Annotated in this window: 53 protein-coding genes and 1 pseudogene (2 of these 54 only partly in view); 5 read left to right on the top strand and 49 right to left on the bottom strand. The window is 67.5% G+C overall.

The window, feature by feature from the left end; all coding sequences use genetic code 11:
• The 20 genes from NS6_RS05965 to yajC all read right to left on the bottom strand — a co-directional run.
• Positions 1 to 337 carry the 5' end (the start) of a peptidoglycan DD-metalloendopeptidase family protein gene (locus NS6_RS05965; RefSeq protein ID WP_068037356.1) on the bottom strand. 1,313 nt of this gene lie to the left of the window's left edge, so 337 of the gene's 1,650 nt are visible here — the first part of the coding sequence; it begins with the start codon at positions 335 to 337; the stop codon falls past the left edge of the window.
• A 13-nt stretch (positions 338 to 350) separates the two neighbouring features.
• The gene (locus NS6_RS05970; RefSeq protein ID WP_068037361.1) at positions 351 to 659 is read right to left on the bottom strand and encodes a transposase; all 309 of its coding nucleotides are present in this window, start codon (positions 657 to 659) and stop codon (positions 351 to 353) included.
• A complete protein-coding gene (locus tag NS6_RS05975; RefSeq protein ID WP_068037364.1) occupies positions 656 to 2,725 on the bottom strand; it encodes a putative type IV secretion/conjugal transfer ATPase in 2,070 nt (689 codons plus the stop codon). Before NS6_RS05975 ends, NS6_RS05970 begins: the two co-directional genes overlap by 4 nt.
• Positions 2,726 to 2,732: 7 nt before the next feature.
• Positions 2,733 to 4,223, bottom strand: coding sequence for an SCO6880 family protein (locus NS6_RS05980; RefSeq protein ID WP_068037367.1), 1,491 nt, complete (start codon positions 4,221 to 4,223; stop codon positions 2,733 to 2,735).
• Entirely contained in the window at positions 4,220 to 5,794 is a 1,575-nt protein-coding gene (locus tag NS6_RS36150; protein WP_281211392.1) for a hypothetical protein, read from the bottom strand. The genes NS6_RS05980 and NS6_RS36150 overlap by 4 nt, the downstream gene beginning before the upstream one ends.
• A complete protein-coding gene (locus NS6_RS05990; protein WP_068037370.1) occupies positions 5,788 to 6,594 on the bottom strand; it encodes a DUF8175 domain-containg protein in 807 nt (268 codons plus the stop codon). Before NS6_RS05990 ends, NS6_RS36150 begins: the two co-directional genes overlap by 7 nt.
• Positions 6,591 to 7,232, bottom strand: coding sequence for a DUF8175 domain-containg protein (locus NS6_RS05995; protein WP_245669140.1), 642 nt, complete (start codon positions 7,230 to 7,232; stop codon positions 6,591 to 6,593). Before NS6_RS05995 ends, NS6_RS05990 begins: the two co-directional genes overlap by 4 nt.
• A gap of 31 nt (positions 7,233 to 7,263) precedes the next feature.
• Entirely contained in the window at positions 7,264 to 7,533 is a 270-nt protein-coding gene (locus NS6_RS06000; protein WP_033241575.1) for a hypothetical protein, read from the bottom strand.
• A gap of 7 nt (positions 7,534 to 7,540) precedes the next feature.
• On the bottom strand, positions 7,541 to 7,840 hold the full coding sequence (locus tag NS6_RS06005; protein ID WP_033241574.1) for a hypothetical protein: 300 nt from the start codon (positions 7,838 to 7,840) through the stop codon (positions 7,541 to 7,543).
• A gap of 93 nt (positions 7,841 to 7,933) precedes the next feature.
• Positions 7,934 to 8,599, bottom strand: coding sequence for a DUF6668 family protein (locus tag NS6_RS06010; protein ID WP_068037373.1), 666 nt, complete (start codon positions 8,597 to 8,599; stop codon positions 7,934 to 7,936).
• Positions 8,596 to 9,462 carry a MinD/ParA family ATP-binding protein gene (locus tag NS6_RS06015; RefSeq protein WP_068037375.1) on the bottom strand — a complete coding sequence of 289 codons (867 nt, stop codon included), beginning with the start codon at positions 9,460 to 9,462 and terminating at the stop codon, positions 8,596 to 8,598. The genes NS6_RS06010 and NS6_RS06015 overlap by 4 nt, the downstream gene beginning before the upstream one ends.
• Positions 9,463 to 9,475: 13 nt before the next feature.
• Positions 9,476 to 10,387: a DUF8176 domain-containing protein gene (locus NS6_RS06020; protein ID WP_068037377.1), complete on the bottom strand. Its 912-nt coding sequence runs from the start codon at positions 10,385 to 10,387 to the stop codon at positions 9,476 to 9,478.
• Positions 10,388 to 10,444: 57 nt separating this feature from the next.
• Positions 10,445 to 12,127, bottom strand: coding sequence for a cutinase family protein (locus NS6_RS06025; RefSeq protein ID WP_245669141.1), 1,683 nt, complete (start codon positions 12,125 to 12,127; stop codon positions 10,445 to 10,447).
• A 199-nt stretch (positions 12,128 to 12,326) separates the two neighbouring features.
• The gene (locus NS6_RS06030) at positions 12,327 to 14,717 is read right to left on the bottom strand and encodes a RelA/SpoT family protein (protein ID WP_068037391.1); all 2,391 of its coding nucleotides are present in this window, start codon (positions 14,715 to 14,717) and stop codon (positions 12,327 to 12,329) included.
• A 178-nt stretch (positions 14,718 to 14,895) separates the two neighbouring features.
• Positions 14,896 to 16,470 (bottom strand): ATP-binding cassette domain-containing protein, encoded by a 1,575-nt coding sequence (locus NS6_RS06035; RefSeq protein WP_068037393.1) that lies wholly within the window; start codon positions 16,468 to 16,470, stop codon positions 14,896 to 14,898.
• Positions 16,471 to 16,652: 182 nt separating this feature from the next.
• Positions 16,653 to 17,225 carry an adenine phosphoribosyltransferase gene (locus NS6_RS06040; protein WP_068037395.1) on the bottom strand — a complete coding sequence of 191 codons (573 nt, stop codon included), beginning with the start codon at positions 17,223 to 17,225 and terminating at the stop codon, positions 16,653 to 16,655.
• A gap of 31 nt (positions 17,226 to 17,256) precedes the next feature.
• Entirely contained in the window at positions 17,257 to 18,942 is a 1,686-nt protein-coding gene (locus NS6_RS06045; protein WP_068037398.1) for an ABC transporter substrate-binding protein, read from the bottom strand.
• Between the two features lie 20 nt (positions 18,943 to 18,962).
• Positions 18,963 to 20,144, bottom strand: a complete 1,182-nt coding sequence (gene secF / locus NS6_RS06050) for a protein translocase subunit SecF (RefSeq protein WP_084470646.1) — start codon at positions 20,142 to 20,144, stop codon at positions 18,963 to 18,965.
• Between the two features lie 2 nt (positions 20,145 to 20,146).
• Positions 20,147 to 21,943, bottom strand: a complete 1,797-nt coding sequence (secD, locus tag NS6_RS06055) for a protein translocase subunit SecD (RefSeq protein WP_068037405.1) — start codon at positions 21,941 to 21,943, stop codon at positions 20,147 to 20,149.
• A 133-nt stretch (positions 21,944 to 22,076) separates the two neighbouring features.
• Positions 22,077 to 22,478: a preprotein translocase subunit YajC gene (gene yajC / locus NS6_RS06060; RefSeq protein WP_068037409.1), complete on the bottom strand. Its 402-nt coding sequence runs from the start codon at positions 22,476 to 22,478 to the stop codon at positions 22,077 to 22,079.
• Between the two features lie 188 nt (positions 22,479 to 22,666).
• Between yajC and NS6_RS06065 the strand changes: the two genes are divergently transcribed.
• Positions 22,667 to 22,912, top strand: coding sequence for a DivIVA domain-containing protein (locus NS6_RS06065; RefSeq protein WP_068037417.1), 246 nt, complete (start codon positions 22,667 to 22,669; stop codon positions 22,910 to 22,912).
• Between the two features lie 116 nt (positions 22,913 to 23,028).
• Here NS6_RS06065 and ruvB read toward each other — a convergent pair whose 3' ends face one another.
• From ruvB to NS6_RS06100, 7 genes and pseudogenes are all read right to left on the bottom strand, one after another.
• Positions 23,029 to 24,120, bottom strand: a complete 1,092-nt coding sequence (gene ruvB / locus NS6_RS06070) for a Holliday junction branch migration DNA helicase RuvB (RefSeq protein ID WP_068037419.1) — start codon at positions 24,118 to 24,120, stop codon at positions 23,029 to 23,031.
• Between the two features lie 89 nt (positions 24,121 to 24,209).
• Positions 24,210 to 24,806, bottom strand: coding sequence for a Holliday junction branch migration protein RuvA (gene ruvA / locus NS6_RS06075; RefSeq protein ID WP_068037421.1), 597 nt, complete (start codon positions 24,804 to 24,806; stop codon positions 24,210 to 24,212).
• A complete protein-coding gene (ruvC, locus tag NS6_RS06080; RefSeq protein WP_068038127.1) occupies positions 24,803 to 25,372 on the bottom strand; it encodes a crossover junction endodeoxyribonuclease RuvC in 570 nt (189 codons plus the stop codon). The genes ruvA and ruvC overlap by 4 nt, the downstream gene beginning before the upstream one ends.
• Positions 25,373 to 25,786: 414 nt before the next feature.
• Positions 25,787 to 26,143, bottom strand: a pseudogene (locus NS6_RS36420) (macro domain-containing protein).
• A gap of 157 nt (positions 26,144 to 26,300) precedes the next feature.
• Positions 26,301 to 27,050, bottom strand: a complete 750-nt coding sequence (locus tag NS6_RS06090) for a YebC/PmpR family DNA-binding transcriptional regulator (protein WP_068037422.1) — start codon at positions 27,048 to 27,050, stop codon at positions 26,301 to 26,303.
• A gap of 102 nt (positions 27,051 to 27,152) precedes the next feature.
• Positions 27,153 to 27,809 carry a pyridoxal 5'-phosphate synthase glutaminase subunit PdxT gene (gene pdxT / locus NS6_RS06095; RefSeq protein WP_068037424.1) on the bottom strand — a complete coding sequence of 219 codons (657 nt, stop codon included), beginning with the start codon at positions 27,807 to 27,809 and terminating at the stop codon, positions 27,153 to 27,155.
• Positions 27,810 to 27,881: 72 nt separating this feature from the next.
• Complete coding sequence (locus tag NS6_RS06100; protein WP_068037426.1) at positions 27,882 to 28,700, bottom strand: acyl-CoA thioesterase; 819 nt, start codon at positions 28,698 to 28,700, stop codon at positions 27,882 to 27,884.
• Positions 28,701 to 28,795: 95 nt separating this feature from the next.
• On the opposite strand from NS6_RS06100, the gene NS6_RS06105 reads away from it, so the two are divergent.
• Positions 28,796 to 29,407, top strand: coding sequence for a nucleoside/nucleotide kinase family protein (locus NS6_RS06105; protein WP_068037428.1), 612 nt, complete (start codon positions 28,796 to 28,798; stop codon positions 29,405 to 29,407).
• A gap of 37 nt (positions 29,408 to 29,444) precedes the next feature.
• Here NS6_RS06105 and pdxS read toward each other — a convergent pair whose 3' ends face one another.
• The 16 genes from pdxS to NS6_RS06185 all read right to left on the bottom strand — a co-directional run bounded on the left by pdxS (position 29,445) and on the right by NS6_RS06185 (position 47,860).
• Positions 29,445 to 30,365 (bottom strand): pyridoxal 5'-phosphate synthase lyase subunit PdxS, encoded by a 921-nt coding sequence (gene pdxS, locus NS6_RS06110; protein ID WP_068037431.1) that lies wholly within the window; start codon positions 30,363 to 30,365, stop codon positions 29,445 to 29,447.
• Between the two features lie 398 nt (positions 30,366 to 30,763).
• Complete coding sequence (locus NS6_RS06115; RefSeq protein ID WP_068038129.1) at positions 30,764 to 31,822, bottom strand: NUDIX hydrolase; 1,059 nt, start codon at positions 31,820 to 31,822, stop codon at positions 30,764 to 30,766.
• Positions 31,822 to 32,946, bottom strand: a complete 1,125-nt coding sequence (locus tag NS6_RS06120) for a glycosyltransferase family 4 protein (RefSeq protein ID WP_068037433.1) — start codon at positions 32,944 to 32,946, stop codon at positions 31,822 to 31,824. The genes NS6_RS06115 and NS6_RS06120 overlap by 1 nt, the downstream gene beginning before the upstream one ends.
• A complete protein-coding gene (locus tag NS6_RS06125) occupies positions 32,943 to 33,914 on the bottom strand; it encodes a phosphatidylinositol mannoside acyltransferase (protein ID WP_068037435.1) in 972 nt (323 codons plus the stop codon). Before NS6_RS06125 ends, NS6_RS06120 begins: the two co-directional genes overlap by 4 nt.
• Positions 33,911 to 34,579 carry a phosphatidylinositol phosphate synthase gene (pgsA, locus tag NS6_RS06130; RefSeq protein ID WP_068037436.1) on the bottom strand — a complete coding sequence of 223 codons (669 nt, stop codon included), beginning with the start codon at positions 34,577 to 34,579 and terminating at the stop codon, positions 33,911 to 33,913. The genes NS6_RS06125 and pgsA overlap by 4 nt, the downstream gene beginning before the upstream one ends.
• 63 nt (positions 34,580 to 34,642) lie before the next feature.
• Positions 34,643 to 35,242: an ATP adenylyltransferase gene (locus NS6_RS06135; RefSeq protein WP_068037444.1), complete on the bottom strand. Its 600-nt coding sequence runs from the start codon at positions 35,240 to 35,242 to the stop codon at positions 34,643 to 34,645.
• Positions 35,243 to 35,278: 36 nt separating this feature from the next.
• The gene (gene thrS, locus NS6_RS06140; protein WP_068038132.1) at positions 35,279 to 37,351 is read right to left on the bottom strand and encodes a threonine--tRNA ligase; all 2,073 of its coding nucleotides are present in this window, start codon (positions 37,349 to 37,351) and stop codon (positions 35,279 to 35,281) included.
• Between the two features lie 294 nt (positions 37,352 to 37,645).
• The gene (locus NS6_RS06145; protein ID WP_068037446.1) at positions 37,646 to 38,530 is read right to left on the bottom strand and encodes a (2Fe-2S)-binding protein; all 885 of its coding nucleotides are present in this window, start codon (positions 38,528 to 38,530) and stop codon (positions 37,646 to 37,648) included.
• Positions 38,497 to 39,006 carry a TIGR02611 family protein gene (locus NS6_RS06150; RefSeq protein WP_084470647.1) on the bottom strand — a complete coding sequence of 170 codons (510 nt, stop codon included), beginning with the start codon at positions 39,004 to 39,006 and terminating at the stop codon, positions 38,497 to 38,499. Before NS6_RS06150 ends, NS6_RS06145 begins: the two co-directional genes overlap by 34 nt.
• 272 nt (positions 39,007 to 39,278) lie before the next feature.
• Entirely contained in the window at positions 39,279 to 41,585 is a 2,307-nt protein-coding gene (locus tag NS6_RS06155; RefSeq protein ID WP_068037448.1) for a SulP family inorganic anion transporter, read from the bottom strand.
• A 445-nt stretch (positions 41,586 to 42,030) separates the two neighbouring features.
• Positions 42,031 to 43,548 carry a class I adenylate-forming enzyme family protein gene (locus NS6_RS33665; protein WP_084470766.1) on the bottom strand — a complete coding sequence of 506 codons (1,518 nt, stop codon included), beginning with the start codon at positions 43,546 to 43,548 and terminating at the stop codon, positions 42,031 to 42,033.
• Between the two features lie 40 nt (positions 43,549 to 43,588).
• A complete protein-coding gene (locus NS6_RS06165; protein ID WP_068037450.1) occupies positions 43,589 to 44,191 on the bottom strand; it encodes an energy-coupling factor transporter transmembrane component T family protein in 603 nt (200 codons plus the stop codon).
• Positions 44,188 to 44,868, bottom strand: a complete 681-nt coding sequence (locus NS6_RS06170) for an energy-coupling factor ABC transporter ATP-binding protein (protein WP_068037453.1) — start codon at positions 44,866 to 44,868, stop codon at positions 44,188 to 44,190. Before NS6_RS06170 ends, NS6_RS06165 begins: the two co-directional genes overlap by 4 nt.
• 169 nt (positions 44,869 to 45,037) lie before the next feature.
• On the bottom strand, positions 45,038 to 46,165 hold the full coding sequence (locus tag NS6_RS06175) for a thiolase family protein (RefSeq protein WP_068037455.1): 1,128 nt from the start codon (positions 46,163 to 46,165) through the stop codon (positions 45,038 to 45,040).
• Positions 46,162 to 47,283: a class I adenylate-forming enzyme family protein gene (locus NS6_RS06180; RefSeq protein WP_068037458.1), complete on the bottom strand. Its 1,122-nt coding sequence runs from the start codon at positions 47,281 to 47,283 to the stop codon at positions 46,162 to 46,164. Before NS6_RS06180 ends, NS6_RS06175 begins: the two co-directional genes overlap by 4 nt.
• A complete protein-coding gene (locus tag NS6_RS06185; RefSeq protein ID WP_068037461.1) occupies positions 47,276 to 47,860 on the bottom strand; it encodes a biotin transporter BioY in 585 nt (194 codons plus the stop codon). Before NS6_RS06185 ends, NS6_RS06180 begins: the two co-directional genes overlap by 8 nt.
• A 457-nt stretch (positions 47,861 to 48,317) precedes the next feature.
• Here NS6_RS06185 and NS6_RS06190 point away from each other — a divergent pair, with 457 nt between their 5' ends.
• Positions 48,318 to 50,651 (top strand): molybdopterin-dependent oxidoreductase, encoded by a 2,334-nt coding sequence (locus NS6_RS06190; protein WP_068038138.1) that lies wholly within the window; start codon positions 48,318 to 48,320, stop codon positions 50,649 to 50,651.
• Positions 50,652 to 50,699: 48 nt separating this feature from the next.
• Here the strand turns inward: NS6_RS06190 and NS6_RS06195 are convergent, their stop codons facing one another.
• The 3 genes from NS6_RS06195 to NS6_RS06205 all read right to left on the bottom strand — a co-directional run bounded on the left by NS6_RS06195 (position 50,700) and on the right by NS6_RS06205 (position 53,909).
• Entirely contained in the window at positions 50,700 to 52,064 is a 1,365-nt protein-coding gene (locus NS6_RS06195) for an MFS transporter (protein WP_068037464.1), read from the bottom strand.
• 88 nt (positions 52,065 to 52,152) lie between these two features.
• Entirely contained in the window at positions 52,153 to 53,067 is a 915-nt protein-coding gene (locus tag NS6_RS06200; protein WP_068037466.1) for an NAD-dependent epimerase/dehydratase family protein, read from the bottom strand.
• Between the two features lie 26 nt (positions 53,068 to 53,093).
• The gene (locus NS6_RS06205) at positions 53,094 to 53,909 is read right to left on the bottom strand and encodes an SDR family NAD(P)-dependent oxidoreductase (protein WP_068038141.1); all 816 of its coding nucleotides are present in this window, start codon (positions 53,907 to 53,909) and stop codon (positions 53,094 to 53,096) included.
• Between the two features lie 163 nt (positions 53,910 to 54,072).
• On the opposite strand from NS6_RS06205, the gene NS6_RS06210 reads away from it, so the two are divergent.
• On the top strand, positions 54,073 to 54,825 hold the full coding sequence (locus NS6_RS06210) for an IclR family transcriptional regulator (protein ID WP_068037468.1): 753 nt from the start codon (positions 54,073 to 54,075) through the stop codon (positions 54,823 to 54,825).
• 52 nt (positions 54,826 to 54,877) lie between these two features.
• Here the strand turns inward: NS6_RS06210 and NS6_RS06215 are convergent, their stop codons facing one another.
• The 3 genes from NS6_RS06215 to NS6_RS06225 are packed head-to-tail and all read right to left on the bottom strand — an operon-like array spanning position 54,878 to position 57,164.
• Complete coding sequence (locus NS6_RS06215; protein WP_068037470.1) at positions 54,878 to 55,357, bottom strand: MaoC family dehydratase; 480 nt, start codon at positions 55,355 to 55,357, stop codon at positions 54,878 to 54,880.
• Positions 55,354 to 56,256 carry a 4-hydroxyphenyl-beta-ketoacyl-CoA hydrolase gene (gene couO, locus NS6_RS06220; RefSeq protein ID WP_068037472.1) on the bottom strand — a complete coding sequence of 301 codons (903 nt, stop codon included), beginning with the start codon at positions 56,254 to 56,256 and terminating at the stop codon, positions 55,354 to 55,356. Before couO ends, NS6_RS06215 begins: the two co-directional genes overlap by 4 nt.
• Positions 56,253 to 57,164 (bottom strand): SDR family oxidoreductase, encoded by a 912-nt coding sequence (locus NS6_RS06225; protein WP_068037477.1) that lies wholly within the window; start codon positions 57,162 to 57,164, stop codon positions 56,253 to 56,255. The genes couO and NS6_RS06225 overlap by 4 nt, the downstream gene beginning before the upstream one ends.
• Before the next feature lie 125 nt (positions 57,165 to 57,289).
• On the opposite strand from NS6_RS06225, the gene NS6_RS06230 reads away from it, so the two are divergent.
• Positions 57,290 to 57,671, top strand: the 5' portion of a protein-coding gene (locus NS6_RS06230) for a MarR family winged helix-turn-helix transcriptional regulator (RefSeq protein ID WP_245669142.1). 65 nt of this gene lie beyond the right edge of the window; the window shows 382 of its 447 coding nt (coding positions 1-382); its start codon is at positions 57,290 to 57,292; its stop codon lies off the right edge, out of view.

Below are 57,671 nucleotides of genomic sequence, written 5' to 3' on the forward strand. Positions count from 1 at the left end.
CATCGGGCGCCGCCAGGTCGATACCTTTGTGGCCGCCGCCGCGTGAACCGAAGACATCGGAGACCGAGAAGGTTCCGGCGGCCATCGGCCAGGTGCGGTCCAGCGGTCCCGCATCGGCCGCGAGTACAGGTGTGGCGGTCGCCGCGGGGTTGGTGGTCGCACTCGGAATATCGCCCGCCGCTCGCGGGTCGCCGCCCGGCGGGGCCGATCCGCTCGGGTCCACCACCGAGCCCCCTTCACAGGGGTCGTCGACCGCGGGCAGCACGATGACCAGAATCACCGTCATCAACCCGAGTACCAGTCCGAGCGCTGTCCACAGCACCGATTTCGCGTTCACGGCCGCGCCGGGTTCACGTGTGGCGCCGGCTTTCGTTGAGAGTGTCCGCAAGCGCCCGGTTCACTTCGGCCGCCGCAGCCAACTGCTGTTGCAGCAGTGTGACCTTCCGCCGCAAGGCGACCGCATCCATCCGGTCCAGCCCCGGTCCTTCCGCTGCACGTACCCAGTTGCGTACCGAGTTCGTGTGCACCCCGATCTGTTCGGCCACGAGCCGGCATGCTTCCGATTCGCTGCGCAGTTTGCCGGTCAGCGCGACGACCTGTTTCACCGCGGCAGCGCGAACTTCGGGCGATACCCGCCGATACGACCGGTGCGGCATCATGAACCGCTCCCTCCGCCGGGATACGCACCGTCGCCGGGCGCGGCCTCACGGGCGCCGGAGCGTCCCGGATGTGCGGTGAATTCGTCGAACCGCTGGTTGGTGTCGTGGATTCCGCTGAGTTTCTCGGCGGCGGTGAATTCCATATGGAACGGGATACCGGGCCGGCGATCCTCACCGATCTTCAGCAGGAATTTTCCGGTACCCGGTGGAGAGGGCCGCACCTGCCCCGGTTTGAGCGCCTCCCCCGTAAGCGCCTGGGGAGCCGACCAGCTCGTCACCATCTCCTCCTCGGCGGCGGTGAACGGCACCGTACTGTCCAGCCGTTTGATTTCCTCGGCCGGCAGGGCGCCGAAGATCTTGGCGCGCGCGCGTTCCAGGAAGCCGAGGGCCTTGGCTATGGCCGCCTCCGATCCGAGCGACTGCAAATCCTTGATGGTGTGACTGATCATGATCAGCGCGGTGGCGATACCGCGCTGCAGGCGGGTCAGTTCGTCGACCCGGTCGACCATGAAATCGCCGAGGCCGAGCACCTGCCACAACTCGTCCATCACCACCTGGAAGTACCGCTGCGGGGCCATCCCCGCATCGGTGAGAGTGTGCGCCGCCTCCACCGCGGCGAAACCGTCGGCCCAGCAGGCCAGCATGACGGCGGCCTTGAGCTTCTTGTCCCCGTTCGGGATATGGGAAACATCGATGCACACCGCCACCGAATCGGTATCGATCGGCACCGTCGTCTGGCCGTTGAACACCGCACCGAACGGGCCTTGAGTAAGGGCACGCAACGAACGCCGCAGCCCCCTGATCGCCTCCTGGTATTCGCTCGCGCTGTCCGCGCCGGCGTCCAGCATCATCTCCTCGCCGCCGGCGACGATGACCTCCAGCAGGTTCTCCATGATCGGCGGCCGATCCGGGCTGTACCCGCTGCCCGGCCGATACAGGATCCCCAGTGCAGTGGAGATCAATGTCTCCTCGTAGTCACGCACCCGGGCCCCGCGCACGAGTTCCACCAGCCCCGCGATCAACGTCACCTGCCGGGCGTGCAGATCCTGCAAGACCTGACGCTGCAATTCGGGGTGTTCGGCCAACCGCGGCACGATATCGCCCAGGACCCCGCCCGCCAATGGGTTGAGTTTGCCGTGGCCGTACCCCAGGTCGATCACCTGCCCGCCGACCAGTTCTACCAGTCGCCGATAGTCGGGTTTGACATCGGCGAGGATCAACGGGGTGATGCTCTGCGCGACTCCCCCGAGGACGATCCGGCGGACCAGTGACGACTTGCCGAAACCATTGAGCCCCAGAACGAAAAGGCTGGGTGCAGTGATGAAACTGCCGCGCATGAACCAGTTCATCGGATCGAAGCAGACGGGCGCGCCGGTATGCAGATGGGACCCCAACGGGGTCCCGATCAGCGGTGCCCCGGCGCCTACGGACCACGGCCACAGCCCGGCCACCTGCGCGGTCGTGGCCCGGTACTCGACCGGGCGGCCCACGACATTCATCCGGCCGCCACCGGCCCCCGCATAACCACGCTCGGTCAACTGTGCGGTCTGCCGGTCGAAACCGTCCTGGAATTCCTGTTCCGCGCGGGCCTCGTAGTTGCGCCGGCGGATATCGTCGGTGCGGACCCGGAAGGTAGCCCAGGCCGCGCGCAATCCGGCACCCTCACGGCTGAGCTCCTCCAGCCGGGAGCGGGTCGTGGGATCGAGCAGCGGTGGGCCCGACTGCTTACGTTTCTCGGCCCGGACTTTCGCCCGGCGCGCGACCTTGTCGAACTCCGGGGTACCCATCGCCCGGTCCGCGGTCGTATCGACCCGGTTGCGGCGCACCTGTTCCCGGTGTGCCGTACCCCGTTCGCGCGGGACCCGGCCGCCCGGATCGGCAGTGCGCGAAGTCCCGCCCCGGCGTTCGGTACGCGAGCCGCCGCCCTCGCGCCGCCGGCCGGTCCCGGAGCCGGGTTCGGCGTCCTGGGCGCGCCGGTCGTCGTCCCGGCCCGATCGTGCCCGCTCGCCGGTGGCGACCCGGACCCGGTTCCGTTCCCGCAAGGGGGGCTCGTGCTCGCGTACCATCAGTCGTTCACCCTGCCAATGCTTTCGGAATGGTCGCGTGCTCGGGCAGAATCACCCCGCAGCCGAGCGATGCCGCGAAGGCCGCGGCCTGGTAGCGGTAGCACCGGCGGATCTTCAACCGGGCCTGGGTCGACAGGTCGCGGGTGATGGCTTCGATCCGCGGCAGATCGCCGCGCATGGGTTCGGTGACAGTGACCAGCGCACCGAACCGGGTGACACCGTGCCCGCGGGCCTGTTCCTCGCGGGCCTGCTGGGTCGCGCCTACCCGCAGAGTCGCCGAGGCCGACACCACGCCGCGTTCGCTCTGCTGTGCGACCAGGGCGTTCTTGAAATCGTCGTCCACGATCTCGGCGGCGTCGGCGGCCGAATGCGGCCGGTACACGATGGCGATCCGCTTCCGCGGCACCTCCGGGTTCGGCGCGAGCAGACGCTGCAGAACTCGTTCGTCCACCGCGCCCTCGGGCGCGGTATCCATCTCCCAGGTAACCGACCGGCCGCCGTCGTGGATCAGATGGTCCCATTTCTCGTCGTGCGATACCGGTCCCGCATCCGCCCAGTCCAGGCCGTGCCCTTCGGGTTCCCCAGCGGCTACCTCGAGGTCGGCCTGCGAGGCCGGGTCGTAGCTGCGCCGGATGAAGCCGATGACCTCCTCGGCCGACATCGGCTGGGCCCGCACACCGGCCTCGGCGAGCGCGGAGCAGATACCGGGAAGTCGGCGGCCGATCTCGACCGCTTCCTCGGCCGGGTTCTTCCGCCGTTCCGCGGTGGTCGCTTTGAAGGTGATCGCGACCCGCGGCAGCAGCTGCACCCTTTCCTGCGGGAGTTCGGTGGCCAGTTCGTACATCACCTGCTGGGCGAGGTCGGGTGATTCCGGCCGGGTAATCGTGGAAACCTCGGTGAGCAGCCGGTTCCCGGTCTCCGGCACGGTATCGATCACCGGGACGACGGCGACGATATCGCTGGTCTGGCCGACGGAGGCCAGGAACGTGCCCCAGGCCGAAACCCAGCGGTCGATCACCGGCTGGTCCACCGCCTCGTGGCCCTGCGGCCATGCCCGCAGCACCACCGTGTACTGCGCGAACTGTGGTAGGTGGATCATGCCGAAGCTGTAACCGCCGGCGTCGATGCCTTCGTAGAGTTTCGACGAGGCGAGCAGACCGGGCAGGCGGGTGAAACCGCCGGGTACCCGGGAGAATCGGCCGCCGCGGTACACGTGCTCGCCGCGGCTGCGTGAACGCATCCAGTGGAACATCATCAATCCCGTCTCGTAGCCCGAGCGTCCCCCGTGCCGCATCACCAGGGGCGCCATGATCACCACACCGGTCCCGCCCACGATGGCGCCCCATTGGAAACCGCCGACCATTGCGACGACCAGCGCGGTGATGACCACCACGAAGCCGAGCACGGTCTCTTCCCAGCGCAAGCCGAAAAGTCCGGCACTGCGCGGTTTCTGCCACAACCCGTAGGAGCGGCGTTCGTAGGTTTCGGTGCTCGTCATCGCGGGATGGTGCTCCTACCGAGGTCGGGGGAACGGTTGGTCCAGCGGTCACCCGCGACATCGCCCATGGCTTGATCGGCGCGGCTCATCCCGGTCGTCGCGGACCGGGCAGCGCCGATTCCGCTGGCGACGCGGGACGATCCGGACGGTACACCGCCGCCGCGTGGCGGTTCACCCGACCGTTGGGGTGGTGGCGCCGCGGCGCCACCACCGCCACCGCGTGGCGGAGGCGTAGGCCGCGGGGCACCGCCGACGCGACTGCCCCCGGGCGGCGGGGGACCCGCTGCGCCGCCGACGTATCCGGCGCGACCGGGGGCGGCCGCGCCCTTGGCTCCCACGGCCTTGGTACCCATGGCACCGAGACCCGCGGCCGCGAGCAGGGTGCCGCCGGTCGCGGTCAGGCCCGAGCCGCCGCTGCCCACGATCGCCACCGCCGGCGTGACCAGGCGCATCAGTGCCGGCAGGACGAACGCGACACTGCACAGCAGCACGATCGCGACCAGCATGCGCTGGGCTTCCTCCGCTTCGGGCAGACCGCCTGCGGGGGTCATCTCGTCGACGTGTCCCGCGGTGGTGAAAGCGATCATGTACACAATCGCGGCCACGGGTTTCCACAGCATGAACGCGATGATCCAGCCGACCAGTTTCTGATACGACTGCTTACCCGTATTCATCCCGGACGCTGCGGCCGCCAGTGGCAGCACACCGGCCGCGATCACCAGCAACCCCTGGCGCACGATGGCGAGGATGATCTGGGCCAGTGCCCCGAGCAGGCCGACAATGGCAATGATCAATACAAGACCGGGTGAGAAGGCTTGCAACTTGCTGGTTTTCACCATGAGCTCGGCCATGTTGCGGGCGTTGCCGTCGGTGGAGTCCTGGATTATCCATTCGGCGAACCGGTCCGAGGCCACGGTGCCGGCGACGATGACCGCACCGAGCATCCACGAACTGAACACCACTCTGGTGAACATCCGGAACGATTCGGCCGCTTCGTTCATGGCGGCGCCGCGTCTGGCTTCGGCCAGGCGTAGTCCGGTGATGATGATCGAGGCGATCAACAGCAGTATCTGTACCTGATAGGTGTAATCGTTGATCTTGGTGAACAGAGTGCCCGAATCGCTGGCCACCTCGTTGGGCACCTTCATCCAGAAGGTCAACGCCAGGATGATGGCCTCACCGAGGCCGTTCATCAGCGAATCGACCACCTTGCCGAAGGTGGAATCCCACGCCTTGTCCTTGACCGCGGTCGCGGCCTCGCCGGGATGAGCCGCCGCATTACCCGCCTTGCAGACTGCCGCTGCGGCATCGCCGAGCGATATTCCGGGGATACCGAGATCGTCGAGCGCGTCGTGTATCTCGTTGCAGGTCTGATCCCAGCCGTAAGGCTGGCTGTTGGCCACGGCCGGAGTCGTGACCATCACCGTGAAGATCACCGCGAAGATGGTGACAAATCGTCTGGCCAGCGACACCCGCCGCGAAACAGCCGGGTCCGGGCGGCGGCCGTCGGGGTCACTGTCTTCGCGCACTACCTGAGCTTCCACTTTCCGTCCCAACAACGGAATCACCATCGAGTCCACCTCTCCAGCGATTCGACATACTCGGTCTGTGTGTTAGGCGAGGTGGTGGGCTTCAACCGCCAATCACCCGCATCCCACACCATGATCAGCCGCATGGTCACCCACACCGGTTTCCCGTCCAGCGCCGGAGCGCGCAGCGCCAGCCGCACTATCGCCATATCGTCGGCGTAGTCGTCGATCTTGAACGCATCGGAGGCCACCAGATACTGGGTGACCGATTCGGGCTGCTGCTCGGGCAGCGCATCCGCTTCCAGGGCCTTGTCGTAGGCCGCGATCTGCTGTGCCGAAACCCGCACCTGCCGCACGTACAGGTCGCGGTGGGCGGGGCGGGCGTTGAGCCGGTAGGTGATCTGTGCGGCAGCCAGCGCGGCGCCCTGCGGGGTATGCGAATATCCCACTGCCAGACTGTCTTCTATCCGTTGCGGGCCGTCCGAAGTGGAGAACGGCACCGAGGCGCCGTACACCCGCTGCCAGCCTCGCGGCCCGGTAGTACCTTCCGGAGCGGCCGTGAGCCAATCCGGATCGGCAGGGTTGCGCTGTGGCGACGGATCCTGCGGAAGTACTTGTCCTGCCGGGTTGTTCGGAATATCTATGCGGCGGTTGAAGACGTCGGTGTCCGGATCCGCGAAACCCTCACCGACCGCGGGGGCGGGCGCGGGGCCGGCTACGGGCTCGTCCTCACGTCCGGTCCACATCACGACGCCCACGATCACGATCAGGGCCAGCACTGCCGCGGACGCCACGACCCCGAAGGAGACTCGGTCACGCTGATAGGTCTCCTTCCCGCTCACTTCGGTGCCTCCACTTTCACTGCGTCACTCGGTATTTCGCCAACCGGCTCAATGGGTCGCGCGGTCGATTCCGGGTCCGGTAGCCGTAACCGCCAATCGTGGGCGAACCACTCCACCGCCGTATGGTTCACGGCTTTCGAACTGTCCGAATACTCGCTGTACACGTCCACCACCGCCCGCTGATCGGTGTACTCGGTGATCCGGTACCCGAGCAACCGGGGTGCGTACACCGGATCCGCGGGCCCACTGATGGACACCTGCACCCGGTTCACCGCCCACTCGTCCTTCGCCGGACCCGGAACCACTTCCCGGGCAGCGATATTCGACCACTGACTGTCATCGGCCACCGACAGTCGCACGGCATGCACCATCGCCGCAACCCCGGCACCGGCGGGCGAATGCTCGAAACCCGTTGCTGCACCGTCAGTTTCGGTGGTCGGCCCTTGATCGGCACGCGGCAGCGGCACACCCTGGAAGGGCTGCCAGCGCACATTCGTCGGTGGCACGGACAGATCCGGCGGCGCCGCCGCTTCACCGCCCCCACAGCCGACGGCTCCGGTCAGCAGTACTACCGACAGCACCCCGGCAACCCGCAACGCACCGAACCGCGGCGCGGCTGGTGTCTCGGTCGAATTCATCCGCAGGTCGTTCCCCTCGCCTCGCCCCGGCTCATCCGGGCAGGAACGCCAAGGCGATACCGGAGGCGGTACTGGCGACAGCCGCTCCCAGCAGACTCATCAGCACACCGTGCGACGCGTCGTTCATCGCCAGATCGCCCTTGAAGGTGAGCCACAGTTTGCCCGCCGAGACGATCAACCACGCCAGACAGCCCATGAGGACGAACCACAGCAGCCAGTTCAACAGCTGCATCAGCGGTTCCAGCACCTCGGCCGGCATCTGTTTATAAGCCAGTACACCGGCCGCCCCGACCAGATCCATCTCTACCTCACGTTCCGATGACGGCGTTCATGATGGTGCCCGCGCTGGTGGCCACTACGCCGCCGATCATCGCGCCCGCCACCATCTTCGGCGACTCCAGACCGCCGCCGGTCCACTTCTCCCACGCGAACTTACCGCCCGCGTAGACGATGCCGCAGATACCGGACAGCAGCACGAACCAGGTGAGATAACGGACCAGCTGCAAGATCTTGTCGGAGCCGGGCGGCGCCTCCGGAGTCGGATTACCTATCTGCGCCAGTACGGCCGTGTCGTAGACCTGGTGAACCGCGAGAAGTACGGTGCTCATCGGGTGCCTTTCTCGATAACTGAGGTGCAACATTGGGTCCGCGCGAGCGCGGGGAGCACGGAACAGGAACTGTGCTCGACGGGCATCACGGCATCACTCCTCCACGAATCTCGATCGGCCCCGCGCGGGGGCGGCCTCCGATTCTTCCAGGGCGGCACGGGCGGCCGCGACGATCTCCGAGCCGAGTTCCCGGATATCCAGGGGAACTTCGTCGAGCGGGTCGATCCGGCGGCGGCGCTGCGCGGCGACCGCCGCCCCAGGCGTCCACACCGGCAGCTTCTCCGGCTCCACCAGCGTCCATTCCTCGTACCACGGCACCTGCCAGACCTGTCCGGCGATAGAGGCCACCACATCGCGATATCGGCGGATCTCCGGCGCCATCCGGCCCGGCCGGGCCGCCACCGTGATCAGCCCGAGCACTTCACTTGGCCCGGCCAGCCCGGCATGATGCTGGCGCAGCAGATCATGGGCATGGGTCAGCCCTGCGATGGTCTCCCGGGCGACCAGCACCACGAACGGCGATTCCCGGTCGAGAACACCCGGCCAGCGTCGCCCGCAATCCGCGGCAGGCGCCAGGATATGCGCGAGGGTGCTGGCACCGGCGCCGCCGTGCACCCCCAGGAGCCAGACCAGCGGCGCGCGCCCGGCACCCGGCACGGGCCTGTCCCAGAGGGCGGCGCGGCGCGATTCCGGCGGGGGCACCACTCCGGCGGCGGCGGTACGGTCGGGTCGGCGAGGAAGATTCATAGCGGCCGTCATGATGCCACCCCCGCGAGTAACCGCTCGTAGGTCTGCCGGGTCTCATCGGCCAGAGCGATATGCCGGACCAGCTCGCCGCGGGCGAGATGCGGATCGTAGGGCACCTCGACGATATCGCGGACCCAGCCGGACAGATGCTCACGCAGATGGTCGGCGACCCGCGAATCGACTCCCGGATGCTGATGCGACACCACGATCGTGGTGTCGCCGACGATGCCACCGCCCATCGGCTCGGACTGGTCGCCGTATTCGTCATCCAGCCATTCGAGGGTAACCCGCAGCCGATTCGCCGCGTCGACGCGCGCCGGAATAGCCAGCACCAGCGCGATATCCGCGTCGTCCAGCAAGGGACGCAACTGTCGGCCGGCGATCGGGCTGCCACCGTCGAAGATCCCGGTGTACCCGGCATGGTCGACCGCCCGCGCCACGGTGAGATAGCTGGCCCGGCGGCGCAGCGGCGCCGCATCGCGCCACAGCAGACCTATTCCCGAGGTAGCGCGCGACATGCAGTCCTTCAGCGGCGCCGGTTCGTCGTCCCCGCGGCCGTACAACCACTGCTGCAGGCTGATCGGATGCAGATGCTCGTCGGCGCCGCGCAAGGCCAGATCGCCGCCCGCCGGGGTAGCGTCCACGGCCACGGTGGCAGTTCCCGAAAGCCCCAGTTCGCCTGCGAGCGCCAGCGCGGTGGTGGTCGTTCCGGCACCACCGCAGCCACCGACCACCAGGATCGGCCGGGCCGCGCCCGGGGTGCGGCCACCGCTACCGCGCAGCCGGACCACCGACGCCTTCCGGTTCCCGCCTGTCTCGTCCGCCGTCTCGGAATCCGGTGCGGTATCGAGCCAGCGGCTCCAATCCTCTCCCATCCTGCACTCTCCTCTATCCGGCCGTAATACCCGTGATGAGGGTGCGGCCGTCGATCGCCGCGGTGGTGACCGTCTGCCTGCTGTAGGTGGCCGGTTCACCACCGGGCCGGTATTCGGTGACCTCGACGGAGTATCGCCCGTCGGCTACGGCCACGATGCGTACGCAGTGCCGGGTTCCGGGTTCGACGCTGTCGATACCGGCCTGGATGATCTCTCCGGAGGACACCGCGGCGTCGGGTGCCACCACCGCGCGGGCAGCGCCGCCGGAACGCTCGACATAGAAGGCATATTGGAAGCGCAGAATCGCGGCGGGCCCGGAAGTTGTTCCGCCCGGACCGGCGCCGCGGAACACCGGGCCGTCCTGTTCGTCCGGGCATTGCATGCCGGCTTCGGTCCCCGCACTGCCCGAGGTGAAACGCAATCCGGCACCGTCGTCGGGTCCGGCGGCCCGGGGCGCGCTCGGAGCCAGCAGGTACACCACTACGGCCGTAGCGATGGCGAGGACGACGACGGCGGCGACCAGCACACCGAACGTCCGGCGCCGACGGGCCCCGGCATCGCCGGACATCTCACGCAGCCGGCCGGGATTACGGCCGATACGGGCGGGTTCGGCGAGTTCGGCGTCGGGCCGGGCCAGACGTAAGAGATCGCCGTCACGCTCACCGGCCGGCTCGTCCACCCAGTCGGACCAGCCGCCGGTGAATTCGGTGCGCCGGCCGGAGAGTTCGGCGGGCGCCCGGTCCGGCGCGGCAGATGCGCTGCCGGCCTCGGCGATGTAGTCGGGATACCTGGCGGGGCCGTCGTCGGCAGCGGCCGCGGCGACCTCCGGTTCGGGCCGCCCGGCCGGACGGTCCGCAGTACCACTGTCCCCCTCGGGTTCGAGCAGGCCGTACCATCGATCGAGTTTTTTGTAGGACTTCAACATTCCCCCATTCCCGTGGCGCCGGGCACGTGATATCGCATCATCGATCCCTCTCGGCGATCAGTTCACGGAGAACGAGTCGTTTTCGGTTGTCGGGGGTGTATCGGACCGGTCTGCCGACGGTCGATCCGGGGATGCGCCGCCGGCTCCTGTCCCGAATGGGAATTGTCCCGTACCGGAGGGGGCGGGCGCAGGCGACGCGCCGGGCCCGCTTCCTGAGAATCCGGCCGACGGTGGCAACCCTGCTCCGGGGGCGCTACCCAGCGGCGCCGGTTCGTCGGCAACCGGTTCGTTGCCGCTACCGTAGGCACTCGCGAGATCCCGCGCGGCAGCGGCGAACCAGTCGGCAATGAACTTCGTGGGCGCTTCGCCGGTAGCCGAAATCGACGCGTTGCCATAGGCCTGATGCCGCTGGATGGTATCCCAGTAGCGCACCCACGTCGTGGTGTCGAGCAGGGCGTGGTTGTCCTGGATATTGTCGACGACGGCGGTGAAAGCCTGGCTCACCAGCCGGATACCGGTGGTAGGCGGTATGAGTTGCGGAATCGCGCCCAGCAACTTGGTTCCCAGCAGCAGCAGCGCCGCCGGCGGGTTGGCCAGTCCGGCCGTGGCCAGTTCGGCGATCGCCACGGGGTTCAGGACCGTCCGTACTACGGTGACCACCGCGTTCAACCCGATCATGCCGACCTTCAGCAACGCCCGCATCGCGCCCGGAATATCCAGCGGGGTCCGCGGATCGGCGGCATCGGCCAGCCGTTCGGAGATCGACTTCTTCGGCGAGATGTTCAGATTCGCCAGCGAGGTACCCGAAACGTCCTCGTTGACCACCTTGGTCGCGGTTTTGATCGAAGTGAAGGCGAGCGCCTGGGCAACCGAGGTGAGGGAGGCGATGGGGTCGCCGCCACTGAGCTTGGCCTGCCCGACGATACTGGCCACCGCCTTCAGAATCGGTGCGCCCTCGGGTGCGTCGCAGGCGAGATCGCCCGCGGCGCAGAAGCTGGCCACCCGTCCGGTGAGGCTGCCGAAATCCTCGGCAGCGTCCCGGTTCGGGGCGATCCCGCCACCGGTGGCGGGTGCCTGCGGTAACGCCGCGATCCCGGCGATTTCCGCGCCTTCGGTGCCGGGCGCCGGATCCGGGTTCGCCTTGCCCGGCGCTCCGGGAAACAGAGCGGCGCCGGGGGTTCTGGTGGGGTCGCCGATCAAGGCCACAGCCGCGATCTTGTCGTCGGGCAACGGGCCCTGCCCCTGCCCGATCTCCTGGGCGAATACCGAAGCGACATGGGCGCCCTGGGAGTAGCCGACAATCGCGAACCGAGTATCGGGGCAGCGCTGCGCCACCGATGCCGCCATGGTGCGCAACCGGATCAGGCCGCCACTCACCGAATCCGAGTACGGGGTGACGCTACCGCCGTCTATGCCACCGAAACTGGATTCGTAGGGCACATAGGCGCGCTGGACCAGCTTTTCCTCTGGCGCCGCGGCCATGAGCGGCCGGAACACCGTGGACAGCATGCCGGTATCGGTGGTGGGCGCGGCATCCGGCGATGATTCGCCGGTGCCCTGGATACCCAAGGCATACATCGCCGGACAGGTACTGACCGGCAATTCGGCCGGCGAACCCGACGGACCCGAAAGGTCCGGGGGCTGGGCGTGCGCCGGAGCGGTAAGGGTCCCTGCCGTCGCGGTCGCCACAGCGACGGTGAGTGCGATCAGCATCCCCGAGAAACTTCTGCTTACAGCCATAGCGACCCGCAATCACTCTTACCGCAGTTACCGAGCGCGACGAAACGCAGTAAACGGTAACAGATTCCGGCTATGACCGCTGAGGCGGCGAAGAGTTTACGCGACCCGCCAAGATCATCCGGAAGCGCCGCGGCGCGTTGCGTCCGGAATGTTACAAAATTCCTGCGAGCACGCCGTGGCTGCCAAGGCCCCGAAACACTCAGGCCGCGGAGGTCACCCGGTAGACGTCGTAGACGCCCTCGACGTTACGGACAACATTGAGCAAATGGCCCAGATGTTTCGGATCACCCATCTCGAAGGTGAACTTGCTGATCGCCACGCGGTCGCCGTGCGTGGTCACCGCCGCGGACAGGATGTTGACCTTCTCATCTGCCAGCACCTTGGTGACATCCGAGAGCAACCGGGTACGGTCCAATGCCTCGATCTGAATGGCCACCAGGAAAATCGAATGCGGCGACGGCGCCCACTCCACGTCGATGATGCGTTCCGATTGCTCCTGGAGCGAAGCGGCGTTGGTGCAATCCACCCGGTGCACACTCACCGAACCCCCGCGGGTCACGAACCCCAGGATCTCGTCACCGGGGACGGGAGTACAGCATTTCGCCAGCTTGGCCACGGTCCCCTCGGCACCGGGGATCAGCACACCGGCATCGCCACTGAGCCGCTGCCGCGGCGGGGTGGTAGACGGAGTGGAGCGTTCGGCGAGTTCGTTCTCCACATCGCCGATTCCGCCGAGCTGCGCCATGAGCCGCTGCACCACGTGATGCGCAGAGACCTGACGTTCGCCCACCGCGGTGTAGAGCATGGAGATATCGCTGTAGTGCAGTTCGTGCGCCACAGCGGTCATCGCGTCGACATTCATCAGCCGCTGCAACGGCAGGCCGACCCGCTTGACCTCTTTGTTGATCTGCTCCTTACCGTTTTCCAGCGCCTCCTCCCGGCGCTCCTTGGCAAACCACTGGCGAATTTTGGCCTTGGCGCGCGGCGAGACCACGAACCCCTGCCAGTCGCGGCTGGGCCCGGCGTTGGGCGCCTTGGAGGTGAAGACCTCCACGACCTCACCGTTCTCCAGTTGCCGTTCCAGCGCGACCAACCGGCCGTTCACCCGGGCACCGATACATTTGTGCCCGACCTCGGTGTGCACCGCGTAGGCGAAATCCACCGGTGTGGACTTCTGCGGCAGCGTGATCACATCACCTTTCGGGGTGAAGACGAAGATCTCCGGGGCCTTGAGGTCGAACCGCAACGACTCCAGGAACTCGGCCGGGTCCGCGGCCTCCCGCTGCCAGTCGAGCAGCTGCCGCATCCAGGCCATATCGTCGACCTCGGCGGCGTCACCGGAGTGGCGACCCTTGGTTTCCTTGTAACGCCAGTGCGCGGCGATCCCGAATTCGGCGGTGCGGTGCATATCGTGGGTGCGGATCTGCACCTCGAGCGGTTTACCGTCCGGGCCCACCACGGTGGTGTGCAGCGACTGGTACACCCCGTATCGAGGCTGGGCGATGTAGTCCTTGAACCGACCGGCCATGGGCTGCCACAGCGAATGCACCACACCGACGGCGGCGTAGCAGTCGCGGACCTCGTCGCACAGAATGCGGATACCCACCAGATCGTGGATATCGTCGAAATCCTTCCCCTTGACGATCATCTTCTGATAAATCGACCAATAGTGCTTGGGCCGACCCTCGACCGTCGCCGGTATACGGGACGCGGCGAGGGTGTTGACGATTTCGGCGCGCACCTTCGCCAGGTAGGTGTCACGTGACGGCGCCCGGTCGGCGACCAACCGGACGATCTCGTCGTACTTCTTGGGGTGCAAGATAGCGAACGCGAGGTCCTCGAGTTCCCATTTGACGGTCGCCATCCCCAGCCGGTGTGCCAGCGGGGCGATCACCTCGAGGGTCTCGCGAGCCTTCTTGGCCTGTTTCTCGGGCGGCAGGAACCGCATGGTCCGCATATTGTGCAGCCGATCGGCCACCTTGATCACGAGCACCCGCGGGTCGCGGGCCATGGCGATGATCATCTTGCGGATGGTCTCGGCCTCCGCGGCCGCGCCCAGGTTGACCTTGTCGAGCTTGGTGACGCCGTCGACCAGGTGGGCGACCTCGGAGCCGAATTCCGCGGTGAGCTGCTCCAGCGTGTATCCGGTGTCCTCGACGGTGTCGTGCAGCAGCGCGGCCACCAGGGTGGTGGTATCCATCCCCAGCTCGGCGAGGATATTCGCGACGGCCAGCGGATGGGTGATGTACGGGTCGCCGGACTTGCGGAACTGCGTGGCATGGCGCTCATCGGCGACATCGAAGGCGCGCTGCAACTGGGTGAGATTCGCCTTCGGATACAGTTCCCGGTGCACCGTGGCCAGGGGTTCGAGCACCGGTTTCACCGCGGGAATACCGCGCTGACCGGTCATCCGCCGCGCCAGCCGGGCACGCACCCGCCGGGAGGCCGAGCTGGGGACGGCGCCGGACTGCCGGGCGGGCTCGGCTTGGGCACCGGAACGCGCGCCGACAGGGGAAGCGGCCGCCCCGGCACCGTTGGACTGCGATCCCGATGTCTGCTCGACATTCGCCTCGCCCAGATGCTGAGTCATGCCACCACCTCTCCGTGCCGCGGCGTAGCACCGCAACGCTTCAGACCACCAACTTTAGACCCCGCAGCAGTACGGGAAACCCCAGAGCAACACCATCGACACCTATCGATACGCCGACCCACCCGATAGAACACCGTATTCGACCTCGTCCTTCCCACGACTCCTGGGGGCGGGTTCATCACCCGAGCCCGTCCGGGGTCAGTTCGACCCACCTGGTGATACCGATATCGGCCAGGAACCGCCGATCGTGACTCACCACGAACAGCGCACCCTGGAAGGCGGCCAGGGCCTGAGTGAGATGCCGCAGGCTCACCAAGTCCAGGTTATTGGTCGGCTCGTCGAGAATCAGCAGTTTGGGCACCGGATCGGCGAGCAACAGCATCGCCAGCGCGGCTCGTAACCGCTCACCACCGGAAAGCGCGGCGGCGGGTGCGTCGGCGGCAGCACCGCGGAACAGGAAGCGGGCGAGCTGGGCGCGGATCCGCTCCGGTTCGGCGTGCTGGGCGCCGGCGGCGACATTGTCGAAGACACTGCGGCGTTCGTCGAAGAGATCGAGCCGCTGCGGCAGCATCCGCCAGGGCACCCGCGGCGGCTCGGCGATGAGCCGCCGCAGCAGGGTGGTTTTTCCGGCCCCGTTGCGGCCGGTGATCGCCACCCGCTCCGGACCGTCGACCGCTAGCGAGACCACCGGGCCGTTCGCCAGCCGCACCGCCTCCAGTGCGACCACCTGCTGCCCCGGATACAACCGCGTATCGGGTAGTTCGACCCGGATCTCGCGATCGTCGCGTAAAGATTCCTCGGCGTGTTCGAGCCGGGCCTGCGCCTCGTGAACCTTCTCGATATGACCATTGCGCAGCTTGCCCGCCGATACCTCGGCCTGCCGTTTACGCTGGCCCATCACGATCTTCGGTTCACGTTTGTTCTCATACATCTTCTGCCCGTACCGCTGCCGCCGGTCGAGCTTGATCCGAGCCTCCACCAGCTCCCGCGTCTGTTTGCGCATATCGCTGCGCGCGTCGCGGATCGCCGCCCGCGCGGCCTGCTGCTCCTGTTCGACGATCTGCTCGTAGTCGCTGTAGTTACCGCCGAACAATCGCAACCGGCCGCCGTGAAGTTCTGCGATGGTGCCCATACAGTCCAGCAGCTCCCGGTCGTGGCCGACCACCAGCACGGTCCCGGTGAACTGGTCGACCACGTCGTAAAGCCGGGCGCGACCCGCCGAATCGAGGTTGTTGGTGGGTTCGTCGAGCAGCAGGACCTGCGGTTCGCGGAGTAGTTCGGCTACCAGACCCAGCAGGACGGTTTCCCCGCCGGAGAGGGTTTCCAGCCGGCGATCCAGCTGCGCGACCGACCCTGCCAGGTAATCCAGTCCGAGCCGCCCGAACAACGCCACCGCACGTTCCTCGATATCCCACCGGGTGCCGACGAGATCGAAATCGGGCTCGTCGCCGACACCGGATTCGATACGATGCAGAGCTTCTCGCGCATCGGCGATACCGAGCACGGTGTCGACCCGCTGTCCCACGGCCAGACCGAGGTCTTGGCGCAGATACCCGAGCCCACCGGATACGGTGCTCGAACCACGCGCCGGGCGCAGTTCGCCGGCCAGTAAACGCAAGAGAGTTGACTTCCCCGCCCCGTTGGCACCGACAAGACCGATATGGCCCGGCCCGAGCACCGCGTCGAGCCCGTCGAACACCGGAGTTCCATCCGGCCACGAAAAACAGAGATCAGAAAGAGAAATATCGGCCACGACTGCCCCTGAGGTATCGATACGGACGCGGCGCGCAGAACGCGGGCCGCACGAGCGACTACCTCATGAGAGCAACGGCAGCTCCGATCCCCGGGGACAAGACCTGGACGAGGTTACACCCACCCCCGGGGCGACGCCAGCATTATTCGACGGGGATCACAAGAGTCCCGCACCGGGAATTCTCAGACGGTGACGATCGAGGTGACCGGATAATCGCCCTGCCGGGAGCGGCCGCCCAGTCCCTCGAGCTCCAGCACGACCGCCGCGGCCACCACCTGCGCGCCGGCGCTGGTGAACAGATCCGCGGCCGCCGCCAAGGTGCCGCCGGTGGCCAGCACATCGTCGAGCAGCAGCACCCGGCGGCCGGTCAGCTCGACACCGGTGGCCGGGACCTCCAGCGCGGCCGTCCCGTACTCCAGCTGGTACTCCCGGGTGATCACCGGAGGCGGTAATTTTCCGCGTTTGCGGACGGCGAGCACCCCGGTACCCAGCGTCGTCGCGACTCCGGCACCGAGCAGGAATCCGCGGGCATCCACCCCGGCGACCAAGTCCGCGTCCGGAACCAGCGCGGCCAAGCAGTCGACAACGGACCGGAATCCGTCGGGGTCGGCGAAAACCGGAGTGAGGTCGGCGAAGCGGACCCCGGGCTCCGGGAAGTCATCGGCCCAGCGGGTGAGGCGCCGGACGAGATCGGCAGCCGGCCCACCCCGTTCGCCGGTTTCCCCGGCGGGTCCGGCCGCCACACGCTTGCTCATCGGGACACCCCTTTCACAGCCACACCCGGTATCAACGCTGTAGAACCCACTGGTCCATATTCCAGCCGGATCCGGCCCGAGTGGGACCCGCGATACCGTTGTCCAGGCCGCCGGAGAATGCGATCGTGCGCGGAGTCGCGAACAACGGGACGCTGGGCAGCTGGGCCCACAACAGGTTCTCGGCCTCGGTGACCAGATTCAGCTGCGTGGTCGAGTTGTCCTCCGCGGCAAGCTGATCGGTGATCGAATCGAAGCGGCCGTTGCGGAACTGCCCGATATTGAGTCCGCTACCGCTGCGCAGGCCGCCGATCGCGGCGATACCGTCGAGCGAACCCGCCGGTCCCGGCGCTCCTCCGGGCCCGCCGAGTACCGCGTCCACCGCGCCCTCACGCAATCGCGCCGGCGTGAATTCCGGGGTGCTCGCGTCTTCTACGGTGATACCGGCCGCTTTGCACGCATCGGCGATCATCGACACCGTCTGCGCTCGGCGGGCATCCGGGGCGAGGTATCCGATCCGGACGACCATCCCGTCCTTACCGGCGTCGGCCAACGCCGCCCGGGCGCCTTCGGGATCACCGGCCGCGAACGGTCCGGCGGCGCCGGTCGCCACCGGGTAGTACATCGAATCCTGCTGCAGGGTCCGTGAATTCGACGGCCCCGAGCCCAGTCCGGCCTCCGGCGCCTCGGTGACCCGGCCGAGCTGGTCGAACAGCGCCTGCCTCGGCACGCAGAGGGCGAAAGCGCGCCGCGCGGCGGTCGATTCGAATACGCCGCCGGTGTTGAGTACGAGCTGTTCGATACCGCGGCTGGGCAGCTGCTGGACGGAGTAGGCGTCCAGGTTCACCTCGGGCAGCGATCCAGCGCCGATATCCACCGCTGCCACCGATCCGTCCTCGATCCGGGCGGCGAGATCGGCCGGTTTGGGGTACACGACAATCCGGCCGGTGGCCGGCGCCTCCCCCCACCAGCGTTCGTTGGCAACCAGGACGAGACCGTCCTCGAGACCGTACGATTCGACCCGGTACGGCCCGGATGCGGGGAACTGAGTGATGTCCAGGTCACCCGGCTCCAGATTCCAGCCGGTGTTCCAGAACTGCGCCAGCCTGTCCAGCGCGGGACGGTCGTCGTTCTGGACAGCGGCGACGATATCGGCAACATTCGCCGCCTGGGCCGCCACATGGGCGGGCATCAGCTCACCGGCACCGAACAGCGTGCGCCAGGGCAGGTAGCGCTTTCCGGGCCGGAACACCACAGTGCCGTCCTTGGACCCCGGCTGGCATTCCACCCGCTCGATATCCTCGTAACCGGCCGTGCTCGCCGATTCGAACCCCGGGAACCGGCCGCTGCGAGCGGTCCAGGTGAATACGAGATCGTCGCAGGACGTGGGAACACCGTCGGAATAGACGCCCCGCGGATTGAGCCGGTACTGGATCGTCTGCGCCTCACCGGGCACTTCCTTGGCGGTTCCGGTGTCGGTATCGGCCACCGGCTGACCGTCGGGCCCGGTGTAGAAGAACCCGGTCAGCACCCGGCCGAACACCGCCTGAGCCGAGGCGGCACCCGCAGCTGTGCCACCGTTGTAACTGGTGACCGCGGTATCGACGGCGTATCCGATCGAGGGCACCTGGTCCTCACTCGAACATCCCACCATCAACCCGGAGGCCGCGGTGGTCGCCGCGAGCAGTGCGATCGTCCGGCGCAGATATGGCAGTCGCATCGATCCGTACCCCTCGTATGTCAGTGCCGCCTCTGTCGTTTACCCGTGGGACGCACGCCGGGCGCGGGTCCAGCGGTCCCGCGGGCAACCCGCGGTTCCCGGCTACTCGCTTCCGTGGGCCGCGTGCGCGGCACCGGCCCGGCCCCCTGCTGCGGCGACCGGTCGGCTCGCCGCGCCTGCACCTTCTTGGTATGCGCAGCGACCGGACCCCAGCGTTCCTTGATGGAAACCAGCAGCGGAGTGGCGAAGAAGATGGACGAATAGGCGCCGACCACCGTGCCCACCAGCTGCACCAACGCGAGATCCTGTAGCGTTCCGACGCCGAGCATCCACACCGCGATCACCATGAGGCCGATGATCGGCAAGGCACCGATCAGGGTGGTGTTGATCGACCGCATCAGGGTCTGGTTGACCGCCAAATTCGCCTGTTCGCCGTAGGTGCGCCGGTTGGTGTGGAGTACGCCTCGGGTGTTCTCCTCGACCTTGTCGAAGACAATGACCGAATCGTAGATCGAAAACCCCAGAATGGTGAGCATGCCGATCACCATCGCCGGGGTCACTTCGAAACCGACCAGCGAATAGATTCCGGTCGTCACCAGCAGGTCGAAGACGAGGGCCGCCAGCGCGGCGATCGCCATATCGCGTTCGTAGCGGACACCGATGTAGACGCTCACGATCACCAGGAACACCACCAGCGCGATCAGCGCCTGCCGGGTGATCTGACCGCCCCAGGTCTCGCTGACATCCGAGGCGCTGATGGCGTTGCGGCTCGGGTTCCCGCTGTCGTCCGTGGGCTGGAACTCGTCGAACAGGGCGGTCTGCAGGGCGGCGACTTCGTCGGCGCTCAGGGTTTCGGAGCGGATCAGGATGGTGGCGGTATCGCCGGTACCCACTGTCTGAACCGATTCGGGCTCCGAGCCGAGTACGTCGGAATACACCGTTTCGACCTGTTCAGTGGTGGCGTCACCGGCCGGGAGCTGGATCCGGGATCCGCCGACGAAATCGATCCCGAAGGTGAAACCGCGTACCGCCATACTCAGCAGGCAGATGAGCACGATGACCGCGGTGATGATGTACCAGCGGCGGCGATTGCCGACCACATCCAGTACACCGGTACCGGTGTACAGGCGGTTCATCCAGCTGTGCCGGGCGCCGTTCGAGCGTGCGGGTTCGGGCTTGTCCATGGTCACGGAACTGTTCATCGTCACGCCTTCCCCACCGCGGTCTCGGCCGCCTTGCGTTCACGGGCCAGCTGCTGCATCGCGCCGAGACCGTTCACCGAGGGCTTGGCCCAGTAGGCGGAACGGGCGGCCAGCTGCACCAGCGGAGCCGTCACCAGGAACACCACCACGACATCGAGAATGGTGGTCAGGCCGAGGGTGAAGGCGAATCCGCGCACCTGCCCGACAGCCAGCACGTAGAGCACGGCTGCGGCGATGAAACTGACAGCGTTACCGGAGAGAATGGTTTTGCGAGCGCGCTGCCAGCCGCGCGGAACCGCGGACCGGAAACTTCGGCCCTCCCGTATCTCGTCCTTGATGCGTTCGAAGAACACCACGAACGAGTCGGCGGTCATACCGATACCGATGATCAGACCCGCGATACCGGCGAGGTCGAGGGTGAACCCGATCCACCGGCCGAGCAGCACCATGATCCCGTAGACCGCGAAACCCGAGCCGACCAATGAGAGCGCTGTCAGGAAACCCAGCATCCGGTAGTAGGCCAGGCAGTACAGCAGTACTACGACCAGACCCACCGCACCGGCGATGAGGCCCGCGCGCAGGGAAGAGAGTCCGAGGGTCGCCGAGACCGTCTCGGCTTCCGAGGTCTCGAACGACAGCGGCAGCGAACCGTACTTCAGGGTGTTCGCCAGATCCTGAGCGGATGTGGCGGTGAAATTACCCGAGATCTGGGTGCGCCCACCGAGCTGCGGCCCCTGCTGTACAACCGGGGCGCTGACCACCTCGGAGTCCAGTACGAAAGCGACCCGCTGCTGGACGTACTCGCCGGTGAGCGCCGCCCAGGCGTCACTGCCACCGGACTTGAATTCCAGGTTGATCTCGTGGCGGGACTGTTCGGTGTTGAACCCCGAGGACGCGTTGGCGATCTCCTGGCCGTCGATGCGGCTCTTGTCGAGCAGGAAAACCTCGGTGCCGTCGGTCGAACAGGTGATCAGCGGCAGATTCGGGTCGTCGTTGCCGGCCAGCGGGTCGGCGGCGGAGCAGTCCAGCGTGGACATCGCCAGCTGCTGCATGGTCGGGTCGGTGCTCTGCCGCAGCGTCTTGGCCGCCTCGATCTCCTGCTGAGCCTGTTCCTGCGGGCTCAGCGATTCGTCGGCCGGGGCCGGCCCGCCCGGTGCCGGCGCCGGAGCGGGCTCGGTCGAAGGCGGCGGCTCGGGTGCGGGCGTACCAGGTGCCTGCGCCGGGCGGACCTCGAGGTCCTCGGCCGACACCGGGGCCGCGGCAGCGGGAGTCTCCGGGGCCGGCTGCTCCGGTTCGGCCGGTACAACGGCGCCGTCGCCGGCCGGCGGGGCCTCCGGAACGGGGGCAGGCGCGGGGGCTCCGGGAAGAGCCGGCGCAGTGGGCTGGCCGGGCGCCTGCTGGGCCTGCGGGCTGCCGGGCGCCGGTACAGCCTGGAGTACCGGGCGGATATAGAGCTTGGCGGTCGTCGCCAGCGTGCGCGCCTGCTGACTGTCGTCACCGGGGACGGTGATGACGAGGTTGTCGCCGTCGATCACGACCTCGGAACCGGAGACACCGAGACCGTTCACACGGTTCTCGATGATCTGCTGAGCCTTGGTCAAGCTGTCCTGGCTGGGCCGGTTTCCGTCCGGTGTCCGGGCGGTCAGCGTAACCCTGGTACCGCCCTGTAGGTCGATGCCGAGTTTGGGCGTCGGTGATTTGTCACCGGTGAAGAACACCAGCGCGTAGATCGCGGCCACCAGCACGCCGAAAAGGGCGAGCCAGCGGAGTTGATGCGCCGATCCCTGGGAAGGTGGCACAGGTCGTCATCTCCTAGGCGGAAGTTCTGGGTGGAACGGCCGGCCGATGCAGGCGCGCCCGCGTCGATCGGCTGGGCACACGCCGAGGCCACCGGTCGCCCGGGTATCCGGTCCGGTGGCCGGGCCGTGGAATTCAGTCCTTGGTCAGCCGGGTTTCGGTCTGCTTCGGGGTTTCCTCCGCAACGGACGCGGCGGACTGCTCGACCTCGGGCGCGGAATCGGCCGACACGGCGGCATCATCGCCGGTGGCCTCGTCGACGGCGGCGTCGTCGGTGGGCTCCTCGTCGCTGCGCACATCGCGGATCGCCAGCCGCAACCAGGTGGTCACGATGTCCTCGGCGATCTCCAGATCGACGGTGGTGTCGTCGACCTCGACCACGGTCCCGAGCAGACCCGACGTGGTGGTGACACGGTCACCGACCTTCAGTCCGTCCTGCATCTGGGTGACCTTGTCGGCCTCTTTCTTCTGGCGGCGCATACCGAGGAACATCGGCACGAGCAGCGCAACCAGTATGAGCGGAAACAGGAAATCCATGGTCGAAGTCAGTTCCTGATCTGGTGGGGAGGGGGACAGGTACGCACACAGTCTGCCAGTTCCTCGGCCGGGCGCCACACTCGCACGCCGGAAAAGTGGTATCCGGCCGCTGTCGTACCGGCCGGTGGGGGCAGCCAGGGTTCCGGCGATCCATCTGCCGGGCAACCAGTTACGGCCATAATCAGGGCATGACACCCGAAGATGTGCACCACATCACGTTCGCGACGGCGCCCTGGGGCCGCCCCGGCTACAAGACCGACGACGTCGACGATCTGCTCGACCATATCGCTGCGGCCCTGGCCGGGCGGGCCGACCTCGACGCCGAACGACTCCAGCGCGGGTTCAGGCCGGGCAGCACCTGGCTGAACCGCGGCTACCAGCCCGATGAGGTGGACGATTTCCTGAGGCGAGTCCGAGGCGAATTCAAGGTCTGAACCGCCTCGCCGGCCACCACAAATCGGTGGCGAGACCGGAGACCGCCCGGGCAGACGCGAAAACCCTCCGTGCGTATCACCGGCCGGTCGCGGCCATCGGCCCCTACGACCGGCAGCTACCGATCGAAGAGGTCGAGTGTGGGCTGGGGTTCCCGACCGCGAACCTCGAGCGCGCCGAAGGCGAGATCCGGCGGGGGCGTCAACCCGAGATGGGACCAGGCCGCTGCGGTGGCGACCCGCCCGCGCGGCGTCCGCGCCACCATGCCGGCCCGCACCAGGAACGGTTCGCACACCTCCTCCACAGTGGTGGACTCCTCCCCGACCGCAACCGCCAGCGTGGACACACCGACCGGCCCTCCGCCGAAGCCGCGGACCAGGGCACTCAGCACCGCCCGGTCCAGCCGGTCCAGGCCCAGTGCGTCCACGTCGTAGACCTCCAACGCGGCCCGGGCCACCGCGAGGGTGACCCAGCCGTCGGCGCGCACCTCGGCATAATCGCGGACCCGGCGCAGCAGCCGGTTCGCGATACGCGGCGTACCGCGGGAACGTCCGGCGATCTCGGCCGCGGCGTCGGGATCGATATCGACCCCGAGAATCTGCGCCGACCGCTGCACGATGAGCAGCAGTTCGTCCGGTTCGTAGAAATCCATATGCCCGGTGAAACCGAACCGGTCACGCAGCGGCCCGGTCAGCGCGCCGGATCGGGTGGTGGCCCCGACCAAGGTGAACGGCGCGATCTCGAGCGGTATGGACGTCGCCCCGGGGCCTTTCCCCACCACCACATCGACCCGGAAATCCTCCATCGCCAGATACAGCATCTCCTCCGCGGGCCGCGCCATCCGGTGGATCTCGTCGATGAACAGCACATCGCCGGCGACCAGATTGCTGAGCATGGCGGCCAGATCCCCGGCCCGCTCCAGCGCCGGGCCGGAGGTGATCCGCAGTGCGGTACCGAGTTCACCCGCGATGATCATGGCCAGACTGGTCTTACCCAGTCCGGGGGGACCGGAAAGCAGAATATGGTCCGGAGTACCGCCACGCGCCCGGGCACCGCGCAGGACCAGCGAGAGTTGTTCCCGTACCCGCGGCTGGCCGATGAACCCGGCCAGATCGGTGGGCCGCAAACCGGTTTCGATATCGCCATCCGAGGGTAGATAACCGGCGCTGACCGGAGAATCTTCTGCTCCCGGGGAGTCGTCGTAATCCATGACCGCCTAACGGTTCTCGCCGTGCAGTTCGGGCGGGCGCACAGGCCCTCGGTGGCGACACTTCGCTACCGGAACCCGGCCCGGCTCGCTCATGCCAGCATCCCGAGCGCGGCACGCAACGCGGTGGAATTGTCCGCGTCCGGTTGTTCGGTGAGAACCGCGTCCACCGCCGGTTCGGCGTGTTTCACCGGGAATCCGAGACCGATCAGCGCCTCCACCACCTGCTCTCGCACCGGGGTGCGGACCGAGGCCGGCGCAATGCCCGGCGAATCCGCCGGGACCGGCACGAGGTTCACCTTGTCCCGCAATTCCACGACCATCCGCTCGGCACCTCGTTTGCCGATTCCCGGCACCCGGGTCAGCGCCGCGATATCACCGGCGGCCAGCGCCTTGCGCAAGATTTCGGGTTCGAGCACCGCCAGGACCGCCATCGCCAGCCGCGGCCCCACCCCGGATACCGTCTGCAGCAGACCGAACAGGTCACGAGCCTCGGTATCGGCGAACCCGTACAGGGTCATCGAATCCTCGCGCACGATCAACGCGGTATGCAGCCGGGCCTCTTCGCCGCGGCCGAGCCCCGCCAGAGTGGCCGGAGTGGCGTTGAGCTGGTACCCCACCCCGGCGGTTTCGAGTACCACGTGGTCGAGGGCGAGTTCGACAACCTCGCCGCGAATGGACGCGATCACCCGCGTACCGCCTTCCGCTGCTGTTCCAGTCGTTGGGTGTATTGCCGGCGGGCCCGCTCGGCCTGCGCCTCGGCGGCCGCCATCCGCTCGATCAGCGGCGCCCGCCAGCAATGACATATGGCGAGCGCCAGCGCGTCGGCGGCATCGGCAGGCTTCGGCGGCTCGGCGAGCCCGAGGATCCGGGTGACCATGGCGGTCACCTGCTTCTTGTCCGCCCCGCCGTGACCGGTCACGGCGGCCTTCACCTCACTGGGAGTATGGAACATCACCGGGATATCGCGGCGCGCGGCCGCCAGTGCGATCACTCCGCCCGCCTGCGCGGTCCCCATGGCGGTGCGCACATTGTGCTGGGCAAAGACCCGTTCGATGGCCACCACCTCCGGCCGGTGGGCCCGCATCCAGTCCTCGGCGGCATCCGCGATCCGCAGCAGCCGCTGGGCCAGGTCCAGCTCGGGCGGGGTCCGCACCACGTCCACGGCGATGGCGCGTACGGTACGGCCCGCTCCCCCTTCGACCATGCTGATGCCGCACCGGGTGAGCCCGGGATCGACGCCCATCACCCGCACCCGCACAACCTTTCCCAGAACGAACAGTTGTTCGAAGTCTAGTGCAGGGCGGAAGATCCGGGCGACAGTGACACGGACCCACACCGCCCGGTCGGCGGCGCAAAATGAGCCCTCGGTGATCAACGATCCACTGCCGGCAGAGTGCGGGCCGGGAATTCGTCCAGTCGGCGGTACAAGCGGCGTCGCCTACTCATCGCCCCTCGTTCTCGTTCAGTGCCGGCTCCACCGGGTCTCGACGTCGCCTCCCGGGCGTACCCGGCGGGGCCGGTGATACCGCAGGACGGTCCACGGCCGTTCCCTGGACAATCGAACTCGATCGCGTTCATGCCTCGGGTGCGCCCTGGCTCGGTGGGGAGAGTGCACTGGCGTCGGCGCCATTGCATAGGCCGGCAGCGCCCGCCGAATCTGGTGGAATCAGCGTGCGAGCCGGGCGGAGAAGACGTCGAATGCGGCGGCGTCGAACAGTACGAACCGCACTTCCGCCACCGCGGCCGAGCTCTGACGGACCGCGGTGATCGCGATGCGGGCGGCGTCGTCCATAGGCCAACGGTAGGCGCCGGTGGAGATCGCCGGAAACGCCACGCTGCGCGTCCCCAGCTAATCGGCAACCCGCAGGCCGTCGTCGCCACCGCCTGACCGGTGGGCAGACCCCGTGGATACTCGGTCGCCCGTAACCGCCGGCATTCCCGCGAGAATCGCCGGTCCGCCGCGGCGGTGGATCGCACCGTCCACGCCGCCGCCGAGCAGTTCGGAGTTCGCGGCGTTCACCACCGCGTCGACCTATGCTCGGCGCCGCCCTCGGCGCCGACCGCCCCGATTTCGACGACTATTACCCCGGCATGCGGGACTACTACGTGAACATCGGGCCGCACTGAGCGGACCCAGGCGCGTGACCGCCGCCGAACGCAAGCCCGGCGGCGGAGCGCAATCAGTCCAGTTCGGCGAGGACCTCGTCGGAGACGTCGACATTGGTGAACACGTTCTGGACGTCGTCGCTGTCCTCGAGCGCATCGACCAGTTTGAACACCTTGCGTGCGCCCTCCACATCCACGGCGACGTTCACCGTCGGCTGGAAGCCGGATTCGGCGGAGTCGTAGTCGATACCGGCCGATTGCAGGGCCGAACGCACCGCGATCAGATCGCCGGGCTCGCTGATGATCTCGAACGATTCCCCGAGATCGTTGATCTCCTCGGCACCGGCGTCGAGCACCGCCATCAGCACATCGTCCTCGGCGAGACCGTTCTTCTCCAGCGTGACGATGCCCTTGCGGTGGAACAGATAGGCCACCGAACCCGGATCGGCCATATTGCCGCCGTTGCGGGTCATCGCGACCCGGACTTCGCCCGCCGCCCGGTTGCGGTTATCGGTGAGACATTCGATCAGGACCGCGACGCCGTTCGGGCCGTAGCCCTCGTACATGATGGTCTGCCAATCCGCGCCGCCGGCTTCCTCACCGCCGCCGCGTTTACGTGCCCGCTCGATATTGTCGTTGGGGACCGAGGATCTCTTCGCCTTCTGGATGGCATCGAACAGAGTCGGATTGCCTTCCGGATCGCCGCCACCGGTGCGGGCCGCCACCTCGATGTTCTTGATCAGCTTGGCGAACAGCTTGCCACGCTTCGCATCGATCGCCGCCTTCTTGTGCTTGGTGGTGGCCCATTTGGAGTGGCCGCTCATTCCCTACTTCCTTCAGGTCGATGGCTGGTCTGTTGGTTCACGCTACCGGCCGGCCGGGCGGACAATTCCGTCACCCTACTCGCACAGCGGCCGGTCAGCAGTTCAGCGGTCGCGAACCAGCTCGACGAACAGCCGGTGCACACGATGGTCGCCGGTGACCTCGGGGTGGAACGAGGTGGCCAGCACAGCGCCCTGGCGTACCGCCACGATCCGGCCGGCCGCAGGTCCGCTGGGCACCCGGGCCAGTACCTCGACGCCGTCACCGGCCCGTTCCACCCACGGCGCCCGGATGAACACCGCCCGCATCGGGCCGCCGTCCACCCCGGCGAACTCGAGATCGGTTTCGAACGAATCCACCTGCCGGCCGAAAGCATTGCGGCGCACGGTCATATCGATACCGGACAGGTGCCGCGCATCGGGGCGGGTGTCGAGCACCTCGTCGGCCAGCAGGATCATGCCGGCGCACGACCCGAACGCGGGCATACCGTCGCGCAGCCGTTCCCGCAGCGGTTCGAGCAGCTCGAACACCTCCAGCAGTTTGCTGATCGTGGTCGATTCCCCACCGGGCAGCACCAGCGCGTCGACCGCGGCGAGCTCGGCCGGGCGGCGTACCAGCACCGGGTCGGCACCGCACAGATCCAGCACCGCGACATGCTCGCGGATATCGCCCTGTAGGGCCAGCACACCGATGGTGGGCCGGGTGACGGATGCCGGATCGACATCCGGCCGGCTGCCCCGGGAAACCGCAGTATCGTTCACCCGTGCGAGCTTACGAGGCGGGCCGGTGTGCGCGAGGTCACGCCGCCGGTCGGACCGGGCCGAAAACCGCGGTCACCGCCGCAGGGTACGGATCAACCCTTCTTGTACGACGGCGGCAACCAGCCGGCCTCCGCGATCGAAGATCTTCCCACCGGTCAGCGCCCGGCCGAAACCGGCCGACGGCGAGGTCTGGTCGTACAGCAGCCAATCGTCGGTGCGGAACGGACGCAGGAACCACATGGCGTGATCCAGCGAGGCATTCTGTGTGGGTTCGTCGGGATGGGTGACCTTCGACGAGCCCAGCAGCGTCATATCGCTCATATAGGCGAGCGTGCACACGTGGAACAGCGGATCGTCGGGTAGTGGATGCCGGTACCGGAACCACACCTGCTGCGGCGACACCACCCCGGCGCGCCGGGTCACCTGTTCCTGCGGGACCGGCCGGATATCCCAGTGCTCCCATTCCCGCATCGCCCACAGGCGTTCGGGGTCCATGGAGGTTTCGGCATCGGGCAGATCCTCGGGCGGCGCCACCTCGGCCATCTCGTCCTGGTGCGAAGGCCCTTCGTCACCGATATGGAAGGACGCCGACATGGTGAATATCGCGTCCCCGTCCTGGACTCCGGTGACCCGGCGGGTGCAGAAGGAACGGCCGTCCCGGATGCGGTCCACCATGTACACCGTCGGTGCTCCCGGGTTTCCGGGGCGCAGGAAGTAGCCGTGCAGCGAATGCACCTGAAACCGCGGCTCCACCGTGCGCACCGCCGAAACCAGCGCTTGACCCGCCACCTGCCCGCCGAAGGTACGAGGGAGCTGGGTCTTGGGGAATGCGCCCCGGAAGATATCGCGTTCGAGGCGTTCGAGCTCCAACGCCTCTTCGATAGTCGCCATTCGCTGAGGTTAGCTCGAAGAGTCCAGATTCCCATGATCCACCGGCGGGTAATCCCGGTCACCGCCCGCACCGTCGGACCTGCTGTGATGAACCGATGCCGCATTTCACCCCGACCGCCCAGGATGCGCTCTCCGAGACGGTCGCCCAGCGATTACGCGATTCCGGTGGGCAACTGGTCGCGGTCGACGGCGCCGATGCCGCACACCCCCTCGCGTTCGCCCGGCTGACCGCCGATCGGCTCCGTGCCGACGGCCGTCCCGCGGAATTGGTGTCTCTGCACGATTACGTCCGGCCCGCCTCGCTGCGCATGGAGTTCGGCCGTGACGAAACTGCCTACCGCACCAGCTGGTTCGACTATCCGGCGCTGCGCCGGGAGGTCCTGGACCTGTTACGCACGGACGGACAGTGGCTGCCCGCGCTCTGGGACGAAGCGGCCGATCGATCCGCCCGCGCGGTCCGCCGCCGCGCGAGCCCTGGCACCGTCCTGTTTGTGGCGGGTCCGATGCTGCTGGGTCGCGGATTGCCCTTCGACCTCACCGTCCGGCTCGACCTGAGCCCGGCCGCGCTGGCCCGCGACACAGCGGCGGCGGACGCCTGGACGGTCCCCGCGCTCCTCGCCCACGATCGCGAGAATACCGAATCTCCGGACTATTTCGTCCGCTGGGACCACCCGGACCGTCCCGCACTGCGCACCGATCCCGGCTGAGCCGTCCGGAATGGAATCGCGCCGGATCGGTGGATTGTCACCAGCCGCGTTCGGAAAGCCGGTGCGGCTGGGCGATCTCCTCGACATTGATGCCCACCATCGCCTCGCCGAGGCCGCGGGAAACCTTGGCCAGCACATCGGGGTCGTCGTAGAAGGTGGTGGCCTTCACGATGGCACTCGCGCGCTGTTCGGGGTTGCCGGATTTGAAGATGCCTGAACCCACGAACACGCCCTCGGCGCCGAGCTGCATCATCATCGCGGCATCGGCGGGAGTGGCGATACCACCCGCGGTGAACAGCACCACCGGCAGCTTCCCGGTTTCGGCGACCTCGCGGACCAGCTCATAAGGCGCCTGCAGTTCCTTTGCGGCGACATAGAGTTCGTCGGCCGGCAGCGAGCCCAGCCGGGCGATCTCCTGGCGGATCTGACGCATATGGGTGGTCGCATTGGAGACATCGCCGGTGCCTGCCTCACCCTTGGAGCGGATCATCGCCGCACCTTCGGTGATCCGGCGCAGCGCCTCACCGAGGTTGGTGGCACCGCACACAAACGGCGCGGTGAACTGCCATTTGTCGATGTGGTTGGCGTAATCGGCCGGGGTGAGCACCTCGGATTCGTCGATGTAATCGACGCCCAGGCTCTGCAGGACCTGCGCTTCGACGAAATGTCCGATCCGGGCCTTGGCCATCACCGGGATGGACACGGCCTCGATGATCCCGTCGATCATGTCCGGATCGCTCATCCGGGAGACGCCGCCCTGGGCGCGGATATCGGCGGGCACGCGCTCGAGCGCCATCACCGCGACGGCGCCGGCATCCTCGGCGATCTTGGCCTGGTCCGAGGTGACCACATCCATGATCACCCCGCCCTTGAGCATCTCTGCCATACCGCGCTTCACGCGGGCGGTACCGGCCTCGCGGGTCGCTTCGGTGGTCTGGGCGGTCTCGGGCGTGGTCACGGCAGCTCCTGTGTCCGGTGCAGGGGAAATCGTCGATGAACACCACGATTCTAGGTGGGCCCCGAAACGGTCTTCATATCCAGTCCGCGCACACTGGACTGATCACGACCTGGCGTTATGCACACCACCCCGGAAACTGGACCGGATAAAACACCGCCGGACCGGTGCGACACCGGCCCGGCGGGGCATGGGAAAACCGACTCAGATCGGGTTGACCACGAGCAGCTTCGCCCAGTACTCAGCGGCGCTGGGTCCGAGAATCGGCAGCAGGTAATCGAACAGGATGTAGGACACTTCTTCACCTCCACACACCGAATCGACACAACCTCGGTGCATCAAACTGCGCTGACGTTATCACGCCGAGTGAAACCCATCACAGAACGGACGGTGTGCCGGGACTAACGGATGGAACGGACCTCCGGGTCGGTGCCCGCGTCGGCGGCCCGCGAGGCTTCGGGGAGCAATTCGTCGAGGTGATAGGGGTACACCGTTTCCCCGGCGGCATCCAGGGCCCGGATATCGGCCGGTCCACACCAGCGGCTGCCAGTGATCGACCGCTGTTCGACATAGGTCAGGTTGGTGGGTAGAGGCGCGAACCCGGCGACCCGCAGGGCGAAGAAGAGTTCTTCGGAACGGATCAGATCGCCGTTGAACGGGAAAACCGCCACCCTGCGCCAGAGAGGGCCGCGGAGTGCGGCCGGATCGGCCGTGTAACCGGTTTCCTCGTGGAGTTCGCGGACGGCCGCCGCCCGCAGGCTCTCCCCCGGTTCCACACCACCACCGACGGTGAACCAGAACGACACCTCCGGGAGCATCGGGTCGTGGCCGCGCATGAGCAGGATACGGTCTTGCTCGTCCAGGATCGCGACCCGGGCCGAGACCCGGGTCGTATCGACATCCAGGCCGGTCGCGGCCGCGGGGGTGGCGCGTTCCGCGATCTCGAAGTAGGTGGGCACGGCAGCGGTGCCGCCCAGGCGCAGCCAGCGCACCGGGCGGCGGGTGCGCAGTGCGAGGGTGTCACGGACGGCATCGTTGTGGAACCGGCGAGCGATGAGTACCCGGGCTTCGGCGTCGGCGAGTTCGGCCACCTGCTGCGGAGGCAGCCGGGCGATATCGACGGCCGACAGAGTGACAGCCAGTTGATTTTCCACCGCTTCGCGATCCGCACGGCCGGTCCGTTCGGCCCGGTCGGCGAGGACGGTCAGCCGGCGGGCGATTTCGGCCGGTTCGGGGTCGGCGCCGACGGCCGGCGGGGCGGGTCCGCGCAGGGATACCGCGACCGCGCGCGCCACCACGGCCCGGCGCGCCAGTGCCCCGTCGAGCGCGTGCCAGGCGAGGTCGGTGCGCACATGGAGGCGGTCCAGGCGGTTCGCTGTGGAGTACGCCCAGACCCCCAGCGCCACGACGAGCGCGGCAACCAGCGCGAGAACCAGGACGGTGGTCGCGGAGAAGGTGATCACTCGGCCACCCGGACCCGAAGATCGCCGACCACCACGGTTTCGTAGACCCGCAGGATCTGTTCGGCCACCACAGGCCAGTCGTAGGACCCGACCACCTGCGTCGCGGTGCGAACCAGTTCTGCCCGGCGGATATCGTCGGTGAGCAGCTCGTCGAGCGCACCGGCCAGCGCGGCGGAATCACCGGTCGGGATCAGTACACCGGCCGTGCCGTCGCGCAGTACTCGTCGAAAAGCATCCAGTTCGCTGGCGACCACCGCGGTCCCGGCGGCCATGGCTTCGATCAAGATGATGCCGAAACTTTCCCCGCCGAGATTCGGCGCCACGTAGACGTCCGCGCTTCGCATAGCCGAGGCCTTCTCCGTATCGGTCACCTGCCCGAGGAAGCGCAGATGCCGGGCCAGCGGTCCCGCTTCCCGGCGCAGCCGGGCCTCGTCACCGCGGCCCACGACGAGGACCTCGACGTCGGAGTGGCGAGCGACCAGGGCCGGTAGCGCACCCAGCAGTACCTGCATCCCCTTGCGGGGTTCGTCGTAGCGACCGAGGAACAGTACGGTCCGTCCGGGCCGCGGATATCCGGGTAGCAGCGGCGCCCGGCCGAACGCCTGCACATCGACACCGTTCGGGATCTCCACCGCGTCCGAGCCGAGCGCCTCGACCTGCCAGCGCCGGGCCAGTTCCGAGACCGCGATCCGCCCGCTGATCTTCTCGTGATACGGCCGCAATACACCCTGGAAGGTGGCCAGTATCAGCGATTTCGTGGTGGAGGTGTGGAAGGTGGCCACGATCGGCCCTTCGGCGATCTTCAGTGCCAGCATGGACAAACTCGGCGCGTTCGGTTCGTGGATGTGCAGGACATCGAAATCGTTGCTCTCGATCCACTTCCGGATCCGCGTATACGCCGTCGGCCCGAACGACAACCGGGCCACCGACCCGTTGTACGGAATGGCGACGGCACGTCCGGCCGACACCACGAAATCGGGTAGCCCGGTACTGTCCGACGCGGGCGCCAGCACACTCACCTTGTGCCCGCGCTCCCGGAAAACCTGCGCCAGTTCCACCACATGCGCTTGCACGCCCCCCGGAACGTCGAACGAATAGGGGCAGACCATGCCGATCTTCATCGGGCGAAGTCTCCCGCGGAGCCGACCGGCCTGCTACCGCGCCGCGCCTGTTCGGCCGCGATCCGGTCCAGCCGTGCCTCGGACAGATCCGTTTCCCACAGCGGCTGCAACATATGCCAGTCGGCAGGGTGATCGGCGATACCGGCGGCAAAACAATCGGCAAGCGCCTGGGTCGCGGCGGCGACACCACCGGACACGTCGAGAGGTTCCTGCGTGCGTACCATCCAACCCTCGCGGCCGGTGTCGTCGACGGTGAACCAGATATGCACCGGCATCAGCGCGGCGCCGGTCTCGATCGCGAGCTTCGCCGCCCCCGCGGGCATCCATGTGCGTTCGCCGAAGAAAGTCACCGGGACCCCACGCCCGGTCAGATCACGCTCCCCCATAAGGCACACCACTTGGTTCGCGCGCAGCCGTTCGGCCAGTACACCGAACGGGGGTTGTTCGCCGCCGGTCAGCGGGAACACCTCGAATCCGAGACTTTCCCGGTAGGCGACGAAACGCTCGAACAACGATTCCGGTTTCAGCCGTTCGGCGACGGTGGTGAAGCTTCCGTAGTTCTGCACCAGCCAGGTCCCGGCCATATCCCAGTTCCCCGAATGCGGCAGAACGAACACCACACCCCGGCCCCGGTCCAGCGCGGCATCGAGGTGATCGAGGCCCTCGACAACGATCCGGCCGGATTCCACCAGATCCCGGTGGTCCATGGCCGGTAACCGGAACGCTTCCCGCCAGTACCGCGCGTAGGAGCGCATACTCGCCCGGACCAGTTCGCCGGGCACCGCTTCCGGCTCGGTCCCGAGCACGCGGGCGAGATTGCGCCGCAACTGCACGGGCCCACCTTTACGGGCCGCGAAATCGGCACCACGGTCGAATGCTGTGCGCGCTGCGGCTTCGGGCAGGGCACGCACCAGACGCCAGCCCGCGGCATACCCGCGGTCACTCAGTTTCGCCCGCCACCCGCTCACAACGGCTGCTCCTTCCCCGAATTCGACGCGCCCAAGATTTCGCGGGCACCCGGCGAACTACGCACCGACAGCACCCGCTGCGCCACGGTGACGATACTGAGCACGGCCAGGATCCACATGGCCACATGTACGGCCCAGGTCAGCCATTCGATACCCCAGTGACCGCCGATACCGGTCAATCCGGCCCCGACGAGCACGATCACCAACCGGTCCGGCCGCTCGATGAGCCCGCCGTCGGCGGACAACCCGCTGGCCTCGGCGCGCGCCTTGGCATAGGAGATGACCTGCGAGGTCACCAGCACTACCAGGGTTGCGACGAACAGCGGTTTACTCTGCTCGTGGTACACCGCCCACCAGGCCAGACCCCCGAAGATCGCCCCGTCCGCCACCCGGTCGCAGGTGGCATCGAGGACGGCGCCGTAGCGGGTACCGCCCCCGCGCGCCCGGGCCATCGCGCCGTCGAGCATGTCGAACATGACGAACAGCCAGATCACCATGGCCCCCCAGAACAGATGCCCGGTGGGGAACAGCGTGACGGCGGCCGCGATCGAGGCAGCGGTACCGATCAGGGTGACGGCGTCCGGAGTCAGTCCGGTACTCACCAGCGCTTTCCCGAGCGGCGCGGTGGCTTTGGCGAAGGTCGCCCGACCGAAGATGCTCAGCACCTACGTCCCCAGCTCATACCGGCCTCCTGCCGTTGCCTGCGCGGCCCTCGAAGGTCGCGCCATCTACGCCTGCTCCCAGGCCGCGGCCAGCAAGGCCCGGGTTTCGCGGAGCAACTGCGGCATGACCTTCGCTCCACCGATCACGGTGATGAAATTGGCGTCCCCGCCCCAGCGGGGCACGATGTGCTGATGGAGGTGGTCGGCGAGGGAGCCGCCGGCGACCGCGCCCAGGTTGAGGCCCACATTGAAACCGTGCGGCCGCGATACCTGCTTCATGGTCCGGATGGCGCGCTGGGTGAATTCCATCAGTTCCGCGGCCTCGGCGGCGGTGAGGTCCTCCAGGTTCGCCACCCGGCGGTACGGCACCACCATCATGTGCCCGGGGTTGTAGGGATACAGGTTCAGCACCGCGTACACCTGCTCACCGCGGGCCACGACCAACCCGTCCTCGTCGGACATGGTGGGTATATCGGTGAAGGGATGACCGGTTGCGCCCTTCGGCGCCGAGGTGGCGGCCTCCGCGATATAGGACATCCGGTACGGCGTCCACAACCGCTGCAACCGGTCCGGTTCGCCCGCGCCGCGGTCCACGATCTCCTCGGCCCGCTCGGCGGCATCGGTTTCCGATCCGGTCAGACCGTCCGGCACCGTGCGCTCACTCATAATCCATACCCTTTCCCCGCCCGGGCGGACCCGGTATCACTCCGGCGCACCACCCGCACCGTCCACCAGAGGACGTACCGATTCCGCCGTGGGTGAGGTGTTGTCCCGGCGATGCACCCAGTCCACGACCACTCGTACTGCGTCGGCCACCGGCACCCCGTTGACCTGTGTTCCGTCACGGAACCGGAAGCTCACCGCGCCCGCTTCCACATCCCGGGCCCCGGCCAGAAGCATGAACGGCACCTTCTGCGCGGTGTGGTTGAAAATCTTCTTCTGCATCCGGTCGTCACCGCGGTCCACGTCCGCTCGGACACCGGCCGACCGCAATTGTGAGACCACACCGTCGAGGTGTTCGACGAAGGTATCGGCGACCGGAATCCCCACTACTTGCACCGGTGCGAGCCAGGCCGGGAACGCGCCCGCGTAATGCTCGGTGAGTACGCCGAAGAAGCGTTCGATCGACCCGAACAGCGCGCGGTGGATCATCACCGGCTGCTTCTTGGTGCCGTCGGAGGCGGTGTATTCGAGTTCGAACAGGCCGGGCTCGAAGAAGTCGAGCTGGATGGTCGACATCTGCCAGTTGCGCCCCAGCGCGTCCCGGGTCTGCACCGAGATCTTCGGGCCGTAGAACGCGGCGCCACCCGGATCCGGGACCAGTTCCAGCCCGGAGGCCTCCCCGACCTCGCGCAGGGTCGCGGTCGCCTCGTCCCACAGTTCGTCGGAGCCGACATACTTCTCCGGGTCCTTGGTGGACAGTTCCAGGTAGAAATCGTCGAGGCCGTAGGCCTTCAACAGGTCGAGTACGAACCGCAGGGTGCCGGTCAGTTCCTCGACGACCTGTTCCTGGGTGCAGTAGATATGCGCATCGTCCTGGGTGAAGCCGCGGGCACGGGTCAGACCGTGCACCACACCGGATTTCTCGTACCGGTACACCGAACCGAATTCGAACAACCGCAGCGGCAGTTCCCGATACGACCGGCCGCGCGACCGGTAGATCAAGTTGTGCATCGGGCAGTTCATCGGTTTGAGGTAGTAGTCCTGCCCCGGTTTCCGGACGGTACCGTCCTCGTTGAGTTCGGCGTCCAGGTGCATGGGCGGGTACATGCCCTCGGCGTACCACTCGAGGTGCCTGGAGGTCTCGAACAGATGCGCCTTGGTGATATGCGGAGTGTTGACGAACTCGTAGCCCGCTTCGACATGCTGCCGGCGCGAGTAGTCCTCCATCTCCTTGCGGATGATGCCGCCCTTCGGATGGAACACCGGCAGGCCCGAACCCAGTTCGTCGGGGAAGGAGAAAAGGTCCAGTTCCGCACCGAGTTTGCGGTGATCGCGCTTCTCGGCTTCGGCGAGCATGGTCAGGTATTCGTCCTGCGCTTCCGCAGATTCCCAGGCGGTGCCGTAGATGCGCTGCAGGCCTTCGCGGTTCTGGTCGCCGCGCCAGTAGGCGGCGGAACTGCGGGTCAGTTTGAAGGCCGGAATGAACTTGGTGGTGGGGATATGCGGACCCCGGCACAGATCACCCCAGATGCGTTCGCCACTGCGCGGGTCGAGGTTGTCGTAGATGGTCAGCTCGTTACCGCCGACCTCCATGATCTCCGGATCGTCGATCCCGGATTTGTCCCCGATCAGTTCGAGTTTGAACGGCTCCTTCGCCAGTTCGATACGTGCCTGGTCCGCCTCGACCACTCGCCGGGAGAAGCGCTGCGCCCCCTTGACGATCTTCTTCATCCGGGTCTCCAGCTTCGCCAGATCCTCGGGAGTGAAGGGCCGGTCCACCCGGAAGTCGTAGTAGAAGCCGTCCTTGATGGGTGGGCCGATGCCCAGTACCGCCTCGGGGAACTCCTGCTGCACCGCCTGGGCGAGCACATGCGCGGCCGAATGCCGGATCACACTGCGGCCGGCCTCGGTGTTCGCGGCGACCGCGACGACCTCGGTATCGAGTTCCGGTGCCCAGGAGAGATCCTTCAGATCACCCGCGGCATCCCGGACGACCACCACCGTATCCGGGCCTTTGGTCGGCAAGCCCGCCTCGCGAACCGCGGCGCCCGCCGTAGTCCCGGCCGGCACCCGGACGGGGGTGACTGGGCTGCGGGGGGCTGTGGTGGTCACGGTGGCGCTCTCCTCGGTTTCCGCGGCCGGATCCGCTCCGGCTCGCTCGGCTTCGGACGGACCGCCACTCCCGGCTGCCCCGGTTCGGTGACGGCTCGTCCGTCGTTCGGTAACCGGGCAGTGCCCGGCCGCGACCATGCTATCGGGACACACCCGGACGCGTGTCGATGGACCGGGCGGGACGCCCTGCCCTGCCATACCCGAGCATCGCCCACACCCGGGCCGCCACGATTCGCACTGCGCGGTGTACCGCTCTGTGGCGTGTGAACCGGCGCCGCGAACACCGTCCTCGGGTCAGGCGCGCCGTGCGTAATCCCGCAGCAGGGATTCGCGTTCGGCGGGCGGGCGTTTGGGGCAACTGACGCATTTCTCGCAGCCCGGGGCCTCGTAGACGAGACAGCACGAGGCGCGGCGCACGAATGTCGCGCCCGCGACGTCGACGAACCGCGGTGCGGGCAGGGCCGGCCCGAGCTCTGCGGCCAGTCGCTGTCCGAGCGACGGTGCCCGGGCGTCGACCGCCCAGCTGGCGACGACATCGGTGACGACAGCCCACAACGCCGGCTCCCGCACTCCGGAGACAGCAGCGACCCGCTCGATCACTGTGGTCAGGGTCGCACGCAGCGCCCCCGGAACTTCACCGAATTCCGGCGATACCTCATCGCACGCCCTGGTGTGCCCGGCCGTGTTTCGCGGCCGGGCAGCCGTCGCCGCCACGCTCGCTCCGGAGTCGGGGGCGTCGTTACTACGCGCCATCGGCGTGTCATCACCGGCGGAGCGGTTATGCGGAGTTCGCGATCCGGCGGTGTGACGATGCACCGAGCGTCCGGCATCGACATCGACATCGACATCGACATCGACATCGACATCGACATCGACATCGACATCGACATCGACATCGAGGATTCGCGCCCTCTCGACCGTGCCGTCGGGACGTAGCGTCAGTTCCAGCCGGTCCAGCGCCGGCGGCGCGAGCGGCGTCTCCCGGGCCAATGCTCGCACCACCGGCTCCACCAGAGCCGAGGCGGTCATACACCACCACAGGGTGGCACCCACCCGCATCGAATCGGTACGCCAGGCCGCGTTGAGGTCCGCGATCCGGGCGGCCAGCCACGATTCGTCCGCCAGCATCTCCCCCGGCACCGCCTTCACGGCATCAGCGGACTGTGCAACCACTGCCATTCGACTCCGATCCAGCCGCCGATCAATCCGAACGTGCCGAGTACCCACAGCGTGGCAACGACCACCACGCAGGTCACCAAGAACGCCAGTACCTGCATCAACGGCCCGCGAGAGATGTACCAGGCCATCCCGCGCCGGTATTTGTCCCGCAACCAGACCAGCGCGTGCCGCGCCACCGCGAATTCGGTGGCGAGGATGCCGATACCGGCGAAGACCAATGCCCAACCGGGCCCGGGGAACGGAATGGTGATCACGCCGACCACGAACACCACTGTGCCGACGACGGCCACCCCGACCCGGTAGACCAGCTCGAGCGTAGGCCGCCCGGCGATCCGCCCCCGGAAGGCGCGCCAGAAGGCGGGCCCCGACCGCTCCGGCCCGGCGTCACCTCCTGGAGCCGACTCGGTATCCGGTGCCGACCCGGCCTCAGCGCTCCCGGCGCCCCGCCCGACCGCAGTATCGGAAGAGTTCTCCACGGATCCAGCCTACGAGGCCCCCCACCCGGATTCCCAACGCGGAACAGCGGCCCCGTATCAACTCGGCAACCACCGAGAGGTAAGACGCCTCGGCGCCGATAGAACGGCACCTCGGTGAGCCGATCGGTGGTCGACGGCACGGCATAGCTGCGGAACGCCCGACCACCTCGCCCGGTCGACACCCGTAACTGCCCTGGAGTTCGGTGCTGACGCCGGAGGCCGGGACCTTGTCCGTTGTGTGGAAAGGTCCCGGCCCGCCGTAACGCCGAGGGTTACTTCCCGGCCGACGCCGGTTCGCGATGTAACTGTTCCAGCACACCGCCGTACTCGATCGGTGCGATCCCGTCCACCCGGACCTCGATGAGGCGGGCACTGGCGATATCGAAGAACAGCCCGGACACGGTGACCCCGCGTTCCTCGACAGCGCTGCGGACCGACGGATGCCGGTGCAGGTTTTCCAGCTGAACGGCGATGTTGACCATGCTCAGCTGCTCCACGGGGCCGAAGCCGGCGGCTTCGGCGGCCCGGCCCACCGCGTGGCCGGCGTGGTAGCGCGTGAGGCTGGGCTGCCCGTGTTCGAGCCAGTTGTCGATTCCGGGACCCACCGATTCACCCGAGTGCAGGGCGCCCATCGCACCGCAGGACGAGTGCCCGCACACCACCACCGAGCGGACATTGAGTTGTTCGAGCGCGAAGACGAGGGCCGCTTCGACGGAAGCATCCCCGTGTACGGGCACCAGATTGCCGACATTGCGCACGGTGAACAGATCGCCCGGACCGCTGTTGGTGATCACATTGGGCACGATCCGGGAGTCGGAGCAGGTGAGGAAGAACGAGTCGGGGTCCTGCCCGTCGCGGAGTTCGTCCAGGTGCGGCCGCATCAGATGCGCGTGGCCGCGGTGGTAGGCGGCGATACCGGTGACCAGTGGATCACCGTTGTCGCCGGCCCCGTCCGTCGACCCGGTGCGATCGACCCGCCACGGCCCGAGGACGTCGTCGAGTACCACGCGGCCGAGGCTGCGCGACGGCGGTGCCGCCTCGGCACGCGCCATCCGCGCTTCGCCGATTTCGACGAAGTCGACGGTGCCACCGTTGCTCTCGTGCTGGCGAGCCCAGTCGGTGATGGCGTCGTAGGCGGCGTGGTCGAGGAAGTCGACGGTCATCTCCACGGTGACCGCGACGCCGTGTGGCACCTTCGCGAACGTCGTGGACAGTTTCGGCAGCGACAGGAAGGTGCAGGAACCGTCGATGCGGATGAGCCAGCGGTCGGTGCCACCGAGCGGTTCGGCGGTGACCGCGACCCGCACGATGCGCCAGATCAGCAGCGCGAATGCCAGTGCCAGGCCGATGAGCACGCCTTCGAGCAGGTTCAGGAATACCACCGCCAGCAGCGTGACCACGTAGACGAGCAGATCGCCGGTGCGGTGGGCGAGCCGGATATGAGCCAGTTTCACCAACTGCACGCCGATGACGATCAGCAGACCGGCCAGTGCGGCCAGAGGGATTTGTTCCACGAGCGAGACCAGGGCCACCGAGAAGATGAGCACCCAGACACCGTGCAGTATGGCCGAGGCGCGGCTGCGCGCACCTGCGGCGACGTTGGTGGAGCTGCGGACGATGACACCGGTGACGGGCAGGCCGCCGAGCAGACCGGACAGGACGTTCGCCGATCCCTGGCCGATCATCTCGCGATCGAAATCGGCGCGTGGGCCGGAATGCATCTTGTCGATCGCGACGGCCGACAGCAGGCTCTCCACGCTGGCGATGAGGGCGAAGGTCAGGATCATCACTACGATCGCGGCCCAGTCGCTGCGGGGCAGTTCCGGCAGGCCGATCGCGTCGAACAGCGATCCGTCGATGGTGACCCGTTTGACGTCCATCGACAGCACCATCGACAGCACAGTGGCCACTACGATCGCGGCCAGCGCACCGGGGACGACCCGGACCCGTTCCGGCAGGTATTTCCAGCCGAGCATGATGGCGATAACCACGAGACCGAGCAGTGTCGCGGGTCCGTGCAGCGAAAGCAGTTGCGCGGGAAGCTCGGTGATGTTGTTCCAGGCGGTGCTGTTGGATTCTCCACCCAGCAATACGTGCAACTGTTGCAGCGCGATGGTGATACCGATGCCCGCGAGCATCGCGTGTACCACTACGGGCGCCACGGCCAGGGCCGCCCGGGCGATCCGGCTCAGCCCGAAGAGGATCTGCAGGACACCGGCCGCGACTACAATGAAACCTGTTACTTTCCAACCGAATTGATGGATGGATTCGGCGACGATCACGGTGAGGCCCGCGGCCGGGCCACTCACCTGCAGCGCGGAGCCGCCGAGCGAGCCGGCGACGATACCGCCGATTACGGCGGCGATGAGTCCGGCGGCCACAGGAGCGCCGGAGGCGATCGCGATACCCAGCGAAAGAGGTAGCGCGACAAGGAATACCACGATCGAGGCCGATACGTCATGGCGCAGGATCGAGGTGACGCGGGGGGATTTCAACCACGTTCCGGACCTGGCGGGCGGCGAGCCTTCCAGGTCCGAACCAGGTTGTTCACCAGGCGGATTCGAGTTATTGGTTGCCATCGCTCTCCTTCGCCGACTCGGTCGGACGCCGAGGTCGGTTGACGATCAATATGTCCAGTCGGGCACTGACCGCGAACCGGCATCTCGCGGTGAAGTAGGTACTCGGCACGGCAACGGGCCGAGATTTAAACCGTCGCCATAGTATTGGTAAAGACTTAGCAAAGCCTGAGAGGGCACCTCCACTGCTGGTGATATCTCACCGAACCACATCGTCCAATCGCTTCCGAACCCGAATGCTGCCGAAAACACTTGCAGAGCAGGAGATTATGACACTTGCAGAGCAGGAGATTATGAGTAGACGAACAAGACCGGAACGGATGGCCGGAACCCGGTGGCCATCGTGCGGCGTTACTGTTCGTCAACTCCTCTTATAGTAAAGAACTACCCAAGCTTGGCAATAGATGTGATGTGTCGAAAATGACAATCGCTGCAAAACCGCAATGTGTCACGGCGAGTCAGGGGTGTTCCGCACGTGCTCTCCGAGCGCGGCGAGCAGCGCCGGGCGGTCCACCTTTCCGCGGGGCGTCCGCGGGAGTGCGTCGAGCACCTGAATCCGGACCGGCACACTCGGACCGGGCAGCACCGCACGCAAACGCCGGCGAATCTCCGCGGTATCCGGTGCCCGCCGGTCCACGGCCACCGCGGCCACCGGTACCTGCCCCCAGCGATCGTCGGCGACCCCGAGACAGGCGGCCTCGGTGATACCGGGAATTGCGCACAGGGCGGCCTCCACCGCCGCCGGTTCCACATTCAAACCGCCCCGGATGAACATCTCACTGTCCCGGCCGGACAAGCGCAGCCGCCGGCCGTCCAGCGCACCGCGATCCCCCACCGAAACCCACCCGTCCACCGGACCGTCCACAACACCGGCCTCGGTGAGATAACCGCGGAAAACCATATCGCTGCGCACGAACACCCGGCCGCCGCGAATCTCCACCTCGACCCCCTCGAACAGCTCCCCCGCCGAGTAACCGCCACCGGATCCCGCTCCGCCGTCCGCATCCGCGCTGCACGCTCCGCCGTTGCCGCCGGATTCAAACGTGTCGCGTTCGCCGGCTGCGGCCGGTCCGCAATCATCGGTTGCAGCGGCACCGCCGTTATCTGCGCCGCCGAGGCCGCGGTCGAATGAGACGAAGCTGAGTTCCGAGGCGCCGTAGAAATGGGTGAGCGCCGCATTCGGCAACACTTCCCGCAGCGCAGCCCGCCCGCTCCGGGGCCACCGCGCCGCGGAGGACAGCACCTCCCGCACGTCGCGGTACGGCCCGCCGGCCGAACGCACTACATCCCAAGCGAGTGTCGGCACCGAATACAGATGGGTCGCGCCGTGGGCGAGCGCGTCCACGGCCGGTCGCAGATCGACCGTCGCGCCGCGGGTCAGCGCATGCAGGGCACCGTAGAGAAAATGGGTGTGGTCCAGCACCCCGGGCACCGCGACCGTATCGCCCGGCCCGATATCGAAGACCCGATCGGATCGGTCCAGGGTGGCCGCCCAGGACGCCTGATCCCGGACGAAGAGTTTCGGTTCTCCCGTGGTCCCCGAGGTGACGCCCACCAGCAGCTCGGAGTCGGGCCGGGCACCGCCGCCCGCCGCGTCGCACTCGAACTCGGCCGCCGCGCGCGGTACCCCCTCGAACCCCATCCGCCGTAACCGCCGATGCTGCGCCGCCACGGCCACCACGGCGCCGGGTTTCGTCAACGTCAGCACCCGCCGCAACTGGTCCGGCGACAGATGCCGGTGCAACAGCACCACGCAGACCCCCGACCGCATGGCCGCCGCCACCGTGACCAGCGAGTCGATATCCGAGGTCGGCAGCACGGCGACCCGCTGCATACCGGCAAATCCCGCGGCGACCCGGCAGGCCCGAGTCCAGAACTCGGCATAATCGATGCTCGCGTCCGCGGTACGCACGGCAGGCCGGGACCGCACCTGCCGTGCTATCCGTTCGGCGAGCAGTTCATCGATGTCCCGCGGGCGGGCCGGCCGGTCCTGCGCACCATGTACCTCAGTCATCGTCGACCCCGCGCGCCGCGAGCGCATCCCCCATTGCGTCGGCGGTCCGCAACGACCGCACGAGTACAGGAGTGACCAGCGCGGTCATCGACCACTGCAGGCCCCGCGCCCGCCGCGCTTCGCCAACTTCCCGCACGATCGTCGCCAACAGCGGCACACACCGGATCGCCAGCGCCAGCAGCAACCCGATCCGGTCCGGATCCACGCCGACCCACCGCAGCGGGCCCAGCACCCGGGTCACTGCGTCGAGCATGTCGGTGACTCGGGTGGTCAGCGTGACCAGTGCCGCCAGCGCCACCGACAACAGCAGCAACCCGCACACCACGATCGCCCGCGCCGGTGAAGTGGTCAGAACCTGAAAGATCGCGATGATCGCCAGCATCCACACCATCGGGCGCAGCTGTTCCAGGACGACGCGCCACGGGATCCGGGCCAGTACGAACAGCCCCACTGCGGTCAGCGCGGCCACACTCAGGTGCAGGGGGGTGCGCACGAACACCGTGGCCGCCGTGATGAGTACCAGCAGGAACACCAGTTTCAGCCCCGCCGGTGTGCGATGCACCGGCGAATTCCCCGGCCGGTAGAGCCCGATCACTCGACGAGCTCCCGGTAGGCCGGTAATGCGGCGGCTGGATCGCCGTCGAAGGCGACCACACCGTTGTCGATGACGATCACTCGGTCGAACCCGGTCAGCAGCGACAACTGGTGGGTCACCACGATCACCTGCTGATCGACAGCGTCCAGCGCCTCGGCGATGACCCGGGCATTACGCAGGTCCAGCAGTGTGGTCGGTTCGTCGGCGACGATCACCTCCGGCCGGCGGATCAGCACGGCCCCGAGGGCCAGCAACTGCTTCTGTCCACCGGAGAGGAGATGCGACGGATGCTCCGCATGTCCGGCGAGCCCGAACCGGTCGAGGATCCCGGCCACCCGCGCAGCGACCTCCGTTTTGTCCAGACCGCTGCGGCGCAGCGAGAACGCCAGGTCCTCGGCGACCGTGGGCATGACGATCTGGGTATCGGGATCGGTGAACACGAACCCGACCTTGCGCCGTACCTTCGCCCCTTTGCGTGCGGTGTCGATACCGTCCACCGTCACAGTGCCGGACGCCGGGGTGAGCAGACCGTTGATCATGCGGGCCAGGGTCGATTTCCCCGACCCGTTCGCACCGACGATCCCGACGCGTCGCTCCTCGATCCGCAGATCGATACCCCGCAGCACCTGCCGCTCGCCGAACGCATGGTGCACCGAATCGAAAACGATCTCACTCACTCGGCACCTCCGGGCGTGAGCGAGGGTACTCCGTGGTCACGCTCCGACTCCTTTTCCGGCTCGCTCGCGCTCCGACCCGCGGACGGCCCACGGTCACGCTCCACTACCCGCCCACGATCGCCGGGCACTTCGCGGTCGCGCTGCACTATTGCTTTCGGACCCGACTCGTTCACGCCGCGCGTTCCACCAGCATCGCGACCCCCTGCCCGCCTCCGATGGCGCATGCGGCGAGGCCGAGCTCCGGACCGTCCGGACGCAGCATGCGGCTCGCCAGCCGCACCAGCAGGACCGCGCCCGAAGCGCCCCACGGATGCCCCATAGCGATCGCGCCACCGTCCGGGCAGATCAGCGATTCGTCGAGACCCAGCTCGTCCGATACCGCCAGCACCACCGAGGCGAAAGCCTCGGTGATCTCGACTACCCCGATATCGGATACCGTCCGGCCGGCCCGGCGCAGGACCGCGCGGATCGCCGGCACCGGGCCGAGGCCGGGTAGCGCCGGATCACCGGCGGCGACAGCGGTGGCCACGATCCGCAGCGCCGGGAGCCCGGCCGCCTCGTGCGCAGTGGTCACCGCGACCACGGCCGCGCCGTCGGAGATACCGCAGGAGTTTCCGGCGGTCGCGGTGCCGTCGGCGCCGAAACCAGGACGGAGCCGGGCGAGGCGCGCGGTGGTCATCCCGGCGCGAATCCGCTCGTCTCGGTGCACCCCGGCCACCGGCACGATTTCCGGGGTGAAATCCGCGGCCGCGGCCAGTGTGTGCGATCGGGCCGCGTATTCGTCCTGGCGTTCCCGCGAAATTCCCCGCCGCCGGGCGAGATCATCGGCGGCGACACCCATATCGGGATCCGGGAAACCGGCCGGTGCGAAAGGCGCCCGGGTGTAGCGGACCGGGTCGGCGCCGGCTACCGGCGGCCAGAATCGCCAGGGTGCGGTACTGGCCGATTCGGCGCCACCGGCAAGGATGAGCCGGTCGGCTCCGCTGCGGATCCGCAGCGCCGCCTGAATCACCGCGTCCAGCCCCGAACCGCACTGCCGGTCGACGGTCACTCCGGGCACCTGCGGGCCGAGGCCCGCTCGAAGTGCCGCGACGCGCGCCGGGTCGCCACCAGGGCCCAGGCAGTTACCGAGGACGACATCGTCGATCGGGAGGTCCACACCCGCGTCACGCAGCGCGCCGGCCACGGAGGCGAGCACCGGCGCCGCCAGATCGGTGACGGTGAGATCGGCGAACCCGTGACCGGCCGTGCCGATGGGGGTGCGCCGGGCGGCGACGAAAACGGGGTCGAGGTTCATACGAGCAAGTCTTTCAACCGGCCGCGGGCGATCTTCCCGGCGGCCGTGGTGGGCATTTCCCGGACCGGTACCCAGCGTCGCGGCATCGCTTCCTTGGTGAGCAGTCCGCGGGCCCGCAGCCGGACCTCGTCGATCTCGGCGCCATCCAACAGGACTGCCGCGGTGACGGTTTCGCCGAAAACCGCATGTGGGCTGCCGATCACGGCCGCCACCGCGACGCCGTCGATACCGCCCAGCACTCGCTCCACATCCTCCGCGACGACCGTGGTGCCCCCGACATTGATCACTGCCTCCCCGCGGCCGTACACCCGTAATTCACCGTCGGCGCCGAGTTCGGCGATATCGCCGACGCAGAACCACTCCGGTGCGCCGAGCACGGTGTACGGGGACCGCACGTGCAGCACCCCGTCGCGAATCCGCGTCTGCACCGAGGGCAGCACGCGCAGTGGTGCGGGAACCTCACGAGCCGCGACGAGCGACACTTCGGAGGCACCGTAGTACTCGACGACACGCAAATGGCGGACGGCGGCCAGCGCACCCGGATCGGCCGCGATACCGGCCACGATCGCGGTCCGCAGCCGCGGCGCCCGGGGCACCAGCTCACGCAGAACCGAGGGAACGGCGTGTACAGCGGTGGCCCGCGACGGGTCGTCGGTGACGCAGGCGCCGCACCACAGGGCGTGCAGGGCGCCGAACAGATGCATGGTCGCGTGCAGCGGGCCGGTGAGCAGCACGTGGTCGTGCGGGGTCACCCGGGTGATCTCGGTGAAAACCGGGAAGCTGTCGTACCAGGAGGCGGCAGTACGGGCCAGCGGCCGTGGCCGGCCGGTGGAGCCGGAGGTGGCTACCAGCAGGAATGCCTCGGAAGGCCAGGCGGATCGGTCCGGCCGGGCGGCCGGATCCTCGACGGCGACCGGTACTTCGAGCCGCGCAGCCGCGCAGATACAGATGAGAGCGTCGGCAACCGGCAACGTGGAGGCGTCGTAACCACGCGGCCCCGGTGGGTGCCGGTCGATCCAGTGATCGACGGCGCGGTCGAGTTCGGCGTAGGTGAGGGTGCGGCCGTCGAGATCGAGCGCGGGCGCCGTGGCGCCACCGCCGAGTTCGCGGCTATCCACGGATCAAACCCGGGTAGGCACGGTGCACACCTTTGGCCACGACTGTGGCGACAACCACTTTCAGCAGGTCGCCGGGCAGGAAGACACCGTTGGCCTGGATCGCGGCGAGTACTCCGAGGTCGGTGCGCAGCAGCAGGCCGAGGGTGCCGAACAGGTAGATGACCGCGATACCGCCGACCGCGTTGATCACCAGCGCGAGGACCAGCGAGTACCTGGGCACGATCCGCGCCGTGAGCAGACCGATGACCAGGGCCGCCGGTATCCAGCCGACCAGGTAGCCGGCGCTCGGGCCGGCGAGCGCCGTCAGGCCCGTGCGCCCGCCGGACAGCAGCGGCAGGCCGATGATCGTCAGCGCGATGAACACCGCGACCGCCGCGGTGCCCTTACGCGCTCCCAGCACGGCGGGAGCCAGGATCACGCCGAGGGTCTGCACGGTGATCGGCACCCCGCTGAAGCCGACGGTGATCGCGCCCGGCAGGCCCAGTGCGGCAATGAGCGCGGCGAATACCGCGATCTGCGCCATATCCCGCGCTGTGGTGCGAGTCTTCGGCGCCCGCGCGTCCTCGACACCGTTCATGACGCCATCCTTCGCAACAACCGAGCTTGAACGTCGTTCAAGATAGCAACGCGCCCGCGCCACCGCGGACACGACCCCGTCCTCGGCATCCACATGAGCGCTCATTGCGCCACCGGCGGGCGGCGGCATGCGCGCCGGCGGCGGGGATGGCGCAATCACCCGGCCTCCGCGAGGATCATCGGACCGCACACGCTCCCGAACCGACTACCGCGCGCAGTTCCGCTGAGCCGGCACGCCGAAACCGGCGAGAAGCGGCAAGTGGTGCGCGTAGTGGACAAGTCCACGCACTACCCGCGGGGACCTGCGATTTCGGGGCACCTACGCACAGCTTCCGGGGGCGCGGGCACACTGGAGAACCGAGACGCGCCGGGCCCCGAGAGGGACCGGACGTGGCAGACGGCGACCACGGCTCCGGAAACCTTCACCGAAGGACCGGCGGGCGCCGGAAAGGATGACGATGACGCGGGCCCGGCCCACCGCCACCCACTGGGGGAACTACCTCGTCGACACCGCCGCCGACGGAACGCTCTCGGTGACACCGCACGGCGACGACCCGCACCCCTCCCCCATCGGGCGCTCGCTGACCGCGCTGCACGATCCTGCCCACCGTATCGCCCGACCGGCAATACGCCTCGGCTATTACCGTGACCGCGCCGCTGCCGACCCCACGCTCCGCGGCCGGGAGCCCTTTGTCGAGGTCGACTGGAACACGGCGCTCGATATCGCCGCCGACGCACTGCGCACAGCCCGCGCGACCGCCGGGAACCGCGCCATCTACGGCGGTTCCTACGGGTGGGCCGGCGCCGGGCGATTCCACCACGCCCAAGGGCAGGTCCACCGCTTCCTGCAACTTTTCGGGGGTTACACGGCTTCGGTGGATACCTATTCCTTCGCGGCGGCCGAGGTGCTCATTCCGCACGTACTCGGTATGAACGCCTACGTCGCCGCCCGGCAGGCGCCCAGTACCGAAGAGATCACCCGGCACTGCGCCCGCATCGTATTCTTCGGCGGCGCCCCGCAACGCAACACCCAGGTCAATCCCGGTGGTGTCGGGGCACATCCAGGACCCGGCAGGCTCACCGCGTTGCGCGGAGCCGGTATCGATTTCATCCATATCGGGCCGGTTCGCGACGACTGCGATCCCGCGCTCGACGCTCGCTGGATACCGTGCCGCCCGCACAGCGACGCCGCGATCATGCTCGCCCTGCTGCACACCCTCATCACCGAGGGACTGCACGACCACGCATTCCTCGACCGCTACACCACCGGTTTCGACCGGCTCGCCGAGTACGTCACCGGCCGCGGCGACGGCGTACCCAAATCACCGGAATGGGCCGCGGAGCTCGCCGAGATCCCGGCGGACGAGATCCGCGCGCTGGCCCGGCTCATGGCACGCGAACGCTGCCTGATCGGGCTGCCGTACGCGCTGCAGCGCGCCGAGCACGGCGAGCAGAGTTATTGGGCCGCTTGGGCGCTCGCGGCCGCGTTGGGTCATATCGGCCTGCCGGGCGGCGGCGTGCTCATGGGCACGGGGATCGGGATGACCAACAACATGCAGCGCCGCTATCTGCCCTTCGAGATCGGTGGGTTGCCGCAGCCGGGAAACCCGGTGGCCGAGTTCGTTCCGGTGGCCCGGCTCACCGAGATGCTGGAACGGCCCGGCGGCACGGTCGACTACAACGGGCGGGTTCTCACCTATCCGCCGATCGACCTGATCTATTGGGCCGGCGGTAATCCGTTCCACCACCATCAGGACCTCAACCGGCTGCGGCGGGCATGGTCGCGGCCGCGCACCGTGATCGTCAACGAGATCAGCTGGACCGCGACCGCCCGGCTGGCCGATATCGTCCTGCCCACCACCGCGGGCGCCGAACGGGAGGATTTCGCCGGTGGACGCACCGATCACTGGCTGACACCCATGCGCCGGGCCCTCGAACCATACGGGCAGGCACGGGACGATTACGCGATCTTCGCCGGTCTTGCCGAACGACTCGGCTTCGCGGAGCGTTTCACCGAGGGACGTACCGCGCGCCAGTGGGTGGAGCAGCTGTGGCGTACCACCGTGGATAATGCCGCGGCCGCCGGTATCCGATTACCCGAGTACGCGGATTTCCGCGCCGGCGCGCCCCTCGACCTGCGGCCGCAGCTACCGGAGTCCCCCCACACCCTCGAACAGTTCCGCGACGACCCGCAGCGGCACCCGCTGCGGACTCCGTCGGGCCGGATCGAATTATTCTCCCGGACCATCGCCGAATTCGGCTATCCAGACTGCCCGGGCCACCCCGCGTGGTTCCCGCCGCGAGAATGGCTCGGCAGCCCGGCGGCACAACGTTTCCCGCTGCATCTGCTCTCCCACCAACCCGCGACCCGCCTGCACAGCCAGCTCGATCACGGCGTCATCAGCCGGGAAGCCAAGATTCGCGGGCGCGAACCGTTGCGGATGAATCCTGCCGACGCCGCCACGCGTGGCCTGCGCGACGGCGATATCGCCCGGGTCCACAACGATCGAGGCGCCCTGCTCGCCGGCGTCCGGATCAGTGATGCGGTACGGCCCGGCGTGATGCACATGGCAACCGGCGCCTGGTACGACCCGCTGAACCCCTCCGACCCCGAATCGCTCGATGTGCACGGCAATCCGAATTCGGTCACCAATGATATCGGCACCAGTTCGCTGGCTCAGGGCCCCTCCGCGAACAGCTGTCTGGTGGAGGCCGAACGCTACGACGGTGAACTCCCCCCGTTGTCGGTAGGCACACCGCCACCGCTGGTGGACGCCGGCTCGATCCGGTGATCGCCCGCCGGCGTCCGCTCCCGGCGCTCACGGCACCGGCGCAGCTGTCTACCCGCGAACGAACTCCGCGGTCAGATCACGCCCGCGGGTTTCGGCCATCCGCCAGATCGCCGTAGCCGTGACAAGTGCGGTGACCCCGATGATGGCACTGAGCGGCAGACTGGAGCCACCCGTCGAGGCGACGAAACTGCTCGCGATCAGCGGACCGAACCCGGCCCCGATCAGGCTGGCCATCTGATAGCCCAGCGATACACCGGTGTACCGCATCTCGGTACCGAACATCTCCGCCAGCAGTGGCGCCAGCGGGGCGTACATGAGGTTCTGAACCACCTGTGCGATCAGCAGGCCGACGGTCATCAAAAGGACCGAACCGGTGTCCACCATGACATACAGCGGGAGCGCGAAAACCACGGCGCCGACGGCGCCGGCCATGGTGACGGCCCGGCGCCCCAGCCGGTCCGACAACGCCGAGAACAGCGGAATGCAGACCAGCGATACCACCGACATCGCGACCAGCGTGCGCATCACCTCGGATTTGTCGTAGCCGGTATCGGTGGCGTAGGCGATGATGTGCGAGGTGGTGAGCGCTGTCAGCGCGAACGGCCCGATTCCGGCGGCACACGCCAGGATGAGCGGACGCGGATTGCGCAGCAGTTGGACCAGGGGTGTTGCGGCCTTCGGTTCGGACTCGGATTCGGCCTGTTCCAGGGCCTCCCGGAAGACCGGACTTTCCACCACACCCAAGCGCACATACAGGCCGACGACCACCAGCAAACCGCTGAGCAGGAAGGGCAGGCGCCAGCCCCAGGAGTACAGGCTCTCGTCCGGGAGCATGGTCACCACCATGACCACCACGGTGGAGAGCAAGAAGCCGATCGGGGAGCCGAGTTGCATGATCCCCGCCCATTTACCGCGGCGGTCCTTGTCGGCGTGCTCGATCACCATGAGCGCCGCACCGCCCCATTCGCCGCCGATCGCGATGCCCTGGATGAGACGGAGCGCGACCAGCAGGATCGGAGCCAGCACACCGATCGACCCGTAATCGGGGAGCAGGCCGATGACGAAGCTGGCGCCGCCCATCATCACCATGGTCACGATCAGCATCGATTTCCGCCCGAGTCGATCGCCGAAATGACCGAACAGGACGCCGCCGATGGGCCGGGCCGCGTAACCGGCGGCCAGAGTGCCGAACGCGGCGATGGTGGAGGCGGCCGAGTTCGACGACGGGAAGAACAGCTTGCCGAAGACCAGGGCGGCCATGGTGCTGTAGAGGAGGAAGTCGTAGTACTCGAGGACGGTGCCGAGCAGGCTCGACAGCGCGACCTTACGCAACTGCGTGTTGTCGCTCGCCGCACCCGGCGTTCCGGCGGCCGACGGGGATTCGGCTCTCGGCGGTTGTTTCTCTGTGTACATGGGGGCTCCAGCGTCGGTGATCAAGCCTCGGCGCGGACCGGGCTACGGGATCGTCTCGCCGTAGCCCACCGCACGGAAATCGGAGGGTTCAGTGCGCGGCCGTGACGACCACGTCGATGAGCGCCGCGACGGCACGCGCGCAGTCGTTGCGGGAATAACCCAGCCGCCGCACCTCACCGGCATCCGGTTCGTATGCCAGTGTGTTGCCGCGACCTTGGATGATGGCCGCGTCCGGCAGCAGCGGATGCTGTTCGTCGCGTTCGGTGATTTCCCGCGCGCCGCCGGCGGCGTCGACCATCATCTGGAAGAACTGCCGGTACGAGAGGTTCTGGTCGCCGATGAGATACGCCGCACCGGACTCACCGTCGAGCAGAGCACCGCGGATCGCCTGTGCAAGTGAGGCGGCGGACATGTAGTTGGTACCGCCGACGGGAGCGAAATCTGGGATATCGGGCTCGTTTCCGGCCGCCCACGAGACCATCCGCCGATAACGACGGGCCGAGGCTCCGGATACGGCCCCGATGATCGAGGGCGGATTGAGCGTGCACACCCTGAACGATTCGTCCGCGAGCGCGCGCGCACCCTCGTCGGCCGCCTTCCGGGCCGCGATGTACGGGTTGTTGTCCGCGAGATCCGGTCGCAGCTGGTGGTAGTAGCTGCCTACCTGCACGAAACAGCCCACGCCGGCCTCTTTGGCGAGTTCGGCGAACCGCGGCACACCCACAATCTGGGTATCCGCCCAGAATTGCGCTGGGTCGTCATCCGCCTTTTTGTGCCGCACATCCTGACCGGCGGAGAAGACGATGCCGTCGAACTGCGACAGTTGTTCCCGGGTGAAGGTGGGAACGGTGTAATCGCCTGTGAGCAGTGGAAAGCCGGCGACCGGGGAGCTGGCGGGGATCTCCCCGCGCGCCGCGACGGTGACGTCGTCGCCGTGTTCGCGTAGGTGCAGCGCGGCGTGCGCGCCGATCATGCCGGTGCCGCCGATGATCAGAATCTTCATAACTGAGATGACTTTCGGTCGTCGGGTCAGGGATTACGGGGACGGTTGGTCCAGCCGCCGGAGTGCCGCGGCACCCAGCCACCCGCGGCGTGGGTTCCGCCGTCGACGTGGATGGTGCCGCCGGTGACGAAGCGGGACAGGTCGGAGGCGAGGAACAGTGCGACACCGGCCACATCGTCCGGCCTGCCGGGACCGCCGAGCGGCGACCAGGTCGGCCACAGGTGCCGGTCCTCCTCGGGTACGAGCGCCGCGTAGGGCACCTGGACCGACTCGATGAGGTCCGGGGCGACGGCGTTGACGCGGATTCCGGCGGGACCGATCTCCGCGGCCAGCGACCGGGTGAATCCGGTCAGCGCGGCTTTGTATCCCGAATACACGGCATGGCCGGGGATCGCGCGATGGCCCTCGACCGTGGTGAGGTTGATGATGGAACCGGTGCCGCGCTCGGTCATCCCGGGTAGCAGCGCCTGGGTCAGGCGAAGGACGTGCGCGAAATTGATGTCGTGCAGTTCGTCCCACAACGCGGGCGCGTTGGTAGCGAAGGTATGCGGCGGCTGCAGGTAGTGGCCGACATTGTTGACGAGTATGTGGGGCCGGTGCTCGACGATCCTGGGCGGGCACGGCGAAACCCGCACATCCCATTCCACCTGCGTTATCGAGCCGCCCGCGGCGGCATCGAATTCGACCGAGCCGATCGGCTCGATATCGGCGACCAGGACATCGGCACCGTGCGCGGCGAATGCCCGCGCGACGGCGGCGCCGATACCGGCGGCACCACCGGTGACCACGGCCCGCCGGCCCGCGAGCAGCGCAGCGGGAGTGAATGAGCAGAGTTCGGTCATCCACGGATTACAACCCGCCGGCACCATCGCCGACAGCGGAGTTTCCGGACAGTGGAAAAACTCGTACCAGCCGCATCCGGCGCGACCTATGGTGCGAGGTGGCATCGCGGAGCCCTGACGTGGAGTTATCCCGTCGCGTTGTCCAGATGAGGAAGGAGACCGGATGCGGTCGCAGAATACCGGCGAGACCCCGACCGGAGTCATGCAGCGCGCGGCCTCGATCCTCGATGTGCTCGACGGCGTCGAACCCATGAACCTGTCGCAGATCGTCGCGGCCACCGGGTTACCGCTGTCGTCGGCGCATCGCGCACTGGAACAGCTGGTCGCGTTGCGCTGGGTGCACCGGCACGGCAAGCAATACCAGCTGGGTATGCGCATCATCGAGCTCGGCTCGGCCGCGTCCCAGCAGAACGCGCTGCGTCAGGCCGCGCTCCCCAGCCTGCATTGGTTGCATCGGGTGACGGGCTGCATCGTGCACCTGGGCGTACTCGACGGCGACGAGGTGGTCTATCTGGAGAAAGTCGGCGGGGAACTCGTCGCCGGTATCCGCTCGCGGGTCGGCAGCCGGATGCGCGCGGAAACCTCGGCGATCGGCAAGGCTCTGCTCGCCCTCGACCGGTATGCCCACGACGGCTCACCGGAGATCGACCGGGCCCGGGAACTGCGTATGGTCTACGAGCACGAGCGGTGCATGAAAGGCTTCAGCTGTGTAGCGGCGCCGATCGGGACGATGGGTCACGGGGAGCCGGCCGCCGTGTCGGTTTTCGGTTCGGTAGCCAAGATCCGCGCGGACCAGCGGATACATCTGTCGGTGCAGACCGCGGCCGCCGAGATCGGACGGCGGCTGGACCTGGCGCCGTCCGGGCCGGCACGGCGGCGCACCGCCCGCTACCGGCAGAGCCGATTGGGCGCCTAGCAGGTACGATACTCCGATCCGAGCGGCGGTTTCCGCGTCGGTGATCGGCGACCTATTCGAAGAAGCGGTAGATGGCTTCGGCGATGACGGCGGGCCGCTCGGTGTTCTCGATCTCGATCTTGCCGTCGATGACGACCTGCACACCGTTCTTCGGCAGCGTCTCCACCGATTTCAGACCGGCGTTCAAACGGATGCGGCTACCGGCCGGGACCGGGTTGGTGAAACGGACCTTGTTCAGGCCGTAGTTGACGGCCATGGTGACACTGTCGACCGTGAGGATCTCGTCCCACATCGGGATGATCAGCGACAGTGTCAGGTAGCCGTGCGCAATCGGCCCCCCGAAGGGGCTCTCCGCGGCCGCGCGTTCGGGATCGGTATGGATCCACTGCTGATCGTCGGTGGCGTCGGCAAAGGTCTGGATACGGTTCTGGTCGACGGTGAACCAGGCACTGGTCCCCAGGGAGCTGCCGGCCAGTGCATCCAGCTCACCGAGGTTCGACAGATGGGTGGTGTGGAAATCGACGGCGGTCATTCGTTCTCCTGAGGGGCCAGGCCCAGCACGCGCAGGGCATTGTCTTTGAAAATTTTCGAGGTGACTTCGGGTTTGATGTCGAGCCCGGCAAAATCGGCCATCCACCGGTCGACCTGGATGACAGGGAAGTCCGAGCCGAACAGCACCTTGTCGCGCAGCATCCGGTTCGCCGCGTGCACCAGCTGCGGCGGGAAATACTTCGGCGACCAACCCGACAGGTCGATGTACACATTGGCCTTGTGGGTGGCGATCGCGATCTGGGCGTCGACCCACGGCACCGCCGGATGCGCCATCACCATGGTGAGTTCCGGGAAGTCGGCGGCGACATCGTCGAGGAGCATGGGGTCGGAGTAGCGCAGTTTGATCCCGTGCCCGCCGGGCAGCCCCGACCCGATCCCGGTCTGCCCGGTGTGGAACAGCGCGGGCACGCCGGCCTCGGCGATCACTTCGTAGAGCGGATAGTAGGCGCGGTCGTTCGGGGCGAAACCCTGCAGGCTCGGGTGGAACTTGAAACCCTTGACGCCGTAGTCGTCCACCAGGCGCCGGGCGCGGGAAACGGCAGCCTTACCCTGGATCGGGTCGACAGAGCCGAACGGAATCAGCACATCGTTGTTCTCGGCGGCGTATTCGGCGATCTCCTCCACGGAGTTCACCGGATGCCCGCTGGCCGAGCTCGCGTCGACGGTGAATACCACCGCGGCCATCTTGCGCGCCCGGTAGTGCTCGGCGATGGTCTGGATACTCGGTGTGCGTTCGGCACCCGATTTGAAGTATTTCGCCGAGGCCGCGATCAGCTCGGGATCGAGGGATTTGTGGCCACAGCCGTCGATCTCGACATGGGTGTGGAAATCGATCGCGACGAGTTCGTCGGTCCGGAGCCCGAATTCGTAGCCGCTCATTTTCCGGTCAGCTCCTCGGGGAACTCTTCGCCGACCGATTCGAGGCGACCGGCGAGGGAGTCGTTCCATGTGGCGGCGACATCTTCGGCCGAGAATCCACCGTCGTGGAAGGTTTCCGCAGTGAGCTGCGGGTGGGTCCACAGGGCGAGGCGGTCGCCGCCGACGGAGATCGCCTGGCCGGTGATATCGGCGGCGGCATCGGAGGCGAGGAACGCGATCAGGCCCGCGACATCATCGGGTGTGCCCATCCCCACATCGCGGCGGATGAGGGCCGGGAGTTCGCCGGTCTGCTTCGACTGTTCGATATACGGCTCGAACAGCGGAATCGTCTCGGTCATCGCCGTGACGGCCACCGGACATACGGCATTCACGGTGACGGCGGCGCGCTGTAGCTCCATCGCCCAGGTACGGACCATGCCGACGATTGCGGCTTTCGCGGCCGAGTAGTTGGTCTGGCCGAAATTTCCCCGCTGGCCGGCCGGTGAGCCGATACAGATCACGCGACCGCCCGCACCCTGCTCGCGGAAGCGGACCACGGCTTCGCGCACGCAGGTGAAGGTGCCCTTGAGATGGACATCGATGACGGCGTCGAAGTCCTCGTCCGTCATCTTCCAGAGCACTTTGTCGCGCAGAATTCCGGCGTTGGTGACCATCACGTCCAACCGGCCGTAGTTCTCGACCGCGGCGGCGACGAGCCGGCGGGCGGTATCGGCGGAGCCGACCGGCGCGACGACGGCGACGGCCCGGCCGCCGGCGGATTCGATGGTCGCGACAGCATTTTCCGCAGTTTCGGCGTCGACATCGTTCACCACGACGGCCGCCCCGTGGCGGGCCAGTTCCTTGGCGTAGGCCAGGCCCAGACCCCGTCCGCTTCCGGTGACCACCGCGACCTTGTTGCTCAGGTCCATGAAGGCTCCTCCTGGGATAGATTGTACGTTTGCATGAGAACATACATTATTGACTATCTCAAGTAATAGGCCCCGGCGAATCCTCCTTCTAAGCTGACCGGACCACAGACGAACAGGAGTTGCAGGTGACCACGGAGAAGATGCCGCCGCTGACCGAGGACATCGGATTCCTCCTGTCGCGAACGGCGGCGCTGCTCACCCAGGAGGTGAACCAGGTCCTCGCCCCCGAGGGCCTGCGCGTTCGCAGCTACACCGTGCTCCATCTCGCCTGCGAGAACCCTGCCGGCATCAGCCAGAAAAGCGTGGCCGACGCCAGCGGCATGGACCCGAGCCAGGTCGTCGCATTACTGGACGGCCTGGAGGAACGTGAGCTGGTGCGCAGGCAACCCGATCCCAACGACCGGCGCAGCAAACTACTGGTCGCGACGGACACCGGCCGTGAGCTCTGCCTGCGCGCCCAGGCCTCGGTCCAGCGCGCCCAGGAGGAACATCTACACCCTCTGCCGG

This window comes from Nocardia speluncae NBRC 108251, assembly GCF_001613245.1.
In the GTDB taxonomy this organism is placed as follows: domain Bacteria; phylum Actinomycetota; class Actinomycetes; order Mycobacteriales; family Mycobacteriaceae; genus Nocardia; species Nocardia speluncae.

Coding starts and splice junctions, on each gene's coding strand:
- NS6_RS06205 (WP_068038141.1), bottom strand. CDS start 53,909: ATGACCGAACTCTGCTCATTCACTCCCGCTGCGCTGCTCGCGGGCCGG.
- NS6_RS06200 (WP_068037466.1), bottom strand. CDS start 53,067: ATGAAGATTCTGATCATCGGCGGCACCGGCATGATCGGCGCGCACGCC.
- NS6_RS06195 (WP_068037464.1), bottom strand. CDS start 52,064: ATGTACACAGAGAAACAACCGCCGAGAGCCGAATCCCCGTCGGCCGCC.
- NS6_RS05975 (WP_068037364.1), bottom strand. CDS start 2,725: ATGGTACGCGAGCACGAGCCCCCCTTGCGGGAACGGAACCGGGTCCGG.
- NS6_RS06135 (WP_068037444.1), bottom strand. CDS start 35,242: ATGAGTGAGCGCACGGTGCCGGACGGTCTGACCGGATCGGAAACCGAT.
- NS6_RS05970 (WP_068037361.1), bottom strand. CDS start 659: ATGATGCCGCACCGGTCGTATCGGCGGGTATCGCCCGAAGTTCGCGCT.
- NS6_RS06105 (WP_068037428.1), top strand. CDS start 28,796: ATGCCGCATTTCACCCCGACCGCCCAGGATGCGCTCTCCGAGACGGTC.
- NS6_RS06040 (WP_068037395.1), bottom strand. CDS start 17,225: ATGAGCAAGCGTGTGGCGGCCGGACCCGCCGGGGAAACCGGCGAACGG.
- NS6_RS06175 (WP_068037455.1), bottom strand. CDS start 46,165: ATGAACCTCGACCCCGTTTTCGTCGCCGCCCGGCGCACCCCCATCGGC.
- ruvB (WP_068037419.1), bottom strand. CDS start 24,120: ATGGATTACGACGACTCCCCGGGAGCAGAAGATTCTCCGGTCAGCGCC.
- NS6_RS06065 (WP_068037417.1), top strand. CDS start 22,667: ATGACACCCGAAGATGTGCACCACATCACGTTCGCGACGGCGCCCTGG.
- secF (WP_084470646.1), bottom strand. CDS start 20,144: ATGAACAGTTCCGTGACCATGGACAAGCCCGAACCCGCACGCTCGAAC.
- NS6_RS06045 (WP_068037398.1), bottom strand. CDS start 18,942: ATGCGACTGCCATATCTGCGCCGGACGATCGCACTGCTCGCGGCGACC.
- NS6_RS06120 (WP_068037433.1), bottom strand. CDS start 32,946: ATGAAGATCGGCATGGTCTGCCCCTATTCGTTCGACGTTCCGGGGGGC.
- NS6_RS06225 (WP_068037477.1), bottom strand. CDS start 57,164: ATGGACCTGAGCAACAAGGTCGCGGTGGTCACCGGAAGCGGACGGGGT.
- NS6_RS06210 (WP_068037468.1), top strand. CDS start 54,073: ATGCGGTCGCAGAATACCGGCGAGACCCCGACCGGAGTCATGCAGCGC.
- NS6_RS06090 (WP_068037422.1), bottom strand. CDS start 27,050: ATGAGCGGCCACTCCAAATGGGCCACCACCAAGCACAAGAAGGCGGCG.
- NS6_RS06030 (WP_068037391.1), bottom strand. CDS start 14,717: ATGACTCAGCATCTGGGCGAGGCGAATGTCGAGCAGACATCGGGATCG.
- NS6_RS06010 (WP_068037373.1), bottom strand. CDS start 8,599: ATGACGGCCGCTATGAATCTTCCTCGCCGACCCGACCGTACCGCCGCC.
- NS6_RS05995 (WP_245669140.1), bottom strand. CDS start 7,232: ATGAATTCGACCGAGACACCAGCCGCGCCGCGGTTCGGTGCGTTGCGG.
- NS6_RS06100 (WP_068037426.1), bottom strand. CDS start 28,700: ATGGCGACTATCGAAGAGGCGTTGGAGCTCGAACGCCTCGAACGCGAT.
- NS6_RS06215 (WP_068037470.1), bottom strand. CDS start 55,357: ATGACCGCCGTCGATTTCCACACCACCCATCTGTCGAACCTCGGTGAG.
- NS6_RS06000 (WP_033241575.1), bottom strand. CDS start 7,533: ATGGATCTGGTCGGGGCGGCCGGTGTACTGGCTTATAAACAGATGCCG.
- NS6_RS06005 (WP_033241574.1), bottom strand. CDS start 7,840: ATGAGCACCGTACTTCTCGCGGTTCACCAGGTCTACGACACGGCCGTA.
- NS6_RS06145 (WP_068037446.1), bottom strand. CDS start 38,530: ATGGCAGTGGTTGCACAGTCCGCTGATGCCGTGAAGGCGGTGCCGGGG.
- yajC (WP_068037409.1), bottom strand. CDS start 22,478: ATGGATTTCCTGTTTCCGCTCATACTGGTTGCGCTGCTCGTGCCGATG.
- NS6_RS06015 (WP_068037375.1), bottom strand. CDS start 9,462: ATGGGAGAGGATTGGAGCCGCTGGCTCGATACCGCACCGGATTCCGAG.
- NS6_RS06020 (WP_068037377.1), bottom strand. CDS start 10,387: ATGTTGAAGTCCTACAAAAAACTCGATCGATGGTACGGCCTGCTCGAA.
- NS6_RS06190 (WP_068038138.1), top strand. CDS start 48,318: ATGACGCGGGCCCGGCCCACCGCCACCCACTGGGGGAACTACCTCGTC.
- NS6_RS36150 (WP_281211392.1), bottom strand. CDS start 5,794: ATGGTGATTCCGTTGTTGGGACGGAAAGTGGAAGCTCAGGTAGTGCGC.
- NS6_RS06155 (WP_068037448.1), bottom strand. CDS start 41,585: ATGGCAACCAATAACTCGAATCCGCCTGGTGAACAACCTGGTTCGGAC.
- NS6_RS06025 (WP_245669141.1), bottom strand. CDS start 12,127: ATGGCTGTAAGCAGAAGTTTCTCGGGGATGCTGATCGCACTCACCGTC.
- couO (WP_068037472.1), bottom strand. CDS start 56,256: ATGAGCGGCTACGAATTCGGGCTCCGGACCGACGAACTCGTCGCGATC.
- NS6_RS05980 (WP_068037367.1), bottom strand. CDS start 4,223: ATGACGAGCACCGAAACCTACGAACGCCGCTCCTACGGGTTGTGGCAG.
- NS6_RS06185 (WP_068037461.1), bottom strand. CDS start 47,860: ATGAACGGTGTCGAGGACGCGCGGGCGCCGAAGACTCGCACCACAGCG.